This window comes from Candidatus Cryosericum terrychapinii (assembly GCF_003570925.1).
Lineage (GTDB): Bacteria > Caldisericota > Caldisericia > Cryosericales > Cryosericaceae > Cryosericum > Cryosericum terrychapinii.
In genome coordinates, this window is sequence record NZ_QXIS01000014.1 from 1 (window position 1) to 57,099 (window position 57,099).

At 56.2% G+C, this 57,099-nt stretch carries 56 protein-coding genes, 5 tRNA genes and 1 other RNA gene (1 of these 62 only partly in view); 29 read left to right on the forward strand and 33 right to left on the reverse strand.

What is annotated here, in order from left to right; translation table 11 throughout:
• From SMC7_RS02440 to ispF, 14 genes are all read left to right on the forward strand, one after another.
• Nucleotides 1-1,396, forward strand: a 1,396-nt coding sequence (locus SMC7_RS02440) for an NAD(P)/FAD-dependent oxidoreductase (protein WP_119088796.1), incomplete at its 5' end; no start/stop codon positions are given.
• 22 nt (nt 1,397-1,418) lie between these two features.
• Nucleotides 1,419-2,303: a pyridoxal 5'-phosphate synthase lyase subunit PdxS gene (gene pdxS, locus SMC7_RS02445; RefSeq protein ID WP_119088797.1), complete on the forward strand. Its 885-nt coding sequence runs from the start codon at nt 1,419-1,421 to the stop codon at nt 2,301-2,303.
• Nucleotides 2,304-2,305: 2 nt separating this feature from the next.
• A complete protein-coding gene (pdxT, locus tag SMC7_RS02450; protein WP_119088798.1) occupies nt 2,306-2,896 on the forward strand; it encodes a pyridoxal 5'-phosphate synthase glutaminase subunit PdxT in 591 nt (196 codons plus the stop codon).
• The gene (locus SMC7_RS02455; RefSeq protein ID WP_119088799.1) at nt 2,897-3,652 is read left to right on the forward strand and encodes a YebC/PmpR family DNA-binding transcriptional regulator; all 756 of its coding nucleotides are present in this window, start codon (nt 2,897-2,899) and stop codon (nt 3,650-3,652) included.
• Nucleotides 3,653-3,659: 7 nt separating this feature from the next.
• The gene (gene ruvC / locus SMC7_RS02460; RefSeq protein ID WP_119088800.1) at nt 3,660-4,175 is read left to right on the forward strand and encodes a crossover junction endodeoxyribonuclease RuvC; all 516 of its coding nucleotides are present in this window, start codon (nt 3,660-3,662) and stop codon (nt 4,173-4,175) included.
• Nucleotides 4,159-4,752: a Holliday junction branch migration protein RuvA gene (ruvA, locus tag SMC7_RS02465; protein ID WP_165845072.1), complete on the forward strand. Its 594-nt coding sequence runs from the start codon at nt 4,159-4,161 to the stop codon at nt 4,750-4,752. The genes ruvC and ruvA overlap by 17 nt, the downstream gene beginning before the upstream one ends.
• Nucleotides 4,753-4,755: 3 nt before the next feature.
• Nucleotides 4,756-5,838: a Holliday junction branch migration DNA helicase RuvB gene (ruvB, locus tag SMC7_RS02470; RefSeq protein ID WP_119088802.1), complete on the forward strand. Its 1,083-nt coding sequence runs from the start codon at nt 4,756-4,758 to the stop codon at nt 5,836-5,838.
• A gap of 78 nt (nt 5,839-5,916) precedes the next feature.
• A tRNA-Ser gene (locus tag SMC7_RS02475) sits at nt 5,917-6,008 on the forward strand.
• Between the two features lie 24 nt (nt 6,009-6,032).
• Nucleotides 6,033-6,812, forward strand: a complete 780-nt coding sequence (locus SMC7_RS02480) for a type III pantothenate kinase (RefSeq protein WP_119088803.1) — start codon at nt 6,033-6,035, stop codon at nt 6,810-6,812.
• Nucleotides 6,809-7,801 (forward strand): tRNA dihydrouridine synthase DusB, encoded by a 993-nt coding sequence (gene dusB, locus SMC7_RS02485; RefSeq protein WP_119088804.1) that lies wholly within the window; start codon nt 6,809-6,811, stop codon nt 7,799-7,801. The genes SMC7_RS02480 and dusB overlap by 4 nt, the downstream gene beginning before the upstream one ends.
• Nucleotides 7,791-8,330, forward strand: coding sequence for a transcription elongation factor GreA (gene greA, locus SMC7_RS02490; protein ID WP_165845073.1), 540 nt, complete (start codon nt 7,791-7,793; stop codon nt 8,328-8,330). Before dusB ends, greA begins: the two co-directional genes overlap by 11 nt.
• A gap of 2 nt (nt 8,331-8,332) precedes the next feature.
• Nucleotides 8,333-9,805, forward strand: a complete 1,473-nt coding sequence (gene lysS, locus SMC7_RS02495; RefSeq protein WP_207798702.1) for a lysine--tRNA ligase — start codon at nt 8,333-8,335, stop codon at nt 9,803-9,805.
• 28 nt (nt 9,806-9,833) lie between these two features.
• Nucleotides 9,834-11,240 (forward strand): AAA family ATPase, encoded by a 1,407-nt coding sequence (locus tag SMC7_RS02500; protein WP_165845074.1) that lies wholly within the window; start codon nt 9,834-9,836, stop codon nt 11,238-11,240.
• Nucleotides 11,237-12,424, forward strand: coding sequence for a 2-C-methyl-D-erythritol 2,4-cyclodiphosphate synthase (gene ispF, locus SMC7_RS02505; protein WP_119088808.1), 1,188 nt, complete (start codon nt 11,237-11,239; stop codon nt 12,422-12,424). The genes SMC7_RS02500 and ispF overlap by 4 nt, the downstream gene beginning before the upstream one ends.
• 13 nt (nt 12,425-12,437) lie before the next feature.
• Here the strand turns inward: ispF and ffs are convergent.
• From ffs to SMC7_RS02550, 9 genes are all read right to left on the reverse strand, one after another.
• Nucleotides 12,438-12,702: signal recognition particle sRNA large type (gene ffs / locus SMC7_RS02510), an RNA gene on the reverse strand.
• Nucleotides 12,703-12,745: 43 nt separating this feature from the next.
• On the reverse strand, nt 12,746-13,795 hold the full coding sequence (locus SMC7_RS02515) for a PEGA domain-containing protein (RefSeq protein ID WP_165845075.1): 1,050 nt from the start codon (nt 13,793-13,795) through the stop codon (nt 12,746-12,748).
• 13 nt (nt 13,796-13,808) lie between these two features.
• The gene (gene tmk / locus SMC7_RS02520; RefSeq protein ID WP_119088810.1) at nt 13,809-14,417 is read right to left on the reverse strand and encodes a dTMP kinase; all 609 of its coding nucleotides are present in this window, start codon (nt 14,415-14,417) and stop codon (nt 13,809-13,811) included.
• Nucleotides 14,417-15,949 carry a R3H domain-containing nucleic acid-binding protein gene (locus SMC7_RS02525; protein ID WP_119088811.1) on the reverse strand — a complete coding sequence of 511 codons (1,533 nt, stop codon included), beginning with the start codon at nt 15,947-15,949 and terminating at the stop codon, nt 14,417-14,419. Before SMC7_RS02525 ends, tmk begins: the two co-directional genes overlap by 1 nt.
• Nucleotides 15,913-16,575 carry a deoxynucleoside kinase gene (locus SMC7_RS02530; RefSeq protein WP_165845076.1) on the reverse strand — a complete coding sequence of 221 codons (663 nt, stop codon included), beginning with the start codon at nt 16,573-16,575 and terminating at the stop codon, nt 15,913-15,915. Before SMC7_RS02530 ends, SMC7_RS02525 begins: the two co-directional genes overlap by 37 nt.
• A gap of 17 nt (nt 16,576-16,592) precedes the next feature.
• Nucleotides 16,593-18,122 (reverse strand): hypothetical protein, encoded by a 1,530-nt coding sequence (locus SMC7_RS02535; protein WP_119088813.1) that lies wholly within the window; start codon nt 18,120-18,122, stop codon nt 16,593-16,595.
• Nucleotides 18,123-18,262: 140 nt separating this feature from the next.
• Nucleotides 18,263-19,186, reverse strand: a complete 924-nt coding sequence (locus tag SMC7_RS02540; protein WP_165845077.1) for a hypothetical protein — start codon at nt 19,184-19,186, stop codon at nt 18,263-18,265.
• Entirely contained in the window at nt 19,105-20,709 is a 1,605-nt protein-coding gene (locus SMC7_RS02545) for a peptidylprolyl isomerase (protein ID WP_119088815.1), read from the reverse strand. Before SMC7_RS02545 ends, SMC7_RS02540 begins: the two co-directional genes overlap by 82 nt.
• 78 nt (nt 20,710-20,787) lie before the next feature.
• Nucleotides 20,788-21,591, reverse strand: coding sequence for a biotin/lipoate A/B protein ligase family protein (locus SMC7_RS02550; protein WP_119088816.1), 804 nt, complete (start codon nt 21,589-21,591; stop codon nt 20,788-20,790).
• Nucleotides 21,592-21,703: 112 nt separating this feature from the next.
• On the opposite strand from SMC7_RS02550, the gene SMC7_RS02555 reads away from it, so the two are divergent.
• The 10 genes from SMC7_RS02555 (at nt 21,704) to SMC7_RS02600 (ending at nt 31,294) form a co-directional block, all read left to right on the forward strand.
• A complete protein-coding gene (locus SMC7_RS02555) occupies nt 21,704-22,444 on the forward strand; it encodes a class I SAM-dependent DNA methyltransferase (RefSeq protein ID WP_119088817.1) in 741 nt (246 codons plus the stop codon).
• Nucleotide 22,445: 1 nt separating this feature from the next.
• Nucleotides 22,446-23,360 (forward strand): diadenylate cyclase CdaA, encoded by a 915-nt coding sequence (gene cdaA, locus SMC7_RS02560; RefSeq protein WP_119088818.1) that lies wholly within the window; start codon nt 22,446-22,448, stop codon nt 23,358-23,360.
• Nucleotides 23,347-24,570 carry a YbbR-like domain-containing protein gene (locus tag SMC7_RS02565; RefSeq protein WP_119088819.1) on the forward strand — a complete coding sequence of 408 codons (1,224 nt, stop codon included), beginning with the start codon at nt 23,347-23,349 and terminating at the stop codon, nt 24,568-24,570. The genes cdaA and SMC7_RS02565 overlap by 14 nt, the downstream gene beginning before the upstream one ends.
• Before the next feature lie 42 nt (nt 24,571-24,612).
• On the forward strand, nt 24,613-25,554 hold the full coding sequence (locus tag SMC7_RS02570) for a tRNA pseudouridine synthase B (RefSeq protein ID WP_119088820.1): 942 nt from the start codon (nt 24,613-24,615) through the stop codon (nt 25,552-25,554).
• On the forward strand, nt 25,551-26,501 hold the full coding sequence (locus SMC7_RS02575; protein WP_165845078.1) for a bifunctional riboflavin kinase/FAD synthetase: 951 nt from the start codon (nt 25,551-25,553) through the stop codon (nt 26,499-26,501). The genes SMC7_RS02570 and SMC7_RS02575 overlap by 4 nt, the downstream gene beginning before the upstream one ends.
• A gap of 131 nt (nt 26,502-26,632) precedes the next feature.
• Nucleotides 26,633-26,899 carry a 30S ribosomal protein S15 gene (gene rpsO, locus SMC7_RS02580; RefSeq protein ID WP_119088821.1) on the forward strand — a complete coding sequence of 89 codons (267 nt, stop codon included), beginning with the start codon at nt 26,633-26,635 and terminating at the stop codon, nt 26,897-26,899.
• 6 nt (nt 26,900-26,905) lie between these two features.
• Entirely contained in the window at nt 26,906-29,053 is a 2,148-nt protein-coding gene (locus SMC7_RS02585; protein WP_119088822.1) for a polyribonucleotide nucleotidyltransferase, read from the forward strand.
• Nucleotides 29,028-30,293 carry a M16 family metallopeptidase gene (locus SMC7_RS02590; protein WP_119088823.1) on the forward strand — a complete coding sequence of 422 codons (1,266 nt, stop codon included), beginning with the start codon at nt 29,028-29,030 and terminating at the stop codon, nt 30,291-30,293. The genes SMC7_RS02585 and SMC7_RS02590 overlap by 26 nt, the downstream gene beginning before the upstream one ends.
• Complete coding sequence (dut, locus tag SMC7_RS02595) at nt 30,274-30,729, forward strand: dUTP diphosphatase (protein ID WP_119088824.1); 456 nt, start codon at nt 30,274-30,276, stop codon at nt 30,727-30,729. The genes SMC7_RS02590 and dut overlap by 20 nt, the downstream gene beginning before the upstream one ends.
• Before the next feature lies 1 nt (nt 30,730).
• Nucleotides 30,731-31,294, forward strand: a complete 564-nt coding sequence (locus tag SMC7_RS02600; RefSeq protein ID WP_207798703.1) for a uracil-DNA glycosylase — start codon at nt 30,731-30,733, stop codon at nt 31,292-31,294.
• 34 nt (nt 31,295-31,328) lie between these two features.
• On the opposite strand, the gene SMC7_RS02605 is transcribed toward SMC7_RS02600, so the two are convergent.
• Together SMC7_RS02605 and ndk are read right to left on the reverse strand one after the other, a co-directional pair.
• Nucleotides 31,329-31,751, reverse strand: a complete 423-nt coding sequence (locus tag SMC7_RS02605) for a MarR family winged helix-turn-helix transcriptional regulator (protein WP_119088826.1) — start codon at nt 31,749-31,751, stop codon at nt 31,329-31,331.
• A gap of 39 nt (nt 31,752-31,790) precedes the next feature.
• Nucleotides 31,791-32,234, reverse strand: coding sequence for a nucleoside-diphosphate kinase (gene ndk, locus SMC7_RS02610; protein WP_119088827.1), 444 nt, complete (start codon nt 32,232-32,234; stop codon nt 31,791-31,793).
• Nucleotides 32,235-32,388: 154 nt separating this feature from the next.
• Here ndk and SMC7_RS02615 point away from each other — a divergent pair, with 154 nt between their 5' ends.
• Complete coding sequence (locus tag SMC7_RS02615; RefSeq protein ID WP_119088828.1) at nt 32,389-33,396, forward strand: phospholipase D-like domain-containing protein; 1,008 nt, start codon at nt 32,389-32,391, stop codon at nt 33,394-33,396.
• Nucleotides 33,397-33,457: 61 nt separating this feature from the next.
• Here SMC7_RS02615 and SMC7_RS02620 read toward each other — a convergent pair whose 3' ends face one another.
• Nucleotides 33,458-34,663 (reverse strand): NAD(P)/FAD-dependent oxidoreductase, encoded by a 1,206-nt coding sequence (locus SMC7_RS02620; protein WP_119088829.1) that lies wholly within the window; start codon nt 34,661-34,663, stop codon nt 33,458-33,460.
• Between the two features lie 15 nt (nt 34,664-34,678).
• Nucleotides 34,679-34,837 (reverse strand): rubredoxin, encoded by a 159-nt coding sequence (locus SMC7_RS02625; protein WP_119088830.1) that lies wholly within the window; start codon nt 34,835-34,837, stop codon nt 34,679-34,681.
• A 178-nt stretch (nt 34,838-35,015) separates the two neighbouring features.
• Here SMC7_RS02625 and iorA point away from each other — a divergent pair, with 178 nt between their 5' ends.
• A complete protein-coding gene (gene iorA, locus SMC7_RS02630) occupies nt 35,016-36,890 on the forward strand; it encodes an indolepyruvate ferredoxin oxidoreductase subunit alpha (protein WP_119088831.1) in 1,875 nt (624 codons plus the stop codon).
• Complete coding sequence (locus tag SMC7_RS02635) at nt 36,887-37,480, forward strand: indolepyruvate oxidoreductase subunit beta (protein ID WP_165845079.1); 594 nt, start codon at nt 36,887-36,889, stop codon at nt 37,478-37,480. Before iorA ends, SMC7_RS02635 begins: the two co-directional genes overlap by 4 nt.
• A 21-nt stretch (nt 37,481-37,501) precedes the next feature.
• On the opposite strand, the gene SMC7_RS02640 is transcribed toward SMC7_RS02635, so the two are convergent.
• Entirely contained in the window at nt 37,502-38,104 is a 603-nt protein-coding gene (locus SMC7_RS02640; protein WP_119088832.1) for a histidine phosphatase family protein, read from the reverse strand.
• Nucleotides 38,105-38,181: 77 nt separating this feature from the next.
• Between SMC7_RS02640 and scfA the strand changes: the two genes are divergently transcribed.
• Entirely contained in the window at nt 38,182-38,349 is a 168-nt protein-coding gene (gene scfA / locus SMC7_RS02645; RefSeq protein ID WP_119088833.1) for a six-cysteine ranthipeptide SCIFF, read from the forward strand.
• A gap of 3 nt (nt 38,350-38,352) precedes the next feature.
• Nucleotides 38,353-39,741: a thioether cross-link-forming SCIFF peptide maturase gene (gene scfB / locus SMC7_RS02650; protein ID WP_119088834.1), complete on the forward strand. Its 1,389-nt coding sequence runs from the start codon at nt 38,353-38,355 to the stop codon at nt 39,739-39,741.
• Nucleotides 39,742-40,026: 285 nt separating this feature from the next.
• Here the strand turns inward: scfB and SMC7_RS02655 are convergent.
• From SMC7_RS02655 to SMC7_RS02745, 19 genes are all read right to left on the reverse strand, one after another.
• Nucleotides 40,027-40,102 (reverse strand) — tRNA-Phe (locus SMC7_RS02655).
• A gap of 78 nt (nt 40,103-40,180) precedes the next feature.
• Nucleotides 40,181-40,255: transfer RNA gene (locus tag SMC7_RS02660), tRNA-Val, on the reverse strand.
• A gap of 23 nt (nt 40,256-40,278) precedes the next feature.
• Nucleotides 40,279-40,363: transfer RNA gene (locus tag SMC7_RS02665), tRNA-Leu, on the reverse strand.
• An 18-nt stretch (nt 40,364-40,381) separates the two neighbouring features.
• The gene (gene secG / locus SMC7_RS02670) at nt 40,382-40,606 is read right to left on the reverse strand and encodes a preprotein translocase subunit SecG (protein WP_320409458.1); all 225 of its coding nucleotides are present in this window, start codon (nt 40,604-40,606) and stop codon (nt 40,382-40,384) included.
• A 65-nt stretch (nt 40,607-40,671) separates the two neighbouring features.
• Nucleotides 40,672-41,862 carry a phosphoglycerate kinase gene (locus SMC7_RS02675; protein ID WP_119088836.1) on the reverse strand — a complete coding sequence of 397 codons (1,191 nt, stop codon included), beginning with the start codon at nt 41,860-41,862 and terminating at the stop codon, nt 40,672-40,674.
• A gap of 11 nt (nt 41,863-41,873) precedes the next feature.
• Entirely contained in the window at nt 41,874-42,881 is a 1,008-nt protein-coding gene (gene gap / locus SMC7_RS02680) for a type I glyceraldehyde-3-phosphate dehydrogenase (protein ID WP_119088837.1), read from the reverse strand.
• A 96-nt stretch (nt 42,882-42,977) separates the two neighbouring features.
• A complete protein-coding gene (locus tag SMC7_RS02685) occupies nt 42,978-44,237 on the reverse strand; it encodes a hypothetical protein (RefSeq protein ID WP_119088838.1) in 1,260 nt (419 codons plus the stop codon).
• Nucleotides 44,227-45,099: a DNA-binding protein WhiA gene (gene whiA, locus SMC7_RS02690; protein WP_119088839.1), complete on the reverse strand. Its 873-nt coding sequence runs from the start codon at nt 45,097-45,099 to the stop codon at nt 44,227-44,229. Before whiA ends, SMC7_RS02685 begins: the two co-directional genes overlap by 11 nt.
• 6 nt (nt 45,100-45,105) lie before the next feature.
• The gene (locus tag SMC7_RS02695; protein WP_165845081.1) at nt 45,106-46,350 is read right to left on the reverse strand and encodes a gluconeogenesis factor YvcK family protein; all 1,245 of its coding nucleotides are present in this window, start codon (nt 46,348-46,350) and stop codon (nt 45,106-45,108) included.
• Nucleotides 46,351-46,412: 62 nt separating this feature from the next.
• A complete protein-coding gene (gene rapZ, locus SMC7_RS02700; RefSeq protein ID WP_165845082.1) occupies nt 46,413-47,282 on the reverse strand; it encodes an RNase adapter RapZ in 870 nt (289 codons plus the stop codon).
• Between the two features lie 57 nt (nt 47,283-47,339).
• Nucleotides 47,340-47,427 (reverse strand) — tRNA-Ser (locus tag SMC7_RS02705).
• A gap of 92 nt (nt 47,428-47,519) precedes the next feature.
• Entirely contained in the window at nt 47,520-48,788 is a 1,269-nt protein-coding gene (serS, locus tag SMC7_RS02710; protein ID WP_119088842.1) for a serine--tRNA ligase, read from the reverse strand.
• A 133-nt stretch (nt 48,789-48,921) separates the two neighbouring features.
• Nucleotides 48,922-50,163 carry a threonine synthase gene (locus tag SMC7_RS02715; RefSeq protein WP_119088843.1) on the reverse strand — a complete coding sequence of 414 codons (1,242 nt, stop codon included), beginning with the start codon at nt 50,161-50,163 and terminating at the stop codon, nt 48,922-48,924.
• A gap of 401 nt (nt 50,164-50,564) precedes the next feature.
• Nucleotides 50,565-50,822 carry a hypothetical protein gene (locus SMC7_RS02720; protein ID WP_119088844.1) on the reverse strand — a complete coding sequence of 86 codons (258 nt, stop codon included), beginning with the start codon at nt 50,820-50,822 and terminating at the stop codon, nt 50,565-50,567.
• A gap of 234 nt (nt 50,823-51,056) precedes the next feature.
• Nucleotides 51,057-52,064: an ornithine carbamoyltransferase gene (locus tag SMC7_RS02725; RefSeq protein ID WP_119088845.1), complete on the reverse strand. Its 1,008-nt coding sequence runs from the start codon at nt 52,062-52,064 to the stop codon at nt 51,057-51,059.
• A 20-nt stretch (nt 52,065-52,084) separates the two neighbouring features.
• On the reverse strand, nt 52,085-53,170 hold the full coding sequence (locus SMC7_RS02730; RefSeq protein WP_119088846.1) for a carbamate kinase: 1,086 nt from the start codon (nt 53,168-53,170) through the stop codon (nt 52,085-52,087).
• A 46-nt stretch (nt 53,171-53,216) separates the two neighbouring features.
• Nucleotides 53,217-54,236 carry an ornithine carbamoyltransferase gene (locus SMC7_RS02735; protein ID WP_119088847.1) on the reverse strand — a complete coding sequence of 340 codons (1,020 nt, stop codon included), beginning with the start codon at nt 54,234-54,236 and terminating at the stop codon, nt 53,217-53,219.
• A 154-nt stretch (nt 54,237-54,390) separates the two neighbouring features.
• A complete protein-coding gene (locus SMC7_RS07525) occupies nt 54,391-54,519 on the reverse strand; it encodes a hypothetical protein (protein WP_279386256.1) in 129 nt (42 codons plus the stop codon).
• Between the two features lie 240 nt (nt 54,520-54,759).
• Nucleotides 54,760-57,099, reverse strand: partial view of a transglycosylase domain-containing protein gene (locus tag SMC7_RS02745; RefSeq protein WP_119088849.1) — the 3' portion only. The gene runs 99 nt beyond the window's last position; only the last 2,340 of its 2,439 coding nucleotides appear in the window; its start codon lies off the right edge, out of view — the gene reads right to left on this strand; the stop codon is at nt 54,760-54,762.

Here is a 57,099-nt window from a genome sequence, read left to right on the forward strand (position 1 = left end):
CGGGCGCGCAACGATGATTGTATCCCATTTCCCCCGGTTGGCAAGAAGAACAGTGAGGATTGCTGAGCAACGTGGCAGTAGTGACGCGCACAAATCTGTTATAATCTACCTGTCGATGGAAACAAGAGCTGAGGTCTGTGTCATAGGTGGTGGTGCCGCCGGGATGCTGGCGGCATTGTCTGCCGCAAGGTACCTCAAAGTCTCTGGCCACGGTGGCTCGGTCCTCATCCTGGAACGGAATCGGGTGCTGGGCAGGAAGCTGGCCATCACGGGCAAGGGCAGGGCAAATGTGACCAATACGCGTTCACTGGACGAGTTTGTCCAAGCTTTCGGCCCTTCCGGCCGATTCCTCTACCCGGCTTTCGAGTCCTTTTTCTCCGATGACCTTGTCGCTTTTTTTGCCGAAGCCGGCCTGCAACTCAAGACGGAGCGGGGTGGTCGAGTGTTCCCTGTGACGGACAAGGCGCAGGATGTTGTCCAGGCTCTCGGGCTGCTGCTCGTGCGAGACGGTGTTGATATCGTCTACTCGGCTCGGGTCCGAAGTATCGATGCCGGGTCCAGGGGTTGGACGATCGGTTTGGAGTCTGGTGGATTGTTGCACTGCCGGGCCGTGGTCGTGGCCACAGGTGGAAAATCGTATCCTGGTACAGGGTCGACGGGAGACGGATATCAGCTTCTTGAGCGCGTGGGCCATCACCCCGGTCGCTTGGTGCCTGGCCTGGTTTCCCTGCACTGTCCCGAGAAGTGGCTGAGAGAACTTGCGGGGATTTCGCTCGAAGGCGTCGCTGTGGAGGCGTGGGTTGGCCCTAAGTTGCTGGCTCGAAGGCAGGGAGAAGTCATGATAACGGATCGAGGCATTGGGGGTCCGGCCGTCCTGTCGCTGAGCCTGGCCGTCACACCGGCTCTGGCCGAGAGCCAGGCTGTCGTTTTGTGCATGGACCTGCGGCCCGAGAAGACGTTGGACCAAGAGCTTCACGAGATCGAAGCTTGCGGGAATGCCGATGAGATCCTGGTGAATGTCTCGAGGTTTCTTCCGAAGCGGATGGCGCTTGAGCTGATGCGTATGTGGGGCCTTGAAGGGAAGGGCAGCACACCGTTACCCAGGAAAACCCTTGCAGCAATCGCTCGATCAGTCAAGGGAGTGGAGCTGAGATGCACAGGGGCCGACCCTCTCGCCTCCGCGATCATCACGCAGGGGGGAGTACCTCTGCGAGAGATTGACCCGCGAACCATGGGATCGAGACTCGTTCCCGGATTGTTCATTGCAGGCGAGCTTCTGGACCTGCAGGCTGTCACCGGTGGCTATAATCTGCAGGCAGCTTTCTCGACCGGATTTCTCGCCGGAAGGTGTGCGGCCGAATACGTTGCCAAATCACCAAATGACAGTAAACTTTAAGGGTTGAAGAGGTGACACTGACATGGCTGAAATCGGAACGACCAAGGTAAAGCGTGGTTTGGCAGAGATGTTCAAGGGTGGCGTCATCATGGACGTGACGACGGTCGACCAGGCGAAGATTGCCGAAGAAGCCGGTGCAGTGTCAGTGATGGCACTCGAACGGATTCCGGCCGATATTCGCAAGGAAGGTGGCGTCGCAAGGGCGGCTGATCCAGGGCTTGTCGAACAGATCATGGATGCCGTCTCGATTCCCGTCATGGCCAAAGTACGCATCGGACACATCTCCGAAGCACGGATACTGGAGTATATGGGCGTCGACTTCATTGACGAGAGTGAAGTGCTGACTCCTGCTGATGTCACCTATCATATCGACAAGTGGCAGTTCAAGATCCCCTTCGTGTGCGGAGCGCGCAATCTGGGCGAGGCACTGCGGCGTGTCAGCGAGGGAGCTGCGATGATCAGGACGAAGGGCGAGCCGGGCACCGGAGACGTTTCTGAGGCGGTCACGCACATGCGAGCGGTCATGAACGAGGTTCGCAAGGTGCAATCGATGCTTGAGGATGAACTCGTGGTCGAAGCGAAGGATCTTGGGGTCAATGTTGAGCTACTGCGCGAAGTGCGTACACTGGGACGTCTTCCCGTGGTCAACTTTGCAGCGGGGGGCATTGCTACCCCGGCCGACGCGGCACTCATGATGACGCTCGGGGCCGATGGTGTGTTTGTGGGTTCTGGCATTTTCAAGAGTTCGGATCCGCTTCCGAGAGCAAAAGCCATCGTGGCGGCAACGACCTACTGGGAGGATCCCAAGGTGCTCTCTGAGGTAAGCAAGGGCTTGAAGGCAGGTATGCCAGGCATAGACGCACGCACGCTTGTCGAGCTCGATAAGATGCAGGTGAGGGATAACTAGAGGTGGTCATTGGCGTCCTCGCTCTTCAGGGCGATTTTCGAGAACACGCTAGCATGGCGCGGTTCCTTGGCGTGGAGGTCCGTCTCGTCCGTCTCCCCGAGGAAGTCGGATTGGTGGATGGGCTGATCATCCCGGGAGGCGAAAGTACGACCATGGGGAAGCTCATGGTCAAGTACGGAGTGGATCGAGCTATCGTCGACCGTTTCAACGCAGGCAAACTGGCGATCTATGGCACATGCGCAGGAATGATCGTTTTGGCCCGGGATATTGAGGGAAGCCAGGCACAGCCTCACCTGGGACTTCTGGATGTGACTGTTCAGCGGAATGCGTTTGGGCGTCAGAAAGAGTCGAGCGAGGAAGATCTGGAAGTCCAGGGACTGGACACGCCATTGCATGTGCTGTTCATTCGAGCGCCGGTGATCGTCCGGACAGGATCTTCTGTAGAGGTACTGGCAAGGGTAACACAGGGGCCGGTCTATGTGCAGCAGGGAAGGCTCCTTGCTTCTTCGTTCCATCCGGAGCTTGGAAGCGATACGAGGGTACATGAACATTTTCTGCGATTGGCAGAACAGAGTTCAAATCAGGAGGTCTAGATGTCTGGGCATTCCAAGTGGCACAATATTCAGGCCAAGAAGGGCGTAGAAGACGCCAAGCGCGGTCGTGCTTTCACCAAGATTACTCGTGAGATCATTATCGCGGCGAAGGCGGGCGGCGGGAGCACCGACACAAATACGCGGTTGAGAGCGGCCGTAGAAAAGGCCAAGTCAGCAGGTATGCCTAATGACAATGTCAAGAAGGCAATCATGCGCGGAACTGGAGAGATGGAGGGTATCAGCTATGAGGAGACCACATACGAAGGTTATGGTCCCAATGGTACCGCATTCATCATCCAGGCCTCGACTGACAACAAGAACCGCACGACGTCGGAAATCAGAAGGATCCTCTCTCAGCACGGTGGTGCTATGGGGGAGAACGGATCTGTCAGCTGGGGCTTCGAGCGGAAGGGTTCGTTGGAAATCGATCCGGCTGACAAGGGATACGACGATCTGTTCATGATTGCAGTGGACAGCGGCGCAGAGGACCTCAAGCAGGACGAGGAGACAACGACCGTCGTCTCCGGACCTGAGGATGTCTATAAGGTGCGCCAGGCTCTCGAGGCTGCCGGGATTGTCGTGAAGTCGGCATCTCTCACCATGATTCCCAAGACCCTTGTTGCCGTCGCCATTGACGATGCGCGAAAAATCGCGCGGCTGGAGGAAGCGCTGGACGAACACGATGACGTCAGCGACTACTTCTCCAACTATGAAATGAGCGACGAGATTATCAAGCTGCTGGAGCAGGAAAGCTAGAGACTGTATGCTTACTCTGGGAATCGATCCCGGACTGGCACGTATTGGCTACGGTGTCGTCTCGTCAGACGGCGACACCGTAGCCCTTCTTGACTATGGGTGCCTGGAGACCCATCCTGGTACGCCATATCCGGACAGGCTCAAGTACATCTATGACAGCGTCCGCCGACTCGTCCGCAGGTACAAGCCGGATGCAGTGGCGCTCGAGTCTCTGTTCTTCTTTCGAAACGCCCGTACGGTCATGAAGGTCAGTGAGGCGCGTGGAGTCATTGTCCTTGCCATCGGCACATGTCATGTTCCTGCGTTCGAGTACACCCCTCAGCAGGTGAAGCAGGCCGTCTCATCATATGGCATGGAGAGCAAGAAGAACGTGGAGATTGCTGTGCGCCAGATTCTTGGTGTCGAGGAGCATATTACACCTGACGACACAGCGGATGCAATTGCTATCGCCCTCTGCCATACGTTCACGGGGGCCTATCGCGAGGCAGTTCTGGCGGAGGAAACCGATGATTGCTCTGATTAGGGGGACCGTATATCGCAGATTGGATTCCGCCGTCATCGTTCTTGTCGGCGACATCGGGTATGAGGTAAGAGTGGTGGATCCCACGATGTTCGAAGTGGGGGAAGAGGTCGAACTGCGGACATACCATGTCGTCAAGGAAGACCGGCAGGAGCTCTACGGTTTTGTCGAACAGCTGGACTATGAAGTTTTTGCCGACTTGGTCGAGCATGTTCCGGGCGTCGGCGCCAAGACCGCCCTGAGCCTTCTGCGTGCTGCACCTGCGTCTCGCCTCATCGAAGCAGTGCGGGAACAGAATGTTGGGTTACTCACTTCGGCGCCCGGCGTAGGGAAGAGAAATGCCGAGCGTATCCTCATCGAGTTGCGTCCGATCGTCAACCGCAAGTACGCTGAGTTTCTGTCTGTGGAGGGGATGACAGGAACCGAACCCACCGTCCTGGCAGAGGTGGAGATGGCGCTCCGGTCTCTCGGATACTCACAACGAGAGATCAGTGGGTCTCTCCGGGAGCTTGGCGCTACGAAGGACCGTTCGGCTGAGGAACTCGTGAGTGATGCCTTGCAGCTTCTTTCGAGGAAATAGGGTATGGCAGCCGGCGAGGAGAAGCGCGTACGTCGGAAAGCACCTGTCACTCAAGCCCCACTGTCGTCCGGGAAGCCCGAGGGTGACGCGGTGGGCTCGACGTTGCGGCCACGACGTCTCGAGGATTTCATAGGACAGGAGCAACTGCGGAACAACCTGGACATTTTCATCAAGGCCGCACGTAGCCGCAATGAGCCGCTGGACCACTGCCTGCTCTACGGCCCTCCTGGTCTGGGCAAGACAACACTCTCGCAGATCATTGCTGCGGAGCTTGGTGTGCGATTCAAGTTCACGAGTGGACCGGCACTCACGCGGGCGGGCGATCTTGCCAGCATCCTGGTATCGCTCAGGGAGCGGGATGTGCTGTTTATCGACGAGATTCATCGTCTGCCTCCCGCGGTGGAAGAATCTCTGTATTCTGCCATGGAGGATTTTCGACTGCCCATCATCCTGGGGAAGGGGCCAAGTGCCAAGATAATGACGATATCCCTCAAACCGTTCACTCTTATCGGAGCGACCACCCGGTTTGGCATGCTGTCCGCCCCTCTTCGTGACAGGTTCGGCATCGTCATGCGCATGGATCCGTACAATGAGGAAGAATTGACCCAGATCATTGCCAATGCCGCCTGCCGCCTTGATACGGTTGTGGAGCCGGCTGCTGCCACACGCATTGCCGGTCGCTCACGCGGCATCCCTCGCATAGCGCTTCGGAACCTGAAACGCATCAGAGACTACCTGGCATACGCGGGGGCTTCGGTCGTCGATGTCAAGCTGGTCGACGAGGCTTTTTCACAGCTCAACATCGACAAGTATGGCCTGCTGGACATCGATCGGAGGCTCCTTGCCGCTATCGATGAGAAATTCAGAGGTGGCCCTGTGGGGCTCGACAGCCTGGCTTCTGCGATCAGTGAAGACCCCGAGACGGTGTCCGTCGTCATCGAGCCGTATCTGGTGCAGTTGAATTTCATCGCGCGGACATCGCAGGGACGCGTCATAACGGACCTTGGCCGGCGATATCTGAAGGGTCATGACGGTGTCTCGGGTGATGGGGAAGATGGGCTGTTCAGACATCTGCGAAGGCTCTGACCCTTGATAATGTGCGCGAAGCCGGTATAATTAGCTAGAGCCCGTGCAATAGTGCGGGTTTGTCAGTTTCCAAAGCACGGAGAGATGGCCGAGTGGCTGAAGGCACTCGCCTGCTAAGCGAGTGGGTGGCTAATACCGCCTCCCGGGTCCAAATCCCGGTCTCTCCGCCATTCTGGTTTTGAAGGTGCGCCACCATGCTTCTTGCCATTGATGTCGGGAACACCAACATAGTCTGTGGCCTCTTCGACGGTACTGTTCTGCGCGATAGTTGGCGCCTGACGACCGATAGGGGCAAGACTGCCGATGAATACAGCGTGTTCATTCGCAGTCTGTTTCAGTTCTCCGATGTCCAGCTGGGGGACGTAGAGTCTGTCGTCCTGGCTTCTGTTGTCCCGCCGCTTACGCCAATCATGCGCCGCCTCGTCGATCGTATGTTTCATGTCCAACCCCTCGTGATCTCGACGGCACTCAACACCAATATCACCTGGGAGGTCGAGTCTCCATCCGAGATGGGGGCCGACCGTATTGCTGATTGTGTCGGCGGGTATATGAAATATGGGGGACCCTGCATCATTATCGACCTCGGGACTGCGACGACGTTCAACTTTGTCAGCGGCGATGGAAGGTATCTTGGGGGATCCATAGCACCCGGTCTTCTCAATTCCAGCGAATCCCTGTTCACCAAGACGGCCAAGTTGCCCCGTATCGAGCTTGAGCGTCCCGCAACAAGCCTCGGAATTGACACGATTACGCAGATGCAGGTTGGTGTCGTCTGGGGCATGGTTTTCATGGTCGACGGCATGATCCAGCGTATCCGTCGGGACGCGGGTTGTCCAGATGCCAGAGTAATCCTGACGGGGGGACTGTCGAGTGTAGTGGTCCCTGGCTTGCAGACAACGTGCGTACATGACCCGAATCTCACGCTCGATGGCTTGCGAATCCTCTTTGAGTTGAACAGGAACAGGACCGAGTGAACATAGGGCTGCTGAAGCTCGATGGGCGCGCCTTTCTTGCGCCCCTTGCGGGATATGGCGATAGTCCCTTTCGCATTCTATGCAGACACTATGGCGCAGCCATGGTCTACACAGAGATGGTTTCGTCCCTCGGCATCAAGTTCAACAACACCAAGACATTCGGGATGCTGGTGTTCGACCCTGTTGAGCACCCTGTCGACTTCCAGATATTTGGGGCTCGACCTGATGCAATGGCACAAGCTGCAGAGGTTCTGGCGAAGGCAGGGGTCGATGCCATCGACATCAACATGGGGTGTCCCGAGCCAAAAATCGTGAAGACGGGTGCCGGATCAGCGTTGTTGAGAGATCTTTCTCTTATCGATGCAATCACGTCGGCCGTTGTGCGAGCGACGCGGCTGCCGGTTACAGTGAAAATACGCAAGGGATTCCTGCTCGACAATAACGTTGCCGAGGAAATCCTGGCCATTTGTGAGAAGAACGGTGTGGCAGCCCTTGCGATTCACGGCAGTACCGCTGTGCAGGGACGCTCGGGCTCGAAGGACTGGGATGTTATCGCTGAAGCAAAGGCGAAGGCGACCATACCAATCATTGCGAACGGAGGCGTCAAGAAGGCTGAGGACGCCAAGAGGTTTCTCGACTACACTAAAGCTGATTACGTGATGATAGGGCGGGCGGCTCTTGGAAATCCGTGGGTCTTCGAGCAGATCAACGATGTTCTGGGTGGCAGGAGTCCTCGCGAGCCCGGAGTTGACGAGCGGTTCAGGGTCATGCAGGAGCATGTCGACCGTGAGGTCGCTCTCAAGGGTGAGGTCATTGGAGTCAAGGAGATGCGCAAGCACCTCGCTTTCTACTTCAGGGGCCTCCCTGAGGCGACGACGTATCGAGGGCGGATCAATCAGGTGAAGGAAGCAGACCAGCTGAAGAAGCTGTTGAATGAGTACCGTGCGCTGTGCACGGGTGCCAGCGAGGAGGTTCACCATGATGCATGACGAAGAAGAGCATTTCGACGAAGAGATTGAAATCACCAATGTGCGTGAAGATGAGGAAGAGAAGTTATACATCAGCCCCTCTCAGCACAAGAAGATGCTTGAGGAGCTCGACAGGCTGAAGACCAAGGAGCGCCTTCGGATCGCAGAGCGTATCAAGGAAGCCAAAGGGTTCGGTGATCTCTCGGAGAATGCCGAATACGAAGAGGCCAAGAAGGAGCAGGCGTTCATCGAGGGAACCATCATGGACGTCGAACGTCAGCTCGAGCACTCCGTGGTCGTCGAACCAGGCGATACGGGCACCGGCGAAGTTCACATGGGCTGCAAGGTTCAGGTACTCGACGTGGAGACTGCCAAGACTCGCTGGTTTACCATCGTCGGCAATCTTGAAGCCGATCCAATGGAAGGTCACATTTCCATTGATAGTCCAGTGGGCAAGGCCCTCGTGGGGAAGCGCGAGAAGGAGACCGTTGCGGTGCGTATCCCTAAGGGTCGCGTCTCCTACAGGATTCTCTCCATCGAGAAGGTATAGTCGTGCTGGAACTCAACGAGGTTGAGCAGAGCCGCAAGGACAAGATTGGGGAGCTTCGCGAACAAGGAATCGACCCATTCGGGCACAGTTTTGGGGACGCACTTGCGACAGCCTACATCGCGGAGCACTTTGATGAGCTGGGAGACAGGACGATTCGTGCAAGAGGACGCGTCATGGCTGTTCGTGGCCATGGGAAGGCGTGTTTCCTCGTGTTGGCGGACATGTCCGGGCGGATCCAGCTATATGTGCGTTCTGACGACCTCAAAGAGCCTGCCTATGACTGGTTCAAGAAGTATATCGATTCCGGTGACATCATTGGGGTCGAGGGAACACTGTTCGTAACGAAGACCAGAGAGAAGACCATCGCCGTCGCACGGCTGTGGGTTCTGTCGAAGGCGATCCGTACGTTGCCTGAGAAGTTTCATGGCCTCACGGATGTCGAAATCCGTTATCGCCAGCGGTACGTCGACCTCATGGTCAACCCCGAGGTTCGAGACGCTTTTGAGAAGAGATCTCGTATGGTTTCGCATATCCGGACATATCTGACGGAGCGAGGGTATCTTGAGGTCGAGACTCCGATGCTTCAACCGATCGCAGGTGGTGCAACTGCGCGTCCGTTCGTGACCCATCACAATGCACTTGATCAGGATCTGTTCCTGCGCATTGCTCCGGAATTGTACCTGAAGAGGCTTCTGGTCGGCGGTTTCGAGAAAGTCTTCGAGATCAACCGGAGTTTCAGAAACGAGGGCATCGACACGGTTCACAACCCGGAGTTTACGATGATGGAACTGTATGAAGCCTATTCAGACCTTGATGGTATGATGAGCCTGACCGAGAACCTCATCCTTGATCTGGTCGAGAAGGTCACGAGTATGTCGCAAGTGCATATGGGCGAGCGGCTGATCAACTTCACCCGGCCATTTGCACGGACCACGTTCGACGAGGCCATGCAGAAGTACGCAGGCGTCAGTCTGGAAGAGTTGCGCGATGATGGGCTGGCGCGTCGCAAGATCGCAGAATTCGGCATTCACATGGACAAGTCGTTCGAATATGCCAACGTCGTGAATGAGGTGTTCGACAAGATGGTTGAGCCCAACTTCATCGACCCGACGTTTGTGCGTGACTATCCCGTGGAAATCTCTCCACTTGCCAAGCGCATGGCGGAACAGCCGCAGAGAGTCCAGCGCTTCGAGCTTTTTGCCGGCGGGATAGAGCTTGCCAATGCCTTCACCGAACTCAACGACCCCATGGACCAGGAAGAAAGGTTTACGCAGCAGGTTGCTGCGAAAGCCAGGGGCGATGACGAAAGCCAATCCATGGATTTCGACTACGTGCGTGCGCTGCAGTATGGCATGCCGCCTGCGGGTGGATTGGGCATTGGTATCGACAGGCTGGTCATGCTTCTGCTCGGCGTGGAGTCTATTCGTGAGGTTATTCTGTTCCCTCAGCTGAAGCGAAGGGAGTCACAGGACTGACGTTCTTGTCTCGACACAGGAGGGCATGATGGCGAAGCCCCAGGTACAGTATAGGTGCAGCGAGTGTGGACATATCAGTGTCTCGAAACTCGGAAAGTGCCCCGAGTGCGGGGTCTGGGGCTCCTTTGTTGAGGATGTTCCTGAAATCGAGGTCACAGCGCGGCCAGCCTCGAGAGTGCCGATTTCCGGGATACTGCCCGCCGAGGCGGATCTGGACGTCGCAGTGGAGAATGTCCAGCCTGAGCAGCGCATGACGACTGACATCGAACCGTGGGACGAAGTATTGGGAGGTGGCCTGGTAGTCGGTTCTGCCGTCCTTGTGGGAGGGGAACCTGGCATCGGAAAGTCGACACTTGTCCTGCAGGCGGCAACTGCTCTGGGACAACATGGAAAGGTACTGTACGTGAGCGGTGAGGAGTCTCGCTCTCAAATCCTCGGGCGCGTTCGGCGACTGGGGCTGGACCCGAAGAATCTTCTCCTTGCCACCACCAATTCGCTTGCTGATGCGCTGGCCATGGCTGACCGAGCCAGGCCGGTGGCGCTTGTCATGGACTCGCTGCAGTCGTTCTCGACGGAGGAGGATTTCTTCGGATCCGGTACGCCGGCTCAACTGAAGATCACTGCTGCTGCCATCGCCGGGTTCTCCAAGAAGTCTGGAGTGGCAGCGCTGATCATCGGGCACGTGACCAAAGACGGGACGATTGCGGGTCCCAAGTACGTGGAGCATCTGGTCGACGCTGTCCTCTACATGGAGGGAGACCGATTTGGTGCTTACCGACTGCTGAGGTCGGGGAAGAACCGCTACGGCAGGAGTGGGGAGACCGGGTTCTTCGAGATGACCTCAACAGGGCTCGTACCCATTTCCGATCCGTCGAGCGCGTTTGTGACCGACGTACACAACCTTCAGCCAGGGTCCGTGGTGGTTCCTGCAGCCCAGGGGAGTTTTGCGGTACTCGTGGAGGTGCAGTCTCTGGCCGCTACCAGCTACCTGCCGTCCCCGCGCCGCATTGCGACCGGACTGGACTATGGCAGGCTCATGATCGCGCTGGCGATAATCGAACGCAGAGCGGGCACGAGCGCCGGAGGCAGAGACGTGTACGTCAATATCTCAGGTGATTTTTCGGTTGAGGATCGAGGTATTGATCTGGGCGTCGCCCTGTCGCTGTACAGTGCGATACGCAACGTAGCAATGCGTGATGGGGTCATGCCAATCGCGGAGGTCGGTCTCGCAGGAGACCTGCGCCCCGTGTTCAACTTGCACCGGCGCATCGAGCTGGGGGCACGCATGGGGTTCCGGGAGTTTATCGTGAGCGATAAGGCTCGCGACGACCTTTCGGACCTCCACGGTCTGACGATTCATCGAAAACGCTATGTGAGTGAGGCAATTGCCGCCAGTTTTCCGCGAGTCTCCGATGCCGGAGGCGAGTCGCAGTGAAGGCTGTCAGAGCCCATCGGCCGAGTCTTGCCGCCATTGTCGTGGCGGCTGGAAGTAGTACGCGGTTTGGAAGGGACAAGCTTCTCATGCCTTTCGCGGGGAAACCGCTCATTTGCACTACTTTGGAGGCAGTGTGCCAAGTTCCCGTGCGCCGGCTGGTTCTGGTCTGCAGACCGGACGATCGTGCGAAGATGGAGAAATGTGTCACCCAGGCAGCCCTGCCGCGCCGCGTGCACGTTTTTCTGGCGATCGGAGGCCCAACGCGAGCCGAAAGCGTCCTCAACGGCCTCAAGATGCTTGCAGACAATGGTGTTTCCGGTCAGGACTGGGTTCTGGTCCATGACGGTGCTCGCCCCCTGGTCTGCAGAGCGCTTCTGAAGAGACTGCTCGCGGCCAGAGATACGGGAGACATCGTCGTACCCGTGATTCCGGTGGCCGACTCATTGTGGCGAACGTTGGCAGGCCGGACAAAAGCACTGGACAGGAGAGGGGTCGTTGCCGTACAGACACCTCAGTTCTGCCGAGTGGCGACGCTCCAGTCTGCGTATCTCAACAGTGTGGCTAGTGCATCTTTTGGCGACGAGGCGGCGCTGATCGAGTCAACTGGTGGGCAGGTCGTGACAGTTGAAGGCGACGCCCAGAACATGAAGGTGACGATGTCAGGGGATGCTGAGATTGCCGAGGCAGCATTCAGCGCGAGAGCCAGGACCGTGGTCGGGTTCGGTTACGACGTCCATCGGTTCGTTTCCGCGCGACCGTTGATCCTCGGTGGGACCAGGATTGTCTCGGAACTGGGCCTTGACGGGACATCAGATGCCGACGCCGTCCTGCATGCGGTCATGGACGCTGTCCTCGGATGCGCTGGGGTGGGAGACATCGGCGGCATGTTTCCATCGTCAGACGGGCAGTTCGTTGGAATTGACAGCGCCGTGCTTCTGGGACGCGTCATGGCGGATAGAAGGATTCGCAAGCTGAGGATTATCTCGGCGGACATCACGATTGTCGCTGAGAGGCCGAGGTTGCGGGACTACCAGGTTCCCATGCAGAAGAGACTCGCGCACCTGCTTGGACTTCGGTCGACTGATGTCGATGTCAAGGTGACGGGTAATGATGCGATAGGGTGGATCGGCAGAGGTGAGGGCATAGCCGTCCTCTGTGTTGTGACTGCTCTCCGTCTAAGGTAGGAAGAAGAAAAGGCCGTACGCTGAGCACTTGTTGCGCGTACCCCCGGCGTGGTCGACTGTCTCCGGCTCCAGTTGCATCGGGCCACGGCACATGTTCTACTCAGTACTGTTGCTTCCTTCCGGACCTGGCAGAGTTCAGAGCTTCCCATTGCATGGTGTGCAGCCTTCAACGCCTTTAACGGGGACTGTTTCGGAAATGTGCGTCCCGCATGCCCAGCATGGACCCCGGTGAGCGGATTCCGGGCAACAGGGCACCGCTAGCTCCCCGTCCTGTACGGCTTCAGTAGTATATGCGCTGAGATGTTTCCAGTCAACCTGTCGCTACTGCAACTTTGTGAGGGCGATGGAGAGGCGACTCGTCTCGCCTTTGGACACTGATGCCTCACCTGACCACGGGAGATACCCCGGCAGTTCCAGCTCAACCTCATGCGTGCCCTCTTTCAGCGTGCTGAACGTGAAGGGCGCGATTTGACTCATGGCCTGGCCGTCGATTGTTATTGACGCTCCGGCAGGGTCAGTGGATATGGCCAGCCCGCCAAGCGCAAGGTCGAACTTGTACTGCTTGGTCAGAACGATGCCTTCTTTCACAGAGAGAGTATCTGAGATATCCGTGTTCCCGTCCAGCTTGAGTGTCAAAGCGTAATTACCCACCGGGAATGAGTCGATCTTCAACGGTGTCACGCCGTATGGTTTGCCATCCATAACGACCTGTGCTCCAGTCGGGTCCGACATGATACTCAGCTTCCCAAAGGCCTTTACGAGAGAGAAGTCCTGCGTGCTCTGTGTCGCATCGGAAAGGTCGACAGTGCGCGAGATTGCGGCGTAACCCTTGAGGGAAACGACCAGTGCGTAGTTGCGTGGTTTGAGACCCGCCACCGTCAAAGGTGTGACTCCTTTGGCTGCGCCATCGAGCGCTACTGTTGCGCCGGGCGGGGTAGATGTGACGATCAGTGAGTAGGCAGCGTGTGTCATGTTTGCAATGACCTGCGTTGTGGATCCCCTCACTGCTGTCGTGCTGCTCTTCCAGACTTCCCAGCCAGACAGGCGGATCTGTACCACATGGGTCCCAGGGATCACCCGGGACAGCACGAGCGGCGTCGTTCCGACCTGCTGGTCGTCGAGGAACACGGTGGCTCCCGATGGGAATGATCGGAAGTTCAGGCTGGCTGTCCTTCCCTCGAGAAGCAGGAGGACCGCCGCGGCTGCAACTGCAGCGATCAGTACGAACACGATCCAGATCCTGCTTCTGCGATGGCGCTGTGGGGCGGGGGGGACAGCAGCTCCAGCAGGAGCGTGTGGCGTGCGTGACTCCTGGAGGTTTCCAAGAAGTTCGTCGATGCGGTCAGGTTCACGAGAATGCTGTTCGGACATGTTCATACCTCCGTTATTCCAGCCGTTTCAACACCGCCTTGAGCACATCGCTGAAGACGTCATCCATAGGACGAGCCGCATCGATAGTCACCCACCGTTCCGGCTGGCTTGTGGCCATGTCCAGAAAGGCGTGGCGCACGACGTCGAGGAACAAGCCTCGCTGCTCGATCCGGTCGAGGTCGATCTTCCGGTCGAGGGAAACGCGCGGATCGATATCCAGAAGCAGCGTCAGGTCAGGAACCAAGCCCGAGGTGACGATGTCCATGAGTCGCTCGACTCGTTCTTTGCCGACCTTTCCTGCAATTCCCTGATAGGCGACAGATGAATCTGCAAACCTTTCTCCAATGACGATGTCGCCGCGTTCCAGTGCGGGGTTGATGATCTCATCGATGTCCTGTCTGCGATCGGCCGCGAACAGCAACACTTCAGAGAACAGGGACAGGTTGAGCTCGTCATGCACGAGGATCGTTCGGAGCTTCCGTCCGAGCAATGTTCCTCCCGGCTCGAATGTGTGCGTGACAGGGAATAGTCGCTCCGTCAGCGCCTGCTCGAGCCGCTTGGCCTGTGTGCTCTTGCCGCATCCGTCGATTCCCTCGAATGTAAGAAAGAAGGCGCGCCGCATCACACGGCTCCTGGTGGCCCTTGAGTCGGTTTCATCGTCGGAGAGTACACGACAACATGCCGGAATGGCTCGATGCCTTCGCTCTCACTGAACAGCCCAAGTCGTTCTGCCAGTCTGTGTTGCATCCGCCGCTCGAAGGCATCGGAATATGGCAGTTCACGCGAGGCCGAGGAGACGACGGCTTCGCGCATAAGATGAACCCAGGAAGCATACTGATCCTTATCCACGGACATCGAGTGGATGCGTCTGAGGAGATCCTTGATGGCTGCCAGACTGTTCTTGCTGGTTGTATATAGAGGCAATCCGAGCGCCTCGGCTCGTTCCACAAGAAATGGTTTCTTGGCTGCGAGCGTGTCACTCAGCAACACGATGTCTGCGTCCTCCATCATGCGCGCGACCCGTACGTCGGCATGCAGACTGTGAGAAGCTCGCTCGATATAGCTCTGGCTGACTCCCTGGATGTAGAGTCTGACGCTGGAATCCTGCGTCCATAGCTGCTCGGTGCCACGTTGTGAAGTGGGAACCTCTTCCTGATGAAGAGGTTCGATCAAGAACTCCTTGCCAGCCGTCCTCCTGCGTATCTCGGGTTGCACGTCGAAGCCGCGCAGGACTCTGTCGACAACGTCTGCCAGGTTGCGGTATACGGCCAGGACATCGCGTTCACGCAGTTCAACGAGAACGTCGAACGTGGGAGCAGCCTTACGTTCGAGAACGCTCTTCTGTGTCCCACGGCGCTGTGCTTCTTCATCGCTCAGCGTAACCGTCTGGATACCTCCGAGCAAGTCGATGAGGGTCGGGTTGGTGATAAGGTTGCCCAGATCGTTGCCATGCGCCGTTCCAATGAGCTCGACGCCTCGCTCAGCGATCGTCCGGCATGCCTGCGCCTCTTCGATGCGGCCGATCTCATCTATGACGATGACTTCCGGATTGTGGTTCTCCACGGCTTCGATCATGATGTCGTGCTGCTCTTTGTTGAGCGGCACCTGCATACGGCGAGAAGACCCGACGCCGGGATGGGGAACGTCACCGTCTCCACCGATTTCATTGCTCGTATCGACAATGATGACGCGTTTTTTCAGCGTATCGCTCATGTACCGAGAAGCCTCGCGCAGCAACGTTGTCTTGCCTATGCCCGGTCGGCCCAGTATCAGGATGCTCGACCCTTTCTTGACAAGGTCTTCGATGATCTCGATCTTGCCATATAGGGCGCGCCCGACCCGGCATGTGAGTCCGACCACTTCGTTGTGCCTGTTCCGGATGGCAGAAATGCGATGCAGTGTCTGTTCGATTCCACCCCGGTTGTCGCGGTCGAATTCCCCGACTTTCCGGACGATGAAGTCAATGTCCCCCTTCGTGACCCTGCCCTTGCTGAGGGGAACGAAGTCGAATTCGAACCGAGCTTCAGGAACACGTCCAAGGTCCAGCACGACCTCGACGAGCTCGTCGAATCGCTCGATCCGCTCCAGCGCCTCCTGAAGAGGTTCGGGGAAGATGCTCAGGAATGCCTGGGTATCGTAGTCGTGTGCTGCCATGTCAGTCCTTTCTGCAGAAGCGCTTCAGCAATGCGGTCGGTAACCTTCTCATACTCGCCGAAGAGGCTGAACAGATCAAGGTCGTCTGTATCGATGGTGATCAGAGGTGCGCGCAGAAACGAGTTTGCCCATGCATCATAGCGTTCATTGAGTTTCCGAAGATAGGAAGAGGGCAAGGACTTCTCGAACGAACGCCCCCGTGACTGTATGCGTCGCGAGAGTGTCCTTGTGGATGCACGGAGATAGACGACGAGGTCGGGTACCGGAAGGTTCTCCAGCAGGTACTCGTAGAGTTGCAGATAGATCTGGTATTCGACGCGGGACAGCGCCGTACGGGCGAATATCTCCGCGTCTTCGTACAGGGTGCGGTCTACGATCTTGGCATGATTCAGGGCGTAGGCTTCCTTGAACAGTCTCACTCGTTGCGTGAGGAAGAAGAGTTGTGACTGGAATCCCCATCGCTTGGGATCATCATAGTAGAGCTTGAGGAAGGGGTTCTGTTTGACCGGCTCGGGGAGGAGAGCAAGCGCCCACTTGTCGGCCAGATGACGAGTCAGGGTGGACTTTCCGACGCCGATGTTGCCGGCGATGGCAAGGAACAGGGGACGGTCGGCGCTGGCTGTCATGGGCTGAGGCTCATCGCTCATGTGTTCTTGAGCTGAGCGGGGTCGAACGTACCCTGCTCGAAGATGCTCTGGTAAAACGAGGCCCAGGAGACCTTCTTGTTGCTGGTCCGGGAGATTCTGCGCATTTCGCGGAACCGAGTCCGGAACATGAATCGGGCAAGAGAGACGCCAAAGTCGAATGTAGCGATCGATGAGAATGATGATGCAAGGTCGGGAGGCAACGGGAGCCGTTCCCGAAGGAACGAGCAGGCATCATGATGGGATAGCCTGTTCTGAAGGATCTCGATATCGAGCGCAGCTGCCGCGTCCTCGATGAGGAGTTGGAGCGTCGTGAGCAGACTGTTCTGTGGTGTCAGCATACCGTCGAGGTTGGCGATGTTCTGCAGCTCGAACAGGGAAAGTGCCGTGATGAATGTCTCTCGCTGAACGTGAAATGCCAGACATGGGTCCCAGCTGCTGATTGCGGTCTGGATGTAGGCTTTGCCAGGGAAATAGGTCATCATGAGAGCGATCTCGGGCGAAAGCCAGCGACGGGAAGACACTATCGGACAGACGGTCTGTCGATGGTCGAGCGAGGCACCCTTCAGAGCGACCGCTTCTGGATCATCGTATGCCGGACGAGTTCCGAGCTCGTCCCCTAACACGGGTACAGACTTTAGTCTGTAGCCGGGGAAAAACGAGTGGAGACGGGGATAATCCTTGTTCATCCAGTCGTCGATGGCTGCTTGATCCAGACGCCGCGCGAGAGAAGCCTGGAGAACGTCTCTCACAACCTCGTCGGTGCTTCTGGAGGCATCAACCTGGGCAGCGGTCTCGCTCAATTGACGCTTCAACGCCTCTGTCTCATGTTCCAGATGCACCTGTGCTTCCTTCGTGTCTGCCTCGTCGAGTGAAGGCAGCAAGATAGCGAGTACTGGATCTCGTGTGGAATCGCCCGTACTTGTGGAATGAGCCACCCGCGGTTCGACTCTGCTCATGTACTGGCGTGCCTTGAGGATGCGCTCGGCAATAGCCTGCTTGTCATCAAAGCGACTCGCCCTGTCTTCCGCAAAGTGGAGGTACTGGTCAATGATGTGGGATTCCTCAAGAGCCAATTCCTGGTGAGAGCCTGAACGCAACTGGATTTGTTCTGCAGGCGCAGTCGGGGGTGTCGACAGTTCCTCGAGCCGGCGAGCGAGGGCTTTTCCACGGACGTACGCGGGGATCTGTGTCATATACAGCAACTGATAGAGACCCCGTCGGGTGTTGCGTAGCTGCCAGAGAGTGTCCCCGAAGTATCCGGCTCCAATCAGGACGGACAGACTGTCCATGTAGGGCCGAAGGACGAGCGCTGAACGGCGCTCGCCGTTGCCGAGTTTTCCTTGTTCGAGCTTTGCAAGCACTTCACGTTTGTCGTCGAGAAACCGCTGCATCTGCGCAGCGTTTGCGGCCGAGAAGTCTCCCAGATGATAGAGGTATCTGTGCGTGCCTGTGCTGAGTGCATCCACGGGAAGGAAGAAGCTGGTTTCATCTTGGATGTCCTGAAGGAGTTCGTTGTACTTGGTCATTGCGGGCTCAGTCTGAGGACTGTTCTGGCGGGTGTCCGTTCTGGAGCGCCTGCTGCGAGGCGAATGGTTTGTCTTTGAGCTAGCGTTCTTCGGGTTCTCCGGGGCGGCCGAACCAGCCGGAACCTCTCTTCGTGGGCGTGTCACGATCCTGTGTCGACCTGCAGTATCTCAAGCGAATCCGGGACCTGGATGCCAAACATGATGTCCCACCACCTCATGAACTGCTTGTAGCGTGTATCACCGTTCACAAGACTGCTTTCCTTCTTGAGGAATAGCGTTCGGTTCTCAGAGATCAGCTGAAGCTTCTTGGTCGCGAGAGCATCTTCTGCAAGCCTTGCACTTGCCTGCTCGAAGGTGAGCTCGCGCCCCCCCGCGTCCGTGTAGCTCCAGCCCCATGTAGCAAAGTACTCGCGTACTTCGTCTGACGACACCGTCGTATTCTTGGTCAGGCTTTCTTCATAGGCTTTGGAAGTGGCCCAGAGCTGAATGTACGAGCGCACGTCCGGAGACTGCAATCTCTCGATCTCGGCCGTGTCGCCTGGTGAGGCGTGGTCGTTCACATAGGTCTCGACGGCCGTGTCGATGGCCGATGGACTCACGATGATCCCCAGTCGCAAAGCCTCGTCGGATTGAGCGTGCATGACAATGACTCGTTGAATGGCTTCCGTCTTCAACCCTGCAATAAGATACTGCGTCTTTGGGTCTGACGGGTCCGCGAGATCCACTCGTGTGTTGTAGTGGTCGCTGGTCGCATCGAACGGCAGGTCGACAATCATCGCCGAGACATGTTCCTCAGTAACAGGTTTGCCATGAACATAGAAGGCGACGTTGCGTGAACGTACTACCGGGACGGCAACGATTGCTGCCACGAGGGCCGCCAGGAGAAGCGAAGCCACAATGATGAAGGCCGCCAGGCGCGCCCGAGGGCGCGCCTGGACTGCAGGCTTTCTGAACCAGTCGGTGCCATCTTTCGCAAACATGACTACTGAGCTGATGGAGTGGTTGGCACGTCCGTCGCTGCCGGAGTCGTCGTTGTTCCCTTGCCGGTAGCTTTGACGATCCAAGCCCCAATTGCTCCGAGCACCTTGCCGATACCACGGCTATACCATCGGGTGATACGCGACCACTGACCTTCGCGGACGGGGAATTGCACCTTGAGTTTGGTCACTAGTGCGGTTGTTGCATCCGCCTTGCGCTCATCTTCCAAAGCAGTCTTGACCTTGTCATACGTAGCCTTTTCACTCAGGCTTGCCTTCACGAGCGGCTTTCGGTCCAAAACCTGGACGATCTCATAGGAAGAACCATCGACGAAGGGTTTTGAGTACTGGCCGGTTTTCAGACCCTTGAGGGCGGTGAAGCGAGGCTCATCGCTCACGCTCGAGAAATAGTCCAGGATTCCTCCCGTCTTGGCGTCGGCATCCGTGGAATATTTCGTGATCGCGGTCTTGAAGGACAAGCCCTTCTGGAGTTCTGCATACACTTTGTTTGCAAGTGTCTCGGCAGCCGTCGCTCCAGTTGTCTGGTCTCCGGTTCCGAAGCCGAGGACGATGTGCGCGGCTTTCACCGTCTCGGCCGTATCATAGGTTGTACTGACAGGTTCTTGTCCGATCTTGTGAATGATGTGGAAGCCAAACTCGGTCTGGATGGGTCCGATGATGTCACCGGTCTTGGCGGCAAAGGCGGCGGTCTCGAATTCCTTGACCATTTGCCCTTTGGTGAAGAAGCCCAGGCTCTCGTAGGTAGCATATCCCGCGGTCTTGTTGTTGAGCTCGGCCGCCTTCTCCTGGGCGTACTTGACGAAATCGAAGGTGGCATTCTCCGCCTTCTGTTTCACGACCTCGTCATAGATGCCCTGAGCGACCTTTTTCTTCGCAGCGATTGTCGAGGCAGAGTCGTTGCCAGCATCTATGTTGATGAGGAGATGATCGGCGTCGACACGTCCCTCAGAGGCGAAGTACGTCTTGATGTCCGCGTCCGAGACGGTGACGCCGGCGTTGATCTCTGCTGTCACCGCGTCAGCAAGTTGCTGCCGTTCAACATACGGCTGAACCTCAGTGCGCACCGTGGCTTTGAACTTGTCCATCGAGCCATACTGAGCTATGACGGCGTCATTGAATCCCTGAGTGTCCGTACCAAACTGCTGCTGTGACTGCGTGACGGCATTCTCGACTTCGGCGTCAAGAGCAGTCTTCAGCTTGGCCTGATCGATCTTCATGTTCTTGGATTTGGCATACTGGATGAACAGCTCCTGCTCGATCGAGCTGTCTATGACGTTCTGACGAACGGACTTGAGTGTGCCGGCATTCTCTGCAGTCGTCAGATCCATTCCGTACTGGTTGTACATGTCTATGTAATTCTTGACTTGTGCCGTGATATCGGACTGGAGGATTCTCTCGGTGCCGACCTGATACGCAATCGTTCCGGTCGCGCTCTTGATTGCGAAGAAGGAGCCCCACGTGGCAAGCGCCACGATGAGTACGATGGCAATGACTCGCAGAACAATAGGAAACCGGTCCTTGTGATACATCCCCGGCTTCTTGACGAGTCCCACCTTACGTTCCTGTCTGATCCTGCTTTCTTTTCCCATCCTATCACTCCTCGGTCGAGTCTGTCTCTGCGGACAGATAACTCAGATAACAATCACAGAACTATACCATGATTCGTCTCATCTTAAAGCGTTCCATTCTTCTCGGCCGTATTTCCGAGCGACAATGCCGGAGGCGTCGAGTGCCTCTCGCGCAGTAAGAGAATCGGGAAGGAGACGGATGCCTTCGGCAGCCGAGAAGGCTGCAACGAGTGCTTCTGCCATCTCGCCGAATGGGACGGCTCGATGTGCCTCGTCGCTGACGCTGGTCATGAGACGGGCGGCGCGCCGTGCAGCATCATGCACGTTCCACTGGGATGTCCGGACCACCGCAAAGAGCTTCTCCAGATCATTCTTCAGGACGACTGAGCCGTGCTGGAGGAAACCGTCGCGCGTTCGCATCTGTGCCGAGCCGACGATTTTTCTTTGGCAAGCAAGGATGTCAGTGGTTCCCGGCGCGGTGAAGCACGATGCGGACACAAAGCCGGTGGAGCCATGCGGAGCAAATGTGGCCGATACTCCGACAGCCAGGAGGGCCGCGACTATCGGCCCGCATATCCACTCATACGACGCTTCCAGCCCCAGAGCATAGAGAGGATCCGACTTTGGGATAGACACCGAGTAGGTGACTTCCATGTCGTGGAGCACCGCTCTGCCTCCCGTAGGGCGTCGGACCCATGGAAGATGTCTCCTGTCCAATTCGGCGAAGTCCAGAGCCTCTGAAGCTCGCTGAGCGAAACCGAGGGATGCGGTAGCAGGTGTCCACCCATAGAGACGGAGGACTGGAACACCCGACTTGCAGGCAGTGTCAAACAGCGCCTCGTCTGTGGCCATGTTCTCGTATGGGGTGCCGATGCCGGACATGATGCATCGCCAAGTTCTCATACAAATATGCTACGCGTATGGACGCCACTGTCAAGAAAGACCTGAGTAAAGACAAGCCCAAGAGCTGCTTTCATGTTGCATTTTGGCCCTGATGCCTTAGTATTTACAACACATGATGACTGCCGACTGGACAAAGGAGTACTTTGACGATACGTACAGGCGCCTCTTTCTGGATACGGTAGACCCGGCCAGAACAAGGTACCAGGTGCAACAAGTCCTGAGGCTGTGTGCAGTACTCCCGGGAGCGATTGTCCTCGATGTTGGATGCGGCGTTGGACGACATAGCATCGAGCTTGCGAAACTTGGCTTCCGGGTGACGGGCGTCGACATGAACGCAGGCTACATCTCTGTGTGTCGCGAGCGCACTGCGCAACTGGGGTTGAAGGCCGAGTTCCATGTGGTGGACAGTCGTGTCATGAAGCTTGACGTGAGAGCAGATCTGACCATCTCTCTCTGGAGCTCATTCGGCTACTACGGTGAGATCGGTGATCTGCAGGTACTTCAGAGAGTAGCGGAGCACACGAGGCGGGGCGGGCGTGTGGTCGTCGACGTCGAGAACCGTGACTACATCGTGAAGCACTTCGTGCCCGAAGAATGGCATGAAAATGAGCAGGGACTTGTCTTCGAGAAGCGTCGATTCGACGCGAGGGATGGCACTGTCTCCACGAGACGCGTCATACTGAGCGGGGGGGAGCGTTGTGAGTACCGTCGCGTGCTGCGTATGTATACTGTGGCTGAGCTCGCAGCACTGCTTGAAGCAGCGGGGTTGCGGCCTGAACGCTGGTGCGGTGACTATGATGGATCACGATTTGGATCTGAGTCCAAGCGCATGATCGCTATTGCTGAGAGGTGATATGGTCTTCCTGCAGAGGTTTTTTGCTGACCTGTTCGTGAATCTTACGCTCGGACGAGGCATTTCCATCGTCATCGACGTCGCCCTGACATCCCTTCTCTTCTACGCCGTCCTGAGACTCATCTCGAACACGCGTGCACTGCAACTGGCTCAAGGTCTTGTGATTTATTATCTGCTCGTGTTCGGAGTGGAGTGGCTCAGCCTCAAGACCGGGCTGCTGGCTCTCAACAGCGTGTTCAGTTGGTTGCGCAGTTTCTCAACGTCGTTCCTTCCTCTGCTGCTTGTCATGGTCTTCCAGCCTGAACTGCGGCGGATGCTCGGCCGACTCGGCAGCAGCAAACTGGTATCATCCGACACGCGCACTCAGTTCATGGACGTTCACGATTGGGAAGAATCCGTTGACGAGATTGTGAAGAGCGTCAAGTACCTGTCGATGAACCGGATCGGGGCGCTCATCTGCATGCAGAGACAAACGGGTCTCGAAGACTATGTCGAGACCGGAGTCCGGCTTGACGCTCTGGTCAGAGCCGAAACACTGTCGACCCTCTTCTACCCCAACAGCGCGCTCCATGATGGCGGCGTCATCGTAGCAGGCAATCGAGTCGCTGCCGCGAGGTGCCTGTTTCCCTTGACTGCAACTGCGGACCTGGAGAGAGGACTTGGAACCAGGCACCGTGCAGCCATTGGCATTACGGAGGAGACTGACTCCATTGTTGTCGTCGTATCGGAGCAGACAGGGGTCATTTCTCTTGCAGTACGCGGCAAATTGACACGCTATCTGAGCCCACTTGAGCTCAGAGGAATGCTGTTGGTCATGACGAAGCCCATAGCCAGCGAGCACAGGTTCAGCTTAGCCGGATTCTTCCGTAGACGGAAGTCGAACGGACAACAGGGAGGTGGAGATGGCCAAGCGTAATATCGGTGCCATGTTGTTCAACTCCAAGATCATCTCTGTGCTCTTGGCTGTTCTGCTCTGGGTCTATGTCGTCGGGATCCGGGGCCCTGATACCACGAAATCCGTCGAGGCGCAGTTGATGGCTGCCAACGTACCTCAGGGGTATGTCCTGGTAGGGACGCTCCCCACGGTGACCGTGACGCTGCGTGGTCCCATGAATACGCTGTGGAATGTCACGAGTGGCTATGTGACGCCTACCGTCGACTTGCGGGGAAGAACCGAGGGATCCTTCATCACATCGGTTCAAGCTCAGGTCGTTGGACTTACGGGCGTGACAGTAGAGACTATTGCTCCCAAGGAAGTTAATGTGCAGCTCGAGGGTCTGGAGACCATCACTGTCCCTGTCCACGCAGAGGTGAACGGCACGTTGCCCCTGAGTCTGGTCCTGGGGACCTTGCGTGTTGAGCCGGAGTCCATCGAGGTGTCGGGGCCCGGTTCGCTCGTGAGCCAAGTGAAGGAGGCAGCGCTGGTCGTTGCGTTGGACAAACTGGGAACGGCCGCAGGAGGCAATTTCACGGTCGCCGGGGACATTGTCGCCTATGATGCCACGGGTAATGTTGTTGAGGGCGTGCTGTTGTCTCCGCGGTCGGCAGTTGCCATTCTGCCGATTATTGATGCTGCGACCCTGAAGACGGTGCCGGTCATTCCGACTGTCGTCGGGCATCCTATGAGCGGGTACGCCGTGGCGAGTGGCTCGTGTACCCCGGCAATCGTCATGGTTACGGGAACCGCAGGGGTGCTGAGCCAGGTTCAGGCGGTTTCGACGATTGCAGTTGACGTCTCGGGCGAGTCGGGAACTCTGACGAAGCAAGTTGGCCTGATCCTTCCGTCGGGAGTCTCGCTTGTGGGCGGGAGTAAGGCCATGTCGTGCCGTGTCGTCATCGAGCAGGTTGTCGTTCTTGCCATCCCGGACGTGCCGATCGAGGTTCGAGGAGCTGGATTGGGCTGGACGGTGTCCCTTGGTACGACATCTGCGTCGGTTGTCATCAGCGGGACGAACTCAGTCGTCTTGGCTCTCAGGTCTTCCCAGATCAAGGCCTATGTCGACGTCAGTCAGCCTCCGCTCACCGATGGCAGCTACGCGGTCTCAGTGGACGGACTGATGCAGGGCGTTGTCTCTGCAACGGTGACGCCATCTTCGGTTAATGTCGATGTGCAGAAGGGACCGTAGCGGACGCATGGTAACTGTGGTGAGTCCGACCTGGAGCACGACATGCATGCATGCTCTCGACTTGATGTCCGGCCTGTGAGTACGTCACATCCCGAAGGCTTCTTTGCGCTGTTCAAGCCCAGTGGCCTGAGCAGTGCTGGCGCTCTGCGCGTCGTCAAGGGGATTCTGAGCGCGGACAAGGCCGGTTTTCTGGGCACATTGGATGTTTCGGCCATGGGAGTGCTTCCTATTGCCGTTGGCTCTGCAACGAAGCTCATCTCTTTCCTTCCGCCGAGCGAAAAGGAGTACGTCGGCGAACTCATGCTGGGGGTCACCACGATCACCGATGACATGGACGGGGAAGTCATCGGGCGCAGGGGTGCCACAGGTCTCGAGGATGCGGCCGTGAAGAAGGCTATCGAGGGCGTGACAGCACAGACGGAGCAGGTTCCCCCGCATGTTTCAGCCAAGCAGCAGGATGGCGTACGAGGATACAAAGCAATGCGAGGCCAGGGCCGCCTCATCGATTTTTGCCCGGTCCCGGTAGCAGTGCGGCGGTTGACTGTGCTTCAGGAGCGGCAGGATGGTGACCTTCGTCGTATCGTGTTTCGCATGACGGTGACCCCGGGCTTCTATGTGCGTGGGTTCTGCCGGGACGTGGGTTCTGCCCTGGGATGCGGTGGATGTATGGGGCGACTCCTGCGTACGGGAGCCCACGGGTTTGGCGTCAGCGATACACTGTCACTGGCAACGCTGCGGCGCAGGGTACAGAGCGGTGACCTGTCGTTTCTCACGTGGGGCGAGAAAGACGTGGCTCTTCTGGCGACACTGCCACACATTGATCTTAGTGACGTGCAGTGGAGCGCATTTGGCCATGGGCTTCCCGTGGACTGCGACATGGGGGAGGGAACGACCGCTACGGTGAAGCGTCCCGATGGTCGACTGGGCGGTGTGGCGGCGGTCAGAGCCGGGAAGGCGTGGCCGGTGAAAGTGTTCAGCGAGTGAGCAGCGTCTATCTATCGTCTTCTGAGTTTCCAGGGATCGCCTCCGCGGTTGCCGTAGGGGCCTTTGACGGTTTTCATGTCGGTCACCAGCGGATTGTCGGGGAACTTGTCGATTGTGGCCACAAGGCGTCTCTTGCTACCGTCATCTATACCTTCCGACGGAACCCCAAACTGACGACTCGAGGTATCCAGGGTCTCCTGACGACGAACAGCGAGCGTGTTGAATATGCTGGGAAGACCGGGGTTGATTCCATCGTCCTCGAGGATTTCTCGGCTCGTTTCCAAGGACTGTCTGCTGAGGCGTTCGTAAGTGAGATCCTTATCGGCCGCCTGAATGCATGGGTCGTCGTCGTAGGCCGGGACTTTCGTTTCGGCAAGGGCCGCGCCGGCGACGCGGAGACGATGTCCCGGATGCTCGACAACGAGGGGCGCAGACTCATCATCGTCGCCCCCGTGATGGTCGATGGAGAACTGTGCTCCAGCTCCATGATCCGCACGTCCATTGCGGAGGGTGACATGGAACACGCAGCAAGGCTCCTCGGGCGTTCCTACTCCATTGAGGGAGTCATCGTCACTGGAAACCACATGGGAGGGCGTCTTGGTTTCCCAACAGCAAATGTCGAGATCCCCGATCCCATGAAATTGCTTCCCGGCAATGGTGTGTATGCGGTGCGAACCGTGATGGATGGGGCGATTGTGAATGGGGTGTGCAATATCGGCGTCCGTCCGACGATCGTTGCCGCATCGAGGCGAACCGTCGAAGTACATCTGCTCGACTTTGACCAGCAAGTATATGGCCATCTGGTGTCTGTCGAGTTTGCGGCCCGGCTTCGCGAGGAAGTGCATTTTGCCTCACCGGCCGCGCTCGTGAAACAGATTTCGCGCGACGTGGTCAGGGCGCGTGTCATCCTTGGGCCGGTCGGCGACCGCCAGGCAATGGCAAAGTGAAGCCTTTTGTTGACCGGTTTTCCTTTACTTGTTCTGTGTTTCTGGTACACTTCTAGTACATTTCTCCCGCACTCGGTCCCTCGTTCCGGCTGGACGTGAAACTGGGTCATGGGACACCTTGGAGGTACAACATGCTTACAGCCGAAGAGAAGTCGAAGATTATTGGTGAGTTCAAGCTCAGTGAAGATGATACGGGCTCGTTTGAAGTTCAGGTTGCAATGCTGTCGAAGCGTATTCTTGCGCTCACAGGTCACCTGCAGAGCCATCGGAAGGATTTCAGTTCCAAGCGTGGGCTCTACAAACTGGTCGGAGAGCGCCGGAGACTTCTCAGTAGTCTGAGACGCGTCGACGAGGATCGTTATGCTTCATTGATCAAGCGGCTGGGAATCCGAAAGTAGGAGCTAATGTTGCAGAATGATGAGATAAAGACTGTTCGCGGCAATATTGCAGGCAAACCTGTCACGTATGAAACTGGACGGCTGGCCAAGCAGGCCGGCGGAGCTGTTCTGGTGACTATGGGTGGCACTGTTGTGCTCGCCGCAGCCACTGTCAGCAACAGCACGAAGGAAGGAATCGATTTCTTCCCGTTGACTGTTGACTATTTTGAGAAAATGTACGCAGCCGGCAAGATTCCGGGTGGATTCTACAAGAGAGAAGGACGTCCCAGCGAGCGTGAGATTCTTCGTTCGCGGCTTATCGACCGGTCGATTCGCCCTCTGTTCCCCAAGCACTTCCGTCGGGAAGTGCAGGTTATCGTCTATGTGCTGTCTGCCGATGGAGAGAATTCTCCCGATGTGTTGGCCATCAACGCCGTATCGGCGGCGCTTCTTATCAGCAATGCCCCGTTCGTTGACGCAGTCGCCGCAGTGAGGGTCGGCAAAATCAATGGCGAACTTGTTTTCAACCCCTCCTCTTCAGCGATCGACAAAAGCATACTCGATCTTATCGTGTCTGGAACGGCCAGTGGCATTCTCATGGTCGAATCCGGGGCTCGCGAGATCAGTGAAGCAGAGATGGTCGAGGCCTTGGTACTGGCACAGGAACCGATCAAAGAGACGTGCCGCATGGAGGAAGAACTTCGCGTTCAGGCTGGCAAGGAGAAGATCGTCGTCCCCGAGCTGAAGTTTGATGCAGCTATCCAGAGCGAAGCTCGTTCCATGGTCGAGGAGCGTCTTCCCCTGGTGCTCAAGGACAAGGAGAAGCTCAAGAAGGAGAAGATCCTCGATGAGTTCAAGGGCGAACTTGCCACGGAACTGCTCGCGAAGTACCCTGAAAGTGGGCTGGCCATCGGCGAGGTTCTTGACGCGGAGATCAAGCATTTCATCCGTCATCGTGTCGTGACTGAAGGCGTACGAATCGATGGTCGCGCTCCTGAAGAGATTCGGCCCATTGGAGTCGATGTCGGTGTTCTTCCGATGAGTCATGGCTCGGGATTGTTTTCCCGTGGTCAGACGCAGGTTCTTTCGATTGTCACGCTCGGAGGAAAGAAAGAGGGTCAGTTGGTCGAAAGTCTCGATGAAGAGGTTACAAAGCACTACATGCACTACTACAACTTCCCTCCCTTCTCGGTGGGCGAGACCCGCCCCATGCGTGGACCTGGACGTCGCGAAATTGGCCATGGCGCTTTGGGAGAGAGAGCACTACTCCCCGTCATTCCGGATGAGAGCGAGTTCCCATACTCGATTCGCGTTGTCTCTGAGGTGCTTGAGTCGAATGGCTCGACGTCACAGGCTTCCATTTGTGGCAGCACATTGGCGCTTATGGATGCTGGAGTGCCAATCACGGCGCCGGTTGCCGGCATCGCGATGGGTCTGATGAAAGAGGGCGACAAGAGTGTTATCCTGACCGATATCCAGGGAGCCGAGGATGCCAATGGCGACATGGACTTCAAGGTTGCGGGCACTGCGAAGGGCATCACGGCATTGCAGATGGACATCAAGATTCACAGCGTCGACAGCGACCTGCTGTCTGCCGCTCTGGATCACGCCCGCACTGCGCGCCTCTTCATTCTGGACAAGATGCTGTCGGTTCTTCCTGCTCCTCGGAGCGAAGTCAATCCGCTGGCTCCACGCATCTTCACGATGCATATTCCAGGAGACAAGATCGGCGCTCTCATCGGCCCCGGAGGCAAGGTCATCAAGAAAATCATTGCCGACACTGGGTGTGACATCGATATTGAGGATGATGGTTCAGTGTTTGTGACTGCGCCAGACGGAGTCAAGGGTCAGATTGCCATGGATGCGATCAACGCGATTACCGAGGATATCGTTGTGGGCAAGGTCTATATGGGCAAGGTTACCGAGTTGCGCGACTTTGGCGCTTTTGTGGAGATTGCGCCCGGCAAGTCTGGCCTGCTGCATGTTTCACAGGTATCCGATTCATATGTCAAGGACATCCATTCCGTGCTAAAGGTCGGCGAACAGATTTTCGTCAAAACTCTGCCTCTCAAGGACGACGGCAAGATCTCGCTGACCCGCAAGGGCCTGACTGGCGGGAGTGCCGACAAGGCTTCCCCCGAGTCCCACGATGACCACAACCATGGTGATCAATAGCAGAGAGCGCAAACCGGAAGTCATTACACTAAGTAACGGCATCCGCGTCGTTTTCGACGTTGACAAAGGGCACCCGACTGCAGCGGTCGGGGCCCTTGTTGCTAGTGGCTCCCGGTTTGAGGACGAACATACGCGTGGGTTGAGTCACTTCATGGAGCATATCCTGTTCAAAGGCACAGAGCATCGAAGTTCACTTGAGATTTCGTCAGCTATCGAGAATGTGGGTGGTGAGCTGAACGCATTCACCGACACCCAGTACACGATGTTCTATATGCGTGTCCCAGCAATCCACACATCTCTCGCTCTCGATGTGCTGTCTGACATCCTCCTGCATCCTTTGTTCGACCCTGCTGCCATCGAGCTTGAGCGCAGAGTCATCGAACAGGAGATATATTCATTTGAGGACAGTCCTGACGATGTCGTCACGGATGAGCTTCTCAAAGGGGTCTATGGAAGCGACCCTGTTGCGTCGAATCCGCTGGGAACCGTAGAGTCAGTGCGGTCGTTCAGGCAGAGCGACTTTGTCGACTACTTCCACAGGCATTTTGTTGCCCCCGACATTGTTCTTTCCCTTGCGGGAGACGTTAATGTCGAGACATCGGCACGTTTCCTCGAGGATTCCTTTGGGCGGCTTGCGAAGGGACCAGGCAGGGCCGAGTGGGAAATCCCCGCCCGGGCTGCTGTCTGCAGAGAGACAGAGCGCCCCACGGAGCAGGTATATATGGCGATGGCGCTCCCCGGCTTCGCTCAATATTCGAAGCAGGGATCCATTCTGAATCTCGTCTCCAGTATCTTCGGGGGCAACATGTCGAGTCGCCTGTTCCAGAGGGCCCGCGAGAAGGAGGCTCTTGTCTACAGCATTGGTTCTTTTCCCGTGAGTTTCAGCAATACTGGATTGCTGGGTGTCTCGGCCGAAAGTTCCCCCGAGAACGCTTCGCGTGTCCAGCAGGTCATCCGCGAGGAGATCGAGAACATGCGGCAGGGCAAGATCAGCATGGCTGAACTTCAGCATGCCAAGGAGACTGTTCTCGGTGGATTCCTGCTTTCACTGGAATCCTTTTTCCGTCGCATGCATCGAAATGCGTCTGAGCTCTACATGAGAGACCAGATACGGACAGTCGCGGACGTCACCGAACAGGTCAACTCGATAACGTTTGGTGAAGCATTGAGTGTCATTGATGACGTTTTTGATACCTCTCAGCTAGCAGTGTCGATTGTCCATGGACCCGACAAACACTGAGTTGCGTATAGGCGTCCACAGACTGGTTTCTCGCGCAGGAGAGCTGGCGCGCGCAACGCCAGGGTCGTCAGGTTATGATCTTGCAAGTGCAGAAGACGGGGAGCTGACTATCCTGCCTGGCACCGTCGCACTCGTGCGGACGGGGTTGGCTCTTGAGTTGCCTCCTGGCCTCGAAGGGCAGGTTCGCAGTCGTTCCGGCCTGGCAGCCAGAAGCGGCGTGTTTGTCCTCAACTCGCCAGGTACCATTGATAGCGACTACCGTGGCGAAGTGAAGGTTGTGCTGGCGAACTTCGGCGATGTTCCTTTTTCGGTGTTCCCGGGAGATCGTATCGCACAGTTAGTGTTCATACAGGTTCCGAACGTTTGCCTCGTAACCGTCGATGAACTGGTACCGACAGAGAGGGGGGCTGGTGGCTTTGGGTCCTCAGGTGTCTGACTTGAAAGAGACTCTCCTGGCTTCAATTGCCGAAGAGGTCATGTCCTGTCAGAATTGCAAGCTAGGGGCCACCCGGACGAAGGCTGTCCCGGGCGTCGGATCAGCCTACGCCCACATCTGTTTTGTGGGTGAAGGTCCGGGGCGTGAGGAGGACTTGTCGGGGATTCCATTTGTCGGTCAGGCGGGACGTTTGCTGGACAGGATGCTGATAGCCGAGGGGCTGAGCCGCAGAGATTGCTACATATGCAATATCGTGAAGTGCAGGCCCCCGAACAACCGAGTGCCGGAGCCTTCTGAGGTGGCTGCCTGCTCGCTTTACCTCTATGCCCAGTTGGCCATCGTGGAGCCGGAGGTCATCTGCCTCCTTGGCAATACGGCGCTGCGTTTTTTCTTTGGAGAACAGTACTCCATCGGGCAGGTGCACGGCACGATTCTGGTCAAAGATGAACAGCGTTTCATGCCCATATATCACCCCGCCGCGGCCCTAAGGAATCCTCAGTATGTGCAGGTCATCCAGAGCGACCTGCGAAAACTTGCCGCCTTGATTCAGCGGACGGTGGACTAGGCTCAGCCAGATCCGGGGGATGGTGGACACAGTATTACTTGCACGACGCTACGAACTCGGTCAGCATGGCCACAAGGGAGTTGGCCGACCCGGGTTTCATATTCTTCGTAACCTCCTGCACGCTCTGCACACGCTGTCGGATGACTTTCCGAATGATCGAGGCTCCCTGCTTCGTGCACTTAAGGACGACCTGCCTCTTGTCCAGTACGTTCTGTGTCTTGGTGACGTAGGTGAGTTCGACAAGGCGATCGACCATCTCTGAGACCGTGGATGCAGCGAGGCCCGTCAGGTGTGTGAGGTCTTTGACATTAATGGCCTCACCGAAGTAGACAAGCTGAAGCACCTGGAACTGGGGCAGCGTAATTCTCACGCTCGACAGTGCATCGCGCCCCTTCTTCTTGATCCAGTATGAGATGTCGCGCAGCAGGGACTCCAGTTCAATAGCGGTCTCTCTCATGGTTTCCAACCCCTATGGTTGATTCTTGATTCCAGGCATCTATTCATGTACAGTGCCGAGAGTTGCGTGAGAGTCCCCAAAGACAAGTGCCAACTCTCGTTCTGCATCGGTTGGGGATGCCGACGCATGTACCACATTCTCGGTCAGTTGAGTGGAGAAGTCTGCTCGAATCGTCCCGGGCAGCCGGTCTTCGGGTCTGATTGCCCCGATTGCTGTTCGAACAAGCGCTATTGCGTTGGGCGACTCGACCTGAAGGGCAACGACGGGGCCCGATGTCATGAAGGAAAGCAGGGCGGGAAAGTAGTCGCGACCATCGTGTTCAGCATAGAAGGTGCGCGCAAATGCGTCGTCCATGCGAAACATCCGCATATTTGAGATCGCAAGGCCCTTCTGCTCGATGCGTGTTATGATCAGACCGACGAGACTGCGGCGTACGCCGTCCGGTTTCACCATCAGGAGTGTTCGCTCTCTAGTCACTTCCATTGCCTCCAGGAAGAGTTGTTCGTGCAGGATTGCGGGTAAAAGTGCTTTGCTTCCCTTCCAATTGTAGCCATTTCTCGTTGCTGCGCAACGTTTTTCTGACATGGCAAACAAACGCCCCACTTGCCAGGCGCTGCCGGCCTGATATCATCTAAGGATGCCAGGAAAAAGGATTCAGTGGTTCACTGTACTTATCGGAGCGCTGCTGGTGGCCGCATTGGGGCTCGGCTGGATGGGCTTGCGAGGCGCTGCGCCTGCTTCCGCTATTCCGGTCGTACCCCTGGGCGTTCAGGCCCTTTGTGTCGTGACACCTAGTGAGCAGGCGCGAAGTCTTGTCGTAGATGACATTCTCAACGCACAGAAGTCGGTCCTGGTGGAGTGTTATCTGATCTCCGACCCTGCGATTGTCCAGGCGTTGCAATCTGCCAAGCTGCGCGGATGCGATGTGCGAGTCCTCATGGAGGAGGCGCCGTTCGGGGGGTTCTCCATGAACCAGACGGTTCGCAACGAACTGAGAAGCTCCGGCATCGACGCCAGCTGGGGCAATAGGGTCTATTCGTTCACTCACGCCAAGTATGTGGTCATCGACGATAGCGTTGCCTGGATCATGACGGCTAATCTCAGTAAGAGCGCCTTCGACGAGAACCGCGAAATCCTTGTCAGGACTTACAGCCGGAGCGTAGTGGAAGATCTTGTGCGCATTTTCTGGGCAGATCGATGGCGAAATCCCTGCACTGCTGGATCACTTGTTGTCAGCCCCGTGAATGCTCGGCAACGTCTTCTTGGGCTGCTGAGAGAATCGTGCCGCAGCGTGGAGATCGCAAGCGAGGTATTCGATGACGAGGAGACGTGTAAGCTCTTGCAGGATCTCGCGAAGCGGGGTGTCATAGTGCGTGTTCTGGTTGCAGCACCGGAGAGCATCGCTGCCAATGCTGTGACAAGATCGGAGCTGGAAGGGACAGGTGTCACCGTCCGGTACCTTGAGACTCCCTATCTTCACGCGAAGTACATCGTGGTGGACAGGCACCTGGCATATGTCGGGTCGCACAATCTCAGCGCTGGCTCACTCGACGAGAACCGTGAAGTTGGAGTAGTGACGGACGACAACATGGTTGTCTCGACTCTCGAGGCGACCTTCTCGGGCGATTGGGATTCAGGGAGATAGAGAACGCCCCGCAGCGGTGCGGGGCGCGTGAGGTCATCGGTTGCTCAGTCGCGAGCCAATGCTACATGCCGGCGAAATCCCAGTCAAGGTCAGTCAGTCGGTCCTGAAACGCTGCAAGATCTGCGTGCGATCTCATCGCCTGCTGCAACTGCCGTGTCCCGTTCGTTGTCCCGTAAAGGATAACGCCGACGATGATGCCATTCTCGAGGACAACCTTGCGATAGGTCTGTTGACCTTGTGCCTGGATCACCTGGACATGCTGCTCCTGGGTGGGATTGACGTTGCCCATGCTCAGAACGTCGATTCCACAAGTCTTGAGCGAACTCGACATAATACTCCCCTCGTACGTAGCTATTCCGGGTGAGACCATGTTCTGAGCTGCAACCTTGGCTTGTTCCAGGCAGGGAGGGACGATGCCGTAGACACGTCCGCGGTGCTCGACGACGTCGCCGGCGGCATAGACATCAGGGGCAGACGTCTGCATGGAATCATCCACCTGAACACCTCGTCCTGTGGCGATACCTGCTTCCCGAGCGACGGTGACGTTGGGGCGGACTCCCGTAGAGAACAGGACGAACTCTCCTTGTGCGATGCGACCGTCCTTGAGGAGGACGCCTGCTGCGTCATGTTCTCCCGAAACAATCTGCTGAGACTCGGCGCCGAGCAGAGCTGTGACGCCTAACCCTTGGAGGTATTCCACCAGCATTTCCGCCGAGCGTTCGTCGAGCTGGTTGGGCAACAGCCGGCCGGCGAACTCGATGACAGTGGCTTTCATTCCTCGCTCTGCCAACGCTCTTGCTGCTTCCAGGCCCAGCAGGCCCCCGCCCACGACGACCACGGTGGCACCTGGAACGATGCGCGCCAGCAAAGCATCTGCATCATCCAGTGTTCTGAGGGTGAAGACACCGACTTGGTCTGCGCCGGGCAGGGGCGGCACAAAGGGCGTCGCGCCGTTTGCAAGCAACAGCCTGTCGTAGGGAAGCACAATACCGTCGTCGAGCATCGCTTCATGCTCCATGGCGTGCACGTGCATGATGCGGCGTCCACTGGTGAGAGTTATTCTGTTTTCGCTATACCAGCTTGTGGCATGTACAATTAGCTGGCCCTTGGACTTGCGACCGGCCAAGTAGTCGATCAAGTCAGGGCGCGGATAGTAGGCAACCGACTCCGCGTCGACGACCGTGATGTCCGACGATGGATCAAACTTTCGCAGGTGCTGTGCCGCCGCTGTGCCGGCAGCCCAGCCTCCGGCAATGAGGTACTTCATTGTGACCGTCAGCCGTCACGCTTTCTCAAAAAGGTCCTTGGCGGCGCCGCAGTCTGGGCAGACCCAGCTCTCTGGGAGATCCTCAAACTTGACGCCGGGGTTGATTTCCTGCGTGCTGTCACCGATAGCAGGGTCGTACACGTATCCACACACAGTGCAAATCCACTTCTCCATGACAGTTCCTCCTTGTGTCGAGCGGTTGGGAAGAGGAAAACTCTTCTGCATACGCAGTTTACGGTGAAAACCCCTTTCCTGCAAGTCACCAAGTCACACACGGTGCAGTAGCCCTTTGACAGTCGAAGGGGGCGCGGTATGCTATGAAAACAGTGTCTGAAAGAGGTCAGGAGGTGACATGAAGTATCAAGCGTTAGTTGACGGTAAGGCAGGGGATCATGAGCTGCTTCTTGGCAACGAAGCCGCGGTTCGTGGTGCTCTGGAAGCCCGTATCGGTGTGGCGGCCAGTTATCCTGGGACCCCGTCGTCAGAGATCGGGGACGTGTTCAGCATCGTCGCGAAAGTCTCAGGAGTGTACTTCGAGTATTCCGCGAACGAGAAGGTGGCCCTTGAGGTTGCAGCAGCCTCAGCAGCAAGCGGTGTGCGGTCTTTCACGTTTATGAAGCATGTTGGGCTGAACGTTGCCTCGGATTCCTTCATGACGACGGCATACATAGGAACCAGGGCGGGGTTCGTCGTGCTTTCTGCGGACGATCCATCGACGCACTCATCACAGAATGAACAGGACAACAGATACTACGCGCGCCTCGCGAACGTGCCCATGTTGGAACCCTCGAGTCCTCAGGAAACCAAGGACTATATGGTAGAAGCCTACAGCATTTCGGAGAAACTGGAGCTCCCGGTTCTGTTCCGAACGACGACCCGTGTTGCCCACATGCGCGGCGACGTTGTTCTTGGCGATCGAAGGCCCGTCGTGAGACGAGGCGTTTTCGAGAAGGATCCGTCAAGGTTTGTACCGGTGCCCGCCAACTCTTCGAACATGCACGTCAAGCTGCTGGGCAGACTCGCCGAGGCTCGGCATCTCAGCGAAATGTCTTCGCTGAACCACGTCGTCGACGTGGGTGTCGGGGGGCGAGTGGGGATCGTTACCGTGGGCAGCACTTTCAACTACGTCGTAGACGCCCTGGAGGAACTCGGACTTTCTGCTCGAGTGTTCAAGATAGGTTTCTCCTATCCACTGCCGCTTGACAGGATCCGGGAGTTTGCTGCGGACGTTGACGAGCTGCTTGTCGTCGAAGAACTCGAGCCTCTCATGGAAAATGACATCAAGACCGACTTCCTGTCGCATGGCACCAGGACGCCGGTATGTGGCAAGGAGGAACTCCTTGTGCCGCGCGTACACGAGCTCAATGTTGATGTTGTGGCAAAGGCATTGGCCAATCACTTCGGCGTACCATTGCATGTGCCTGCCTCAGGCAAGGTGCAGCCCTGGCCATCGCCGCTTCCGTCGCGGCCGCCGGTGCTTTGTCCCGGCTGCCCTCATCGTGGATCGTATCTCGCTGTGCGTCGAGCTATACGTGAACTCGGAATCCCGGAACCTGTCTTCGCCTCCGACATCGGCTGCTACACGCTCGGTATGGCAGCTCCATTCAGTGCAGCGGACTATCTGCTGTCCATGGGATCCAGCGTGGGGACTGCCGGCGGATTCGACGTGGCAACTGACCAGAAGGTCTTCTCGTTTATCGGTGACAGCACCTTTTTCCATGCTGGGCTGTCCGCTCTCGCAAGCGCCATTCACAACAAGCATCGGTTTGTCCTGACTGTCCTGGACAACCGGACGACTGCGATGACGGGACATCAGCCCAATCCGTCCATGTTGACGGATGCTGTGGGTGATCCGGCACCAGCTATCAGCATCGAAGCGGTAGTAAAGGCAATGGGCGTTCCATTCGTAAAGGTTATCAACCCGTACAGGGTGGCCGAGGCTACCGAGGCCTACAAGGAAGCTACGCAGGTGGACGGTGTCGCTGTCATCGTGTCCAAACAGGTTTGCAGCCTCCTGCTCGACCGTGCGAAGCGTGCGAAGGGAATCTGGCAGACGTTTCAGGTCGACCGCGATGTCTGTACGGGCTGTCTGACATGTGTACATGATGTTGCTTGCCCTGCCATCTTTGTGTCTGAAGGAAAAGCGGAGATCAACCAGGAACTGTGCGACGGATGCGGCGTGTGCTCGCAGGACTGTACAGTGCATGCGATTGGGGTGAAGAAATGAGTTCACTGAATGTGTTCTTTGCCGGAGTCGGAGGTCAAGGGATTATCACTGGTGCCAGTATCATCGCACGAGCTTCCATTGCGGCTGGTGTGAATGCTGTCATGAGCGAGGTTCACGGCATGGCACAGCGCGGGGGCTCGGTCGTGTGTGAGCTTCGATTAGGAGATGTACACAGTCCAACGATCCCGGAGGGCGAGGCAGACCTCATCATCGGGTTCGAGCCCGTCGAGACGGTCCGATCACTCACAAAAGCCAACCATCATACCGTTGTCATTACCGAGGTGCGTCCGATCATTCCAGTGAGCGTCTCGCTGGGAGGCAGAGCTTACCCTGCGGTGGAGGATCTCCTGGCGTATCTTCGCTCGCAGGTTGCGGCGGTCTACGCTGTCCCTGCCGCTGCTATGGCCGAGGAAATCGGGTTGCCGCAGGCCGCGAACGTCGTCTTGCTGGGAGCAGCCATGGGAACCGGCTTGATTCCTCTGGAATTTGGGACAATCCGCGATACGCTATCTCGTACCGTGCCGGCAAAGGCACTGGAGGCCAACTTCCGAGCATTGCAGGTGGGATTCGAGTTGACCCGGAAGGCTTAGAACAACTGTGAGAGAATCGAGCTAGGCGAGGTGGCAGGTCGAGTCGATGACTCGGGCCTGCCACTTGTTGGTCTCGGCCTCAAAGACCGAAATGCAGGCGTTTGGTTGGGTGAAGCTGCTATAGCTGCTGACGGGAAGGTCCAGCAGAACGGACATGAGAACACGGTTGAGCCCTCCGTGGGCGACGACGAGCACTAGGTCCCCGAAGTTGGATTCAAGCATTGAACGCACCTTTTCGGCGCGGCGACGCACATCAGCCAGAGACTCACCGCCATCTGGCCGGGCTTCTGGTGACTTGAGTTCCCATGCTGCCAAAGCTGTTGGGTACATGGCCCCTATTTCGTTCCACGTGTGTCCCTCCCAGCCTCCGAAGTCGATCTCCCGAAGCTCAGGCACGACGATGGGTGAGATGCCCAGGTTGACACCCACGGGTTCCGCGATGGCGCGGGCGCGGGCCAGTGGACTCGTGAAGATCGTATCGAATCGGAGAGCCGAGAGAAAAGCCACAGTCTTGGCTGTCTGGGCGAGGCCATCGATAGACAACTGCGTATCGCGGCTGCCCTGGACTTTGCCCTCCAGATTCCAGCTCGTTTCGGCGTGACGTACGAGATAGATGGTTTTCATGCTGAACCTCTTGACTTATCGCTGCTTATCGTAGATATTATGTGGACAAAATCTTGGTTTGAGAAGGGAGCAACACTGTGAAGTTTATCAAGGTGGTAGCAACAAAGACCATTGACGTCGACGACAAGCTTGCGAAGGCGTGTCGTGAGTGCCAGACTCCCTGCAAGTCCGCTTGCAAGACGTCCTCGACAGTGGGCAACCAAGTCTGCGAAACCAGGAAGAAGCCCAAGCGGTTCATCTGGTAGCTTGTGGCGCTCTCACGTATTCTACCCGCCTCGACCCATCTCTTCGAGAGAGGCGGTTTTTTTGTGCTCCTGGACGTTCCATCAGGCTCGATCTTCTCGCTTGACGAGCGAGTGTACCATTATCTTCAGGTGGTTCTCGCAGACCCTTCGATGGAGGGAGAGTCTGTCCAACGGCTGACAGGTCTGGACGCGCAGACAATCACCGAAATCGAAGGTGAACTCGAGCAGCTTGTCGTTGCAGGGTGTCTGTTTACGCAGGCAACACAGCCCACAGAGGACGGATCGGTGTTGACGCTGAAGTCGCTCTGCCTCAACGTCGCGCATGAGTGCAACTTTTCATGCACGTATTGTTTCGCTCATGGGGGCGACTACTATGGCGATACAATGTTGATGACACGGGAAGTTGCCCGCGCAGGAATCGATTTCCTTGTGTACGAAAGCGGTGTCCACCACAACGTCGAGGTCGACTTCTTCGGTGGCGAGCCGCTCATGAATTGGGACGTTATCGTTGACACCATGGCGTACGCGTGGTCAGCATATCCCCTGAAGAAATGGCGGTTCACGCTGACGACCAACGGCTCATTGCTTCGGGACGACATGTTTCCGGTGCTCGAGGCGAATGATGTGTCTGTTGTCCTCAGCCTGGACGGCGACCGGAGGGCCAACGATGCCAACCGTGTCTTCAAGGACGGGCGTGGCACGTTTGATGCCATCATTGAACGGATACGGCGCTTCACGCGGACGCGCGATGAAGGTGGCTACTTTGTGCGAGGAACGTATGCACGCAACACCTTGGCATTTGCCCAGAGCGTTCGAGAACTCCATACCCTGGGGTTCAAGTACATCTCGATGGAGCCTGTCGTGCTTTCGGCAGACTCGGCTCTTGCCCTTCAGACAAGTGACCTGCCGGCAATTCGTGCTCAGTATGAGGAACTCATCGCGTACTTCCTGAGTGAACTGGGTTCAGGTGCGGGGTTTGACTTCTTTCACTTCAAGCTGGATCTCGAAGCAGGGCCATGTCTCAGCAAGCGCATCTATGGATGTGGAGCTGGTGTCGAATACATGGCTGTTGCGCCAAACGGGGACGTGTTCCCCTGCCATCAGTTTGACGGCGTTCAGGAGTATAGGATGGGCAACGTCCTCGTGAGCCCGGTTCTGAACTGCCCTGAAGTGTTGGCAGAGTGCGCTCACGCCAACTTTCTGTTTGCCAAAGAAGAGTGTGGCAGCTGCTGGGCGCGCTTCTACTGCAGCGGCGGGTGCCTTGCCAACAACTACGCGACCACTGGTACGCTCCTGAAGCCCTACGCGCTCGGATGCTTGATCCAGAAAGAGCGTATCGAAGCTGCACTGGTGGTGAAAGCGGCTGAGTCTCCAGAGAAAAACCATGATTAGTTAGTGAGTTGATGGCTTGAGGGAAGACCCGTTGCCGCCTGGTGCGCAGAGCATTGTGGCAGCCATGGCATTTCTGAGTATGGAATACTGGAGGAAAGGAGCGCATTGTCTCACACGAAGAACTCCCTTCCCCGGCATGAAACATAGACCATCAGCTCTTGTTGACGAGGGGCGGCTGTAGGTCACGGCATAGTGACGAACTGCCGGAGTCTGCAGAGAAAAGAGCAAAGGGACTTTGAACACGGTGGCTTCATGGATCGAGACGATCGAATCTGGACACAAAAATGGTGCCGAGAGGCGGAATTGAACCGTCGACACGGGGATTTTCAGTCCCCTGCTCTACCAACTGAGCTATCTCGGCACTCTTTCTTAAAGAAACCGCTCACCGTGTGCTTCGCCCGATGAGCGGTCCCACCATCAAGCAACAATATCACACTGCTGGTGGGCGAAACAGGATTCGAACCTGCGACTTCTTGCTTGTAAGGCAAGCGTTCTACCGCTGAACTATCCGCCCCTGGATTGTGGTATTCATACTAATGGTGCCGAGGGTGGGAATTGAACCCACACGGATTGCTCCATGCGCCCCTTAAACGCACGCGTCTGCCAATTCCGCCACCCCGGCACGAGGCTTGGTGCTTCCCTAGAACTTGAAGACTACCAGTGCCAGGGACAATACCACAAATGCAATGGATAGAACAACTGCAAGCCGGTCAAGGAGAGCATCCTTGGGCTTGCGTGAGTGGAACACGGTCGCGCTGCCTGAAATCGCGCCCAGTCCGCTACCCTTGGGTTCCATGAACAGGATCGCAAGGATATCGCCAATTGCAACCAAAGCCATGACTATTTCCAAAACGGTTTTTAGCAACGTGAACCTCCGGTAACAACAGCTATTATACGGAAAGCCGCTTCGATTTCAAGTGCTAAAGCGCACTAGTCCACTGAGTCGATAGCTTCGATGCCAGGAAGCTGCTTCCCTTCAAGGTATTCCAGGAACGCGCCACCACCGGTGGACACGTGTTTGAAGTCATTCTGGAGGTTCAATGCGTCGATGACCGAGGCAGTCTCACCCCCACCGGCGACGGTCAGCGCTCCTGACTTGGCCGCAATGATCCGTGCGAGAGACTTGGTGCCTTCCGCAAACTCGGCGATCTCGATGACTCCCATCGGTCCATTCCAGATGATGGTATTGGCCTTCGCGATTTCTGCCGCGAATGCCTGGACAGTCTTTGGACCGATGTCCACGCCAATCTGATCCGCGGGAATGTCCTCGATGTCTACGATGTGGTGTGAGCTACCAGCCTTGATCTCGTTCGTGACAATAACGTCTACCGGGAGGAGAAGACGGGTGCCCTTTGTCTTGGCCGCTTCGATGATCTCGTCGGCGACCTTGAGGTAGTCTTCTTCCACAAGGGAGAACCCAATGGCGTATCCCATAGCCTTGAGGAAGGTGAACGCCATGCCACCACCAATGAGGATCGTGTCGGTCTTGGTGAGCAGGTTCTTGATGAGACCGATTTTGTCGGAGACCTTGGCACCACCCAGGATGGCAATGAACGGTTTCTTGGCAGATGTTGTGACGGTCTCAAGAACACGAATCTCTTTCTCGAGCAGAAAGCCCGCTGCTGATGGAAGAAACTGTGGGACGCCGGCAACAGACGTGTCGGGCCGGTGAGCGGTGGCAAACGCATCGTCCACATAGACGTCCGCGAGGGCGGCAAGCTTCTTTGCAAGCTCCTCGGAGCCATTCTGCTCCTCTTTGAGGAACCGCACGTTTTCGAGCATGATGACGTCGCCCGGCTTGGCGTTTGCGACGACTTCCGTGACATCGGGACCGACAACGGAATTGAGCTTGTTGACCGGTTTGCCCAGCAGGGCCGACAGCCTCTGCGCTATTTTGTCCAGCCGCAGCGATTCCACGACCTTCCCATTGGGACGGCCCATGTGTGTCACGAGGATGATGATGGCGTTCTTGTCGAGCAGGTACCGAATAGTCGGCAGTGTCTCGACGATGCGCTTGTCATCGGTAATCGCCCCGTCCTTCGACATGGGGACGTTGTAGTCGACTCTTAGAAGCACTCTCTTGTTCTGAACGTCGAGATCCTTGATACTCCGCTTCGCCATGACGATGCCTCCTAGTAGGATGCCTTCGTGACGATGAGCTTCGTAAGGTCAGCGACCCTTGCGCTATAGCCCCACTCATTATCGTACCAGCTCAGAACCTGCACGAGCGTGCCGTTCGACTTGGTGGAAAGGCCATCGACAATGCCCGAATAGATCGTGCCACGGTAGTCGGAAGAGACAAGAGGCAGTTCATTGTACCCGAGGAAACCCTTCATCCTCTTCTCAGAAGCCTCTTTGAGCGCCGCGTTGATTTCTTCCCTGGTGGCTGGCTTGGTGAGAACGGCATCGAACACAGTGATGGAGACAGTTGGTGTAGGGACGCGCAGCGAGATGCCGTCCAGCTTGCCCTTCATCTCTGGAATCACCAGTGCGACAGCTTTGCTTGCGCCTGTCGTTGTCGGGATGATATTGGTGCCGGCATTGCGAGCTCGGCGCAAGTCCGTGTGCGGAGCATCGAGAATGCGCTGATCCAGCGTATAACTGTGGACAGTGGTCATGTAGCCCTTCTCGACGCCCCAGTTGTCATTGAGTACTTTGACTACAGGAGCCAACGAATTCGTTGTGCAAGAGGCATTGGAGATGATGCTGTGCTTGGATACATCCAGAAGGTCCTCGTTGACACCCAGGACGATCGTAATGTCCTCACCCTTCGCAGGAGCGGTGATCAGGACTTTCTTGGCGCCAGCGGTGATGTGTCCGCGAGCCTTATCGGCGTCTGTGAACATTCCAGTCGATTCGATAACGATATCGATACCCAATTTGCCCCATGGCAGAGCAACAGGATCTTTCTCACGGAAAATCTTGACTTCGCGGCCACCGATGACGATTGTGCCTTCCTTGCCCTCGATTTCGATGTCCCAGGTACCGTAGTTGGAATCATACTTCAGAAGGTGCGCCAGCGTCTGCACGTCTGTGATGTCATTGGCGGCAACAATCTCAAGTTCTGGATAACGCGTGATGAGATGCTTCAATACTTGGCGACCGACTCTGCCCAGTCCATTGATTGCAATCTTTGCCATAGTCTACCTCCATAAGAAATTGGCCGCACCGGTTGAACCGGAACGGCAACGTACACATATGATACGCAAATGCTGCCAAAAGAAAACAGAAAGAAATTAATTGCTCCTGAAGTATTGAGCAGGGATTCCAAGTGAGAGACGATACTTGGCAACCGTTCGTCGACTGATGTGGATGCCCTGGTCTGCAAGGTGCTCCGCAATCTCCCGGTCGCTCATCGCTTTCGAGTCCGTGCCGGACTGGAGCAGCAGTGCCACTGCCTCCTTGGCCGGGGCCGCTGCAGTCTGCCACCGGTCCATCACCATCGAACGGAGTCGGAAGATGCCACGCGGGGTCTTCACATACTTGCGACGGAGTGCGCGGACCATAACCGTTCTTGACATCCCGGTTGCCTGCATCAGGTGTTCTACCGGGACGCGTGATGGGGGGCTCGACTGGTTGGTAAGGTATGGAGCGAGCAAAGCAATGAGAGCGTCGCCGAGTCTCGCAAGCATCGCCGTGCGTTCCGCGATGGCATCGTCGATCCACCGGACTCTGGTAACCTCTGTGAGGACCTGCTTTCTCGCTTCAGGGTCCTTGCGGGCCGATGACACCACCATAGGATCGATTGCGAGCCTCCAGGCAGGCTCCGGTATTGAGCACACGAGGGTTCCAGTCAACGAATCCTGCTCGATGATGATATCAGGTGCAATGATGCGTGGTTGTCCAGACGTCATGCGCTTGGCGGGTTCGGGGTCCAACTCGGTAAGGATGCGCTGCAATGTGGCTGAATCACATTCCGTCCCCAGTTTCTTGAGACAGGCGCGAACGACACCTGGAGAAACGGAGCGCTGACGCGTGCGCAGGAACTGCGCACAGGCAGCCACTGGAAGCTCAGGGAGAACACGCGACATCTGCAGGGCAAAGGCGTGGGCGACGTCCGTGGCGCCGAGTCCCGCAGGCTCCAGGGTCCGAATGGCGGCCAAGACCCGGCGGACCTCCGTTGCGGTAGAATCGATCGAGAAGGCATAACGCGAAACCTGCCTCACGAAGAAGCCACGTTCGTCCAGATCCGAGGCGACGAATCGTGCGCACTCGACCTGAGAATCGTCAATGAGATCCCTGTCCAGGAGCTCGTCGACTATCAACTCTGCAGGAGTGGACTCTGCGGCGTCTGCAAAGCTGTCGAGATCGCCGTTCCATGTGTCACCCGATGGATCAGCCCGGGCGTGTTTCTCGGCAACGATGCTGCCGGCAGCGAACCGGTCCATGAGAATCCCGAAATCGCTCACGGGCTGCTCGAGAACCAAACCACGCGTGGCCAGATAGCTCTTCTGGCGAAGGCTTAGTCGTTGTCGCTGTTTCTGGCTACTGCGCATTTCGCAGAACCTTGGCGATGTGGTAGTGAATGGTGCTCTTGGAGACACACCCGGGGATTTTGTCGGCAAGCTTTGACAGCGGGAGGTCGGGGTACCTCAGTCGTGCCCGCACGACCTCGATCGTGCGGGGTGAGAGACAGGTGCGGTTAGTCCGATCGAAGGCCGCCCGTAATTCGTCGACAGCCCTCGTCTCGCGCTGCAGATTGCCCAACTCCGCATTGACCGACCGGTTGACCTGATTGTCCATGTCCCTCTCCAGCTGCAGCTCTTCCAGGGACACCAGCGAGTTTGATGCTCCCCAGGCTGCGAGGAGCGACATAATGTCCTGGCGCGATTTGAGGTAGGTGATCTCAGAGACGCGGCGGATCTCTGAGCCATGCCTCACACGGAGAGAAGTCAGCGAGCGTTCGACGAGCCGACGCCCCACGGGCAGGGAGCAGCTGAACTCCAGATGTGTCCCTTGCACAGCGGCATACCCGGAGATGAGGAAGAAGCCCTTGGTGAATGCGGCTGATGCATGTTTTCCCCGTAGACGCCGCTCAAGCTGGGTGGGCTCCAGGGGACTGAGTCCCGAGAACAGTTGCTGTGCTTGAACGGGAGTAAGGTCGACACTAAAACTTAGTTTATGCCCGGCTCTCGAGAGAAGTGCCTGCTTGGGTTGCCAATTGGCAAGAGCATGGGAGGATAGAGAAAGCACGTAGCGCATGATAAAGGGACTCTTCGACGTGAAGGAAATCGACAGCGCTCCCCCATGGCGCAGGACCAAAGAGCTTCCACCATAGAGGGCTCCGGACAGTTCAAGCAGAGGATCGGTCGAAGGCAGCCCTGCCAGCTCCTGTTTGAGGAACTCGATCGTCGCCATGCGCGTCTACAGCCCGAGGAGCGACCTCAGTACGATGCGAAGCTTGCCTGGGTCGTGGCGAATGAGGCCATCAGCGGTTGAGCAGATATCGGCCTCGACGATCCGTGGATGCTGACTTCTCGGGAGATCATTCGAGACGGGATTGACCCCGGCGGAAGCGTACCGCCCCAGCGTCTCGGCAGGGATAGGGGTGCTGCTCAACAGGATCATGTCGATACAAGACCGTCCAAGGACTTCTTCAACCTTGTGAAGGTGCATGCCTGCGGTGTAGCCCTCCGTTTCCCCTCGTTCGGTCATCGCGTTCACGACCAGTACCTTCGTGGCTGAAGAGCGCATGATCGTGTCAGCAGTTGCCTCGATGGATAGCGGTGGTATCAGGCTTGTGAAGAGGGAACCAGGGCCGATGAGGATGTAGTCTGCCTGAGACAGCGCTTCGAGTGCGGGGACAAACGGCTTGGCATGAGGTGGCAGTACTTCGATGGTGTCGATTGTCTTGCCCTGGAGGGGAACCTGGTCTTCGCCATCGATCGTCGTACCATCGGTGAAGTGTGCCCGCAATGAGATGTTGTCCAGAGACATCGGCAGAACCTGGCCGGGCAACTGCATGAGTTCCGACAGCTCCTGCACTGCATCGCCAAAATTCCCTTTGATGTCGCTCAGAGCGGCAATCATAAGATTCCCGATGTTGTGACCGCCGACTCCTTCGAGCTGCTCCGGGAAACGATAGGCGAGGAGGCGGGCACTGCGTGTCGACTCACCTGCCATGGCGATGAGAGCGTTCCGGAAATCGCCTGGAGGCAGCATTCCAGTGGTCTCACGAAGGCGTCCGGTACTTCCCCCACTATCTGCCATCGTGACAATAGTAGTGAGCTTGACATTTTCCGTTCGGAGTGACTCGATGACCGGCTTGATGCCGGTTCCTCCACCGATAATGACAACACGTGGAAGAGACTCGGCCATGCGGTAGCGGTAGATCGTCCGTGCGACGGACTCCCTGGGAACGGACCCAGTGATCGCAGCCAGCACAGAACGGGCTAGAAGGGTCGCTGCTAGAACTATGAGGCCAGCGGACACTGTCACGGCGATGCCGCAAAAGACCCCGAAAACTGCAGAGACTGCTCCGGAAGGGAGGAAACGACGAAGCACGTGCTGGATGGACGGTCGCAGGTTCAGCAGCCATGACGTGCCCGGCGTCTGAAGCAATCCGTCGATGGCGACAACAAGAAGCGCTGTTCCCGTAGCAAACAGCAAGAGGTACCTCTTGACGCGAATGCCGGGAACGAGCCAGTACCAAAGTGTCTGTCTGTGCCCCTTCACTTCTGGAGGTCCCGATGGAACACGTGTACCACTTTCGCCCGTGGCTTGAGGTGGTGGTAGAGCATGTTTGCGATCACGACAGATCGGTGTCTGCCGCCTGTGCATCCGATGCCGATCGTAAGGTAGCTCTTTCCTTCTTCCTGGTAGTGTGGGAGCACAAAATCGACGAAGTCGGCCAGGCGAGCGAAAAACTGCTGGGCATAGGGTTCGTGAAGAACATAGAGAATGACCCCCCTGTCGAAGCCTGTGCGATGCACGAGGTCTCCGTTGTAGTATGGGTTGGGCAGGAAGCGAACGTCAAAGAGAAGATCCAAGTCGATCGGCAGGCCGTTCTTGTAGCCAAATGAGACGATATTGATGGTGAGAGTCTGCGATTCCTGCGATCCGAGAATCGCCTCGCGCACGCGGTCCTTCAGCTCACTTACGGTGAGGTCAGTGGTGTCGATGATAACGCTCGACAGTTCCCGTACCTCGGCAAGCAGTCCCCTCTCGTTCCTGATGCTCTCTGAGACAGTGCTTCCAGGAAGTGGATGGCGCCTGCGTGTCTCGGAGAAACGGTTCACCAGAACTCGGGACGACGCTTCCAGGAAGATGACACGAGGATGAATGTCGCGCGCTCTGAGTCGCTGAAGCATAGAATGAAACTGGGTCTTGAACCCTGAGCTGCGCACATCGAGGGCCACCGCTATCTTGCTTATTCTGCCATCGGTTTGTGAGGCGAGGTCCAGAAACTGGCTCATGAGAGAAATTGGGAGATTGTCCATGGCGTAGTACCCAAGGTCCTCAAGGTATCCCATGGCCTTCGTCTTGCCAGCACCACTCAGGCCGGTCACAATGACAAGGTCCAGACTAGAGACTACTCCCACGCACGCCTCCCGCTTGTATTGTCGGTATGCCCGACAGGCACTTCTGGGCCACTGCAATGGCGGAGGGGAGAGGGTTTGAACCTCCGAAGGCGTTAACCTTGCCGCATTTCAAGTGCGGTGCCATCAACCGCTCGGCCACCCCTCCACGCTCTGAAACAAGTCTACAGAACAATCCCCGGTTGTCAAAACGAGCCAGAAGGCTCGCTAACCGGGGATTTCGCACTTGCCTGGTTCTCGTCAGCAGATAACGTCTGTTCCCACGTATGGAATCAGCACGTCCGGCACTCTCACGCTGCCGTCTTCCTGCTGGTAGTTCTCCAGAATCGCAGCCATCGTTCTGCCCACAGCGAGCCCTGAGCCGTTGAGGGTGTGGACGAATGCGATCTTGCCATCTCTGGTACGGTACCGGATGTTTGCCCTGCGCGCCTGAAAGTCTTCGAAGTTGCTGCAGGAGCTTATCTCGACGTATCGATCCTGGCCGGGCATCCAGACCTCGGGGTCAAACTTCATTGCGGCCGCAAAGCCAAGGTCGCCGGTGCACATCTTGCTACGATGATACGGAAGGTCCAGCTTTTTCAGAATGCCCTCGGCGTTCTCGATGAGCAGATCCAGCTCATGATATGAATCTTCCGGCTTGACGAACTTGACCATCTCGACTTTGTTGAACTGGTGGACGCGGATGATGCCTCGGGTGTCCTTGCCCGCGGCACCAGCCTCTTTTCGAAAGCACGCTGTGTAGGCGACATACTTGATGGGCAGATCTTCTTCACGGACAATTTCGTCCCGGAGCAAATTGGTCACTGGAACCTCGGCCGTCGGGTCAAGGAACAGGTCGTCGGTGTCTGTATGGTAAAGGTCGTCCGCGAACTTTGGCAGTTGTCCCGTTGCTGTCATCGACTCTCGATTGACCAGATAGGGCGGCAGGATCTCCGTATAGCCCTCTTCCTGGACGTGTACGTCGATCATCCATGAGATGAGAGATCTCTCCAGCTTTGCACCCAGTCCCTTGAGAACGTAGAAGCGTGAGCCGGAAATCTTTGCGCCCGCAGCAGAATCAATGATGCCCAGAGATTCTCCAATCTCCCAGTGAGGTCTCGGAACAAATGTGAAGGTCGGCTTCTCATGCCATGTAAACACGACAGTGTTCTCTTTGTCGCTCTTGCCGACGGGGACCGACGCTTCAGGCAGGTTTGGGATACAGAGCAGCAAGGCCCGAAGGTGCGCATCGACCACTTTCACGCGGCCGTCCAACTCCGCGATGTGTGAGCCGACGTCTTTCATCTCGGCGATGGCGGTTGAAGCATCCAGCTTGGAGCGCTTGAGTGTGGCGATTTGCTCACTGGCTTCGTTGCGGAGATGCTTGAGTTCGTCCGCCTTCTGAAGCAGGTCTCGCCTCTCCCTGTCGACCTCAAGGATCTCGTCGACCATCTGCGGCCCTTCGTTCTTTGTTGCTATCCCGGCCTTCACGAGGTCAGGATGCTGGCGAATCAGTTCCAGGCTCAGCATTGGTGTCTCCTTCCTGAGGATACGGTCTTCATGTTGAATTTTAGTGTCCAGTGGCCAAAAAGCAACGCAGTCATTTGCAAGAATGATTCATGACTGGCGCCGACGGTGTCTGAGGTACAGGAGGCGCACAAGATCAGAACCCGTCTGCAATCGCCTGTTCCACTGCATCAATAATCGGTGGTATCGTCATGCTGGTGCCCTTCACCTTGAGGGCGTTCTGAACATCCTTCAGCCCGTTTCCGGTGATCAGGACAACAATGCGGTCCTCCTGGTGCACGTCACCGCCGTCGGCCAGTTTACGCAGTGCGGCCACGGAAGCGGCAGCGGCCGGTTCAGCGAAGATACCTTCGTTCCTGCCCAGGAACCCTATGGCGTCGATGATTTCATCATCCGAGACAGTGACCGCCATACCCCCGCTGGACCTGATGTCGCGTACCGCCATGAGATGGTTGCGCGGAATGCCGGCCACGATGCTGTCGGCGCACGATGTTGGATTCTCCAGGTAGGTAACCGGTTCGCCGGAGATAACTGCGCGTGCAATCGGAGCACAACCTTCAGCCTGGACCGCGATGAGTTGGGGCACATGGTCGATGAGTCCGAGGGTCAACAGGTCGCGGAATCCCTTTGCGACACCCGAGACAATACAGCCATCCCCAACCGAGACGATGACCTTGTCTGGTGCTTCGAAGCGCAGTTGCTCGGCGACCTCGAGAGCAACGGTCTTCTTGCCCTCGACCATGTAGGGGTTGAAGGCCGTGTTTCTGTTGTACCACCCAAATCGTTCCGTTGCGTCCATGCACAGGTCAAATGCCTGGTCGTAGTTGCCATCGACAAGGAACAGATGGCTGCCGAATACTCGCAACTGCGCTATTTTTCCCGCAGGCGCGGATACAGGCGCAAAGATGTATGCGGCGACTCCTGCATTCGCGGCAAGCCCTGCCAGACTGGAACCTGCGTTGCCCGTCGTTGCGGCTGTAATAATGTGCTCGCCAAATTCGGCTGCCTTGGCGATGGCGATGGCGGAGGCCCTGTCTTTCAATGAAGCTGTTGGATTGCGCCCGTCATCTTTGAACCACACATGGGGCAGTCCTAGTTGGGGACCAACACGTTTGCTTGCATACAGCGGCGTCCAGCCGATGTGGAGTGTCAGCGATGGAGGACGTTCCTCGACGGGCAGGAGCGCAAGATAACGCCACATCGAGAGATCGGGGTCATTCTCCAGCTGTTCCGTGGTGAGGACCGTTCGGATCCGATCGTAGTCGTACAGAACTTCGAGGATTCCGTCATTGCCGCAGGTGGGACAGACATAGCGGGTTGCGGAAGGGTCGTATTCGCGTCCGCACTTCATGCATTTCAGCCCAAGAACTGAAGACATTACTCCTCCTTAACAGAAAGGCGGGCGAGGTTACTTCCTCACCCGCCTGGATCATTCGTTGTTGCTGTGGCTGGCCTATCATCGATGGATATACAATCAGGGATCGTACCTCTTCGTTCTTCGCCCCCTGCTTTGTGGCATTTCCCTTGCTGCCTGAGTTCTTCTCGGAGAACGGTTGGTAACAAGCCGCTCCTCAAGGCACGGTAGATCGTTGCGGTGCAAAGGTCCATGCCATAATGGCCAATAATCTGCTCAGGTGACCAGTGCTGTTCCAAGCCCTTTAGAATCTGTTTGCAATTCTGACCTCATGACCTTCAGTTGAGGCCTAAATGGCCATTTGGTAACTTCCATTTTATCGCATCGGTTTGTCCCGATGGATTTCCTTTTTCAGCTCCTTATACTTAAATTATACATTCGCCAGCAAATAGAGCAAACAAAGCTCCGACAATTGCCTTATACCAGAAGCTGTCCAACAAAACACCTATTCCGGAACTTGCACGTTCCTCGTGCTCTTGTTCTCCCCTAGCTATTATGAAGCTCCCAATGATAGTGTTCATACCGTTTTTCGTGGCGGAGAGAAACGGATCGAGCGGGCGCCGGTCGAGATCCGCCAAGAGGCCTGGCGCAACGGGGTCTCGAAGGGCCTGGGTATCGATCACATCAGCGCCTCGCAGGTGAACGAGGTCAACAAGGGGTCGATGGGATGGTCGAGGAGTTCCGCAACCGACCCCTCGACGCGGAATACTCCGTGGTCTGGCTGGTGGTTTCCGAACTGCCAAATTGCGAACAATGTTGGACACAACCAAGAAAGCTCTTCTAGATGAATTTCATACTATTGCCTCTAGAGAAAAGCAAATATGAACCCATAGAAGAGCTTCTGAAGCCAGGATGAACTATTTCCAGCCAGAGGCCATTGTGAGGGCCATTATGGCCTTTTGGGCATGGAGCCTGTTTTCCGCAATATCGTAAATGATTGAACGAGGGCCACTTGCTACTTCATCGTCCACTTCATTTCCTCTATCAACCGGCATAGGGTGAATAAAATAGGCCTTGTTCGTCAAATTATTAAGCTCTGAGGTGAACCTCCAATCCTTGTATTGAAGGGCGAGCTTCTGGTCTTCTTCTTTGCCAACGGCATATCTCTTTGGACTCATCCAGTTCCTTGAATAGACAACATCAGCACCCTTAACTGCTTCAAACCTGTCATGGGTTATTTCAAACTTTGCTCCAGCTTTCTCAGCATTTTTCTTTGCTGTCTCAATAACTTCCGGATCAAGGTCAAAACCTTCAGGATATGCCAGAGTGAAGTTCATTCCATATCTTGGAAGAAGGAGGATATCCTCCTGAACGGAGCTCCAGGAACGCACCATTGAGGAATACCCCCACATCATAGTTATTCTTCTGCCCTTGACATCTCCCATGTGTTCCTGCAATCCCATAAGGTCTGCAAGCCCCTGGCAGGGGTGATACTTATCATGAGCCATTGAAACAATGGGAATTGATGCATATTTCGCATATTCTCTAAGCAATGTTTCGCCATCGCCGTACTGCTCAACAGCATCTTCAAGAATCCTTATTCCAAGACCAACACCGTATCTGGACATGATACTTGCCGCATCCTCTATCGTTTCGCCTGCTTTATCTTTTGACTTCAATCTCATCGCTTTTGGCTCGAGAAATTGAGCATGCCCTCCAAGTTCTGTGGCCGCCGCCTCAAAAGACTGCCTCGTCCTCACCGAAGGATTATAGAAGAACATGAAGAAAGTCTTGTACTTGAGGATTTCAGTGTATGGCTCTTCATACCTATGCTTCTTCATGCCTTTTGCAAGGGCAAGGACTTCATCAAGCCCTTCCTTTCCCCAGTCCTGCGTAGTAATTAGATCCTTACCATAAAGGTCCATTGCCGCCTCCCTGGACTACATTATTCTCTAACGATCGTCGTCCCGGCTTTTCCTTCTAGCGTTTCAAGATATTTCGAAGTCAAGGAAATATAGGCTTTCTTGCCGCCGCCTTCAAGGAACTTGATAATTGCAAGAATCTTGGGTCCCATACTGCCAGCAGGGAAATGCCCTTCAGAATAGTATTTCTTTGCTTCTTCAAGAGTCAAATGTCTCAGGTCAACCTGATCAGGCTTCTGATAGTGAAGCTTGGCTCCATCTTCTCCTGTAAATATGGTTAGTGTGACATCAACAACTTCTCCCTTTTCCTTTGCTCTCTCTATGAGCATCGTACCAAGTAAAGCAGAAGCAAGATCCTTGTCTATCACTGCCTCAACCCCTCTGTAAACCTTCAAATCTTTACCATCTTCAAAAGTAAAGCCATAGTTACTGTGATAAACACCATTTTCGTCAGGCTCTTCCATGACAACAGGGATACCACCACCACCAACTGTTATCGGTACCATACCTTTTTCAAGTGCCGCCTCAACGAGATCAACCTCAACTATATCAAGGGGTATAGGTGATGGGACAACCTTTCTCCAGATTTCGTTGCCTATTTGGTCTTTCTTGTATAGTTTAACGACCCACCCGTCTATCTGGGCTCTTTCCATTGCTTGTTCTTTTGTGTAAGATGGGCCGATAAACTTCGTAGGGTTCTGGAAGCCAGGGTCATCTTTACCAACGACAACCTGTGTTACAATGCTCACGACCTGTTTGTTGATGCCTTTTGTCTTTAGCTGGTTTGCAAGAATCTGTGCCAACATATACCCCATCGAGCCCTGAGTATCTGCCCCGCACACATCAAGGGGAAGAGGAGGAAGTATGGGCCTTGAATACTCTGAGCGAAGAAGAACATTACCTACCTGAGGGCCATTACCGTGCGTAAGAATGTAATCATCCTCAGGAAAAGAATTTACGATGTTTGATATATACTCGCAGGTTTGTTTTGTTCTTTTCCACTGCATAGCAATATCGGGGATAATAGCTTTTCCATTTTCATCAACCAAACCAGCAGGGGCAACTTCATTGCCACCAAAGGCAAAAATCCTGATTTGTCTTTTTCCCATAATGAACTCCTCTTTCTTTAAATCTCCTAAATCTTCTCTTGCAGAATTATCTCATTATCAAGGACATGATTGCTTTTTGAACATGAAGCCTGTTCTCTGCCTCATCATTAACAATAGAGATCTTTGGGTCATCAATAAGGAGATCAGTGACTTCAAAGTTTCTACGAGCAGGGAGACAATGCATATAGACAGCATTCTTGCTGGCGACCTTGAAATGCTCATGTGAAATACACCAATCATCCTTGTATTTCTTACCCACTTCAGCATGTTTGTCGGGATTCCTGGCCCAGGATTTGGCGTAGATAACATCCGCGTCTTTTGATGCTTTCCAGATGTCATGCTCAATCGAGAGAGAACCGCCACTTTCTGTCGCTGCCTTTCTCGCAAAGTCGACATATTCACTGTCAAGATCGTAAAGCCCTGGCTCGTCAGGGTAGGCAAGAGTAATATTCAACCCAAGCGTAGAGCCTGCAGCAATCATTGTCTGGGGTACTCCTGCCGATTTGGCTCTCTCATCATATGCCCATGACATGACGATCTTCTTGTTTCTAGCATGTTCTAAGCCACCAAACTTCTCCATCATCGTGAGAATATCACCCATGATCTGACAGGGGTGCTCCTTGTCATCAAGCATATTGATTACGGGGATATTCGCATATTCAGCTATTCCTCTTACAACATTTCTAGCATCTCCATATTCGTATGTTTCTGCGCCCATCTGGGTCTTGAGATCATAGAGACGAATTGCAAAACCGTCCAAAAACCTCGAAATCATTTCGGCAGTATCCTTCCATGACTCCTTGTGGGAAAGTTGCAATTCCTCAGGATTATAGACCTGAGCAGACCCACCAAGCTGAACTATCCCTGTTTGAAAAGAAAGTCGAGTTCTCGTTGAAGGCGATGCAAAAAGCAATCCCAAAACCTTTCCTTTGAGGATTTCTGCCTGTGGTTCACCCACGGCATTTCTCATTTTGAGCCACTTGGCAACGTCAAGAATTGTTTCCAATTCCTCTCGGTTGAAGTCGAGTACGCTAATGAAATCTCTACCTCTCAAATCTGTTTTCATTTTTTACCTCCTTAGGCGCTACTTATCTTAGGCTCTTAGTATTGGCAGTCAATAGAGACAGCTAATCGACTCATTCACTAGCCACATATGTGTCGGGAATTGTCCAGCTTCCCGTATAGACCGTGTCAGCTCACGTAGGAATGGAGGTGAACCATCAGGTCGTGAACTCACCAGCAATGGGGGCGTAGCTGCGACGTTTCTTGATGAGCAGGGGTTGCCTTCTCCGGGCGATCTCATCCAGTCGGTCCTGGCACAGGAAGATCTCGTGGAGAAATGTTGTCATGTCTAGCACTGCGCATATTGCTCGCAGGTGTTCCTTCGTCTGTTCTGCAACATCCTTTCGAGCCAACATCCGTGCGCACGGTGTCTGTGCTGTGTTGTACACCTTGGTGATATGGCTTCCGGTCCTTTCCCCCGCAGGAGCTGGAAGGCTCTCAGTGTTTCGCTCCGCATGCGCATCGCGTTGGGACCGAGAGCCTCTGCAGATTCGCGAGGTGGGCCCCCTGAGGGAAAGGTCCAGGCGCTAAGGTTGCACCTGGACAGTGGACGCCGCTTGAAAAACGGTATCAAGTGCAGCAGATCGGCCCACGATCGCGATCTCCAGAGAACCTGCCAAGGTCGGCGCGTAGGTCACCGTCACGGGCAGTGACGAAGCTGAGGTGACGAGCGATCCTCCGATATACACGTCGAATGATACGGCGGCTGATCCGACGGGCTGAACCACGTTGAGACTGAGCGTCATTTGCTGTCCGACCTTGAACTGTTCTGGAAATGCAGTCACGCTGAGCTCGCTGCCCGACGTGATCTGCTCTTCGTAGACTTCCGTAGGAACTTGGTCCCGGAGCATGGTCCTGACGACGACTCTGCTATCAGGCCAGTCGGTCGGAGCCAGCTTGGTCGGATCCTCGGCCGCGAGTCGTACGGTCTGAAGAATCGGTGGATGAACCGTGCACGTCTGCGTGGGTACGTGGCTCGACAGGAAGTACGAGGAGTGAGTCGAGGATGCAGGACAGGCTGCGGTAGCGAGCAATCCTGAGGTGTCACAGATTGTGCGTACCGATACTCCGTCGGGTTTGGGGCCAAAGTATGTTTGTTTCTGAAGCTTGATAGCCTCCAGCATGTATGCTTTCCATGTCATGGCGGGGAACCGCGAGCCTGCATTCCGGATGGCAGACATCTGTGCCCGCGCAGCGTCGGCTCCTATGTGGATCACCGTGCAGAGTTCGGGAGTGAAGCCATCGTACCACGCGTCGCGCCAGTCGTTGGTGCTGCCGGTCTTCCCGGCCGCCTGCAGCCCGCTGATACGCGCGTTGGGAGTGTTCTCGTACACGCCCCTCAGCATTGCCTGCACAAGCCAGGCTGTGGAGGATGGCACGACCCGGGTTGCAGCGAAGTTGTGCTCCTCGATCGTCGTGCCGTCCTCTGTTTCGATGCGCCGGATTGGATAGGGCGTGATCCGGACTCCTCCATTGGCGATCGTCGAGTATGCCTCGACCATTTCCAGGGGCGAGACCTCGAAGCTGCCGATGGCGAGAGACACATATGGTTTCAGAGGGGACGTGACGCCCATCTTGCGAGCATAGTAGATGACCCTGTCGAGCCCTGCCCTGAGTGTTGTCTTGGCAGCGATGATATTGGACGATTCCTTGATGGCATTGGCCACCGAGATCCGGCCAAACCATTGGTTGGTACCCAGCCATTCCGGAGGACTCCAGCCGCCAAAGTCCGTAGGTTGCGAAGCGACAATCTCGGACGGGAAGGTTACGCCATTGTCGAATGCTGCGGTATAGTCGAAGAGCTTAAACGTCGAACCTGGTTGTCTGGGTGCCAGCACGCGGTTGAAGTTCGTCTCGTCGTAGTTGGTTCCGCCTACCATGGCCAGAATGTAGCCAGTTCTGGGGTCGACGCTCACCATGCCTACCTGGGGTTGGAAGACCCCAAGGGAATCGCGGTCGCTCTCGACGAACACCTTGTCTTTCTTGGCCTGGTCCCAGACCTTCTGGACGGCTGATAGCGCCGCTTCCTGGAGCTTGGGGTCGATCGTCGTATAGATGCGCAGTCCCCCTTGATACAGCATCTCAGCGCCATACTGCTTCTCGACGATGGATTTGATGTAGTCGACGAACCACCCGATGCTTCCATAGGGGGACCGCATGCCGTTCTTGAGCGTGAGCTTCTCGGCCGCTGCGGTGTCGGCTTGCTCCTGCGTCAGGTAATGGTTGCGCACCATCTTGCGCAGCACGAGTTGCTGCTGCTCGGTGGCCCGCGTCAGGTCGACATAGGGGTTGTACGCTGATGGGGCAGGGAGAACGCCAATGATCATTGCCGACTGAGCTGCATCAAGGTCCCGTGCATGCACGCCGAAGTACCCGAGCGCAGCCGCTTCTATGCCATAGAGGCCGTTGCCAAAGTACACGTAGTTGAGGTACATGTTGAGGATTTCTTCCTTCGTATACTGCTTCTCAAGCCTGTATGCAACGATGATCTCCTTGACCTTCCGTGCTATCGTGACGTCAGTGTCATGGAGGATGGCCTGACGTGCAAGTTGCTGTGTCAGGGTGCTCGCTCCACGAATACCCCGTCCGAGAAGTGGGTCGATAAGGAGTCCTGCTATGATGCCGTGGAAATCGATGGCACCATGGCTGAAGAATCGCTCATCTTCCGAGGCAATTAGCGTCTTGATGGCGATCTCGGAAATGTCCGCCAGCTGTTTGGGCAGGCGGTTCTCAGCAAAGTACACTGACGAGAGAAGGTTATCGTTGCGGTCGAACACCTGAGAAGCCTTAGGCGTCTGGATAAACAGTGATCCGACAGGGGGTACCTGAGTCGAGTAGTGTGCAAAGAGGAGAACGACAAAGGCGCT

Coding starts and splice junctions, on each gene's coding strand:
- SMC7_RS02570 (WP_119088820.1), top strand. CDS start 24,613: ATGCATGCATGCTCTCGACTTGATGTCCGGCCTGTGAGTACGTCACAT.
- SMC7_RS02480 (WP_119088803.1), top strand. CDS start 6,033: ATGCTTCTTGCCATTGATGTCGGGAACACCAACATAGTCTGTGGCCTC.
- ruvB (WP_119088802.1), top strand. CDS start 4,756: ATGGCAGCCGGCGAGGAGAAGCGCGTACGTCGGAAAGCACCTGTCACT.
- iorA (WP_119088831.1), top strand. CDS start 35,016: ATGAAGTATCAAGCGTTAGTTGACGGTAAGGCAGGGGATCATGAGCTG.
- SMC7_RS02530 (WP_165845076.1), bottom strand. CDS start 16,575: ATGACAGCCAGCGCCGACCGTCCCCTGTTCCTTGCCATCGCCGGCAAC.
- ruvC (WP_119088800.1), top strand. CDS start 3,660: ATGCTTACTCTGGGAATCGATCCCGGACTGGCACGTATTGGCTACGGT.
- serS (WP_119088842.1), bottom strand. CDS start 48,788: ATGCTGAGCCTGGAACTGATTCGCCAGCATCCTGACCTCGTGAAGGCC.
- SMC7_RS07525 (WP_279386256.1), bottom strand. CDS start 54,519: ATGACAACATTTCTCCACGAGATCTTCCTGTGCCAGGACCGACTGGAT.
- SMC7_RS02675 (WP_119088836.1), bottom strand. CDS start 41,862: ATGGCGAAGCGGAGTATCAAGGATCTCGACGTTCAGAACAAGAGAGTG.
- SMC7_RS02735 (WP_119088847.1), bottom strand. CDS start 54,236: ATGAAAACAGATTTGAGAGGTAGAGATTTCATTAGCGTACTCGACTTC.
- SMC7_RS02555 (WP_119088817.1), top strand. CDS start 21,704: ATGATGACTGCCGACTGGACAAAGGAGTACTTTGACGATACGTACAGG.
- SMC7_RS02550 (WP_119088816.1), bottom strand. CDS start 21,591: ATGAGAACTTGGCGATGCATCATGTCCGGCATCGGCACCCCATACGAG.
- tmk (WP_119088810.1), bottom strand. CDS start 14,417: ATGCGGCGCGCCTTCTTTCTTACATTCGAGGGAATCGACGGATGCGGC.
- greA (WP_165845073.1), top strand. CDS start 7,791: ATGATGCATGACGAAGAAGAGCATTTCGACGAAGAGATTGAAATCACC.
- SMC7_RS02615 (WP_119088828.1), top strand. CDS start 32,389: ATGCCAGGAAAAAGGATTCAGTGGTTCACTGTACTTATCGGAGCGCTG.
- SMC7_RS02625 (WP_119088830.1), bottom strand. CDS start 34,837: ATGGAGAAGTGGATTTGCACTGTGTGTGGATACGTGTACGACCCTGCT.
- SMC7_RS02565 (WP_119088819.1), top strand. CDS start 23,347: ATGGCCAAGCGTAATATCGGTGCCATGTTGTTCAACTCCAAGATCATC.
- whiA (WP_119088839.1), bottom strand. CDS start 45,099: ATGGCGACGATCGAGTTCCTCAAACAGGAGCTGGCAGGGCTGCCTTCG.
- SMC7_RS02715 (WP_119088843.1), bottom strand. CDS start 50,163: ATGTCTTCAGTTCTTGGGCTGAAATGCATGAAGTGCGGACGCGAATAC.
- SMC7_RS02730 (WP_119088846.1), bottom strand. CDS start 53,170: ATGGGAAAAAGACAAATCAGGATTTTTGCCTTTGGTGGCAATGAAGTT.
- SMC7_RS02525 (WP_119088811.1), bottom strand. CDS start 15,949: ATGGCAGCACACGACTACGATACCCAGGCATTCCTGAGCATCTTCCCC.
- cdaA (WP_119088818.1), top strand. CDS start 22,446: ATGGTCTTCCTGCAGAGGTTTTTTGCTGACCTGTTCGTGAATCTTACG.
- pdxS (WP_119088797.1), top strand. CDS start 1,419: ATGGCTGAAATCGGAACGACCAAGGTAAAGCGTGGTTTGGCAGAGATG.
- ndk (WP_119088827.1), bottom strand. CDS start 32,234: ATGGAAGTGACTAGAGAGCGAACACTCCTGATGGTGAAACCGGACGGC.
- gap (WP_119088837.1), bottom strand. CDS start 42,881: ATGGCAAAGATTGCAATCAATGGACTGGGCAGAGTCGGTCGCCAAGTA.
- SMC7_RS02635 (WP_165845079.1), top strand. CDS start 36,887: ATGAGTTCACTGAATGTGTTCTTTGCCGGAGTCGGAGGTCAAGGGATT.
- SMC7_RS02685 (WP_119088838.1), bottom strand. CDS start 44,237: ATGCGCAGTAGCCAGAAACAGCGACAACGACTAAGCCTTCGCCAGAAG.
- rpsO (WP_119088821.1), top strand. CDS start 26,633: ATGCTTACAGCCGAAGAGAAGTCGAAGATTATTGGTGAGTTCAAGCTC.
- SMC7_RS02515 (WP_165845075.1), bottom strand. CDS start 13,795: ATGTCCGAACAGCATTCTCGTGAACCTGACCGCATCGACGAACTTCTT.
- SMC7_RS02455 (WP_119088799.1), top strand. CDS start 2,897: ATGTCTGGGCATTCCAAGTGGCACAATATTCAGGCCAAGAAGGGCGTA.
- SMC7_RS02500 (WP_165845074.1), top strand. CDS start 9,834: ATGGCGAAGCCCCAGGTACAGTATAGGTGCAGCGAGTGTGGACATATC.
- SMC7_RS02590 (WP_119088823.1), top strand. CDS start 29,028: ATGACCACAACCATGGTGATCAATAGCAGAGAGCGCAAACCGGAAGTC.
- SMC7_RS02620 (WP_119088829.1), bottom strand. CDS start 34,663: ATGAAGTACCTCATTGCCGGAGGCTGGGCTGCCGGCACAGCGGCGGCA.
- SMC7_RS02640 (WP_119088832.1), bottom strand. CDS start 38,104: ATGAAAACCATCTATCTCGTACGTCACGCCGAAACGAGCTGGAATCTG.
- dut (WP_119088824.1), top strand. CDS start 30,274: ATGGACCCGACAAACACTGAGTTGCGTATAGGCGTCCACAGACTGGTT.
- SMC7_RS02585 (WP_119088822.1), top strand. CDS start 26,906: ATGTTGCAGAATGATGAGATAAAGACTGTTCGCGGCAATATTGCAGGC.
- SMC7_RS02725 (WP_119088845.1), bottom strand. CDS start 52,064: ATGGACCTTTATGGTAAGGATCTAATTACTACGCAGGACTGGGGAAAG.
- ruvA (WP_165845072.1), top strand. CDS start 4,159: ATGATTGCTCTGATTAGGGGGACCGTATATCGCAGATTGGATTCCGCC.
- SMC7_RS02605 (WP_119088826.1), bottom strand. CDS start 31,751: ATGAGAGAGACCGCTATTGAACTGGAGTCCCTGCTGCGCGACATCTCA.
- SMC7_RS02545 (WP_119088815.1), bottom strand. CDS start 20,709: ATGGGAAAAGAAAGCAGGATCAGACAGGAACGTAAGGTGGGACTCGTC.
- SMC7_RS02535 (WP_119088813.1), bottom strand. CDS start 18,122: ATGACCAAGTACAACGAACTCCTTCAGGACATCCAAGATGAAACCAGC.